This window comes from Streptomyces humicola (assembly GCF_024436035.1).
In the GTDB taxonomy this organism is placed as follows: domain Bacteria; phylum Actinomycetota; class Actinomycetes; order Streptomycetales; family Streptomycetaceae; genus Streptantibioticus_B; species Streptantibioticus_B humicola.
In genome coordinates this window covers 1-42,093 of sequence record NZ_JANFNG010000044.1, presented here as the reverse complement: position 1 = coordinate 42,093, position 42,093 = coordinate 1, and the positions used below count along the sequence as shown (strand labels likewise).

General features: G+C 71.3%; 40 protein-coding genes. 19 read left to right on the top strand and 21 right to left on the bottom strand.

Annotated elements, in window-relative coordinates; genetic code table 11:
• Window positions 1-106: 106 nt before the first annotated feature.
• Window positions 107-598 (top strand): hypothetical protein, encoded by a 492-nt coding sequence (locus NGB36_RS31265; RefSeq protein ID WP_255923982.1) that lies wholly within the window; start codon window positions 107-109, stop codon window positions 596-598.
• Window positions 599-634: 36 nt separating this feature from the next.
• Here NGB36_RS31265 and NGB36_RS31260 read toward each other — a convergent pair whose 3' ends face one another.
• Window positions 635-2,110, bottom strand: a complete 1,476-nt coding sequence (locus tag NGB36_RS31260; protein WP_255923981.1) for an LCP family protein — start codon at window positions 2,108-2,110, stop codon at window positions 635-637.
• A 545-nt stretch (window positions 2,111-2,655) separates the two neighbouring features.
• Here NGB36_RS31260 and NGB36_RS31255 point away from each other — a divergent pair.
• Window positions 2,656-4,353, top strand: coding sequence for an LCP family protein (locus tag NGB36_RS31255; RefSeq protein ID WP_255923980.1), 1,698 nt, complete (start codon window positions 2,656-2,658; stop codon window positions 4,351-4,353).
• A 25-nt stretch (window positions 4,354-4,378) separates the two neighbouring features.
• On the opposite strand, the gene NGB36_RS31250 is transcribed toward NGB36_RS31255, so the two are convergent.
• Together NGB36_RS31250 and NGB36_RS31245 are read right to left on the bottom strand one after the other, a co-directional pair.
• Window positions 4,379-5,716: an ABC transporter ATP-binding protein gene (locus NGB36_RS31250; protein WP_255923979.1), complete on the bottom strand. Its 1,338-nt coding sequence runs from the start codon at window positions 5,714-5,716 to the stop codon at window positions 4,379-4,381.
• A 6-nt stretch (window positions 5,717-5,722) separates the two neighbouring features.
• Window positions 5,723-7,459 (bottom strand): ABC transporter permease, encoded by a 1,737-nt coding sequence (locus NGB36_RS31245; RefSeq protein WP_255923978.1) that lies wholly within the window; start codon window positions 7,457-7,459, stop codon window positions 5,723-5,725.
• A 240-nt stretch (window positions 7,460-7,699) separates the two neighbouring features.
• Here NGB36_RS31245 and NGB36_RS31240 point away from each other — a divergent pair, with 240 nt between their 5' ends.
• Both NGB36_RS31240 and NGB36_RS31235 read left to right on the top strand, forming a co-directional pair.
• A complete protein-coding gene (locus tag NGB36_RS31240) occupies window positions 7,700-9,259 on the top strand; it encodes a Na+/H+ antiporter (protein ID WP_255923977.1) in 1,560 nt (519 codons plus the stop codon).
• A 71-nt stretch (window positions 9,260-9,330) separates the two neighbouring features.
• Window positions 9,331-9,819, top strand: a complete 489-nt coding sequence (locus NGB36_RS31235) for an inorganic diphosphatase (protein WP_255923976.1) — start codon at window positions 9,331-9,333, stop codon at window positions 9,817-9,819.
• Window positions 9,820-9,834: 15 nt separating this feature from the next.
• On the opposite strand, the gene NGB36_RS33550 is transcribed toward NGB36_RS31235, so the two are convergent.
• Window positions 9,835-11,109: a YncE family protein gene (locus tag NGB36_RS33550; protein WP_255923974.1), complete on the bottom strand. Its 1,275-nt coding sequence runs from the start codon at window positions 11,107-11,109 to the stop codon at window positions 9,835-9,837.
• 124 nt (window positions 11,110-11,233) lie between these two features.
• On the opposite strand from NGB36_RS33550, the gene NGB36_RS31225 reads away from it, so the two are divergent.
• The 3 genes from NGB36_RS31225 to NGB36_RS31215 all read left to right on the top strand — a co-directional run bounded on the left by NGB36_RS31225 (window position 11,234) and on the right by NGB36_RS31215 (window position 14,765).
• On the top strand, window positions 11,234-12,997 hold the full coding sequence (locus NGB36_RS31225; RefSeq protein WP_255923973.1) for an FUSC family protein: 1,764 nt from the start codon (window positions 11,234-11,236) through the stop codon (window positions 12,995-12,997).
• A gap of 85 nt (window positions 12,998-13,082) precedes the next feature.
• Entirely contained in the window at window positions 13,083-13,586 is a 504-nt protein-coding gene (locus NGB36_RS31220; protein WP_255923972.1) for a MarR family winged helix-turn-helix transcriptional regulator, read from the top strand.
• Window positions 13,587-13,724: 138 nt separating this feature from the next.
• Window positions 13,725-14,765 (top strand): sphingomyelin phosphodiesterase, encoded by a 1,041-nt coding sequence (locus tag NGB36_RS31215; RefSeq protein WP_255923971.1) that lies wholly within the window; start codon window positions 13,725-13,727, stop codon window positions 14,763-14,765.
• 288 nt (window positions 14,766-15,053) lie between these two features.
• On the opposite strand, the gene NGB36_RS31210 is transcribed toward NGB36_RS31215, so the two are convergent.
• A complete protein-coding gene (locus tag NGB36_RS31210) occupies window positions 15,054-16,835 on the bottom strand; it encodes an acyclic terpene utilization AtuA family protein (RefSeq protein ID WP_255923970.1) in 1,782 nt (593 codons plus the stop codon).
• A 43-nt stretch (window positions 16,836-16,878) separates the two neighbouring features.
• Complete coding sequence (locus NGB36_RS31205; RefSeq protein ID WP_255923969.1) at window positions 16,879-17,673, bottom strand: DeoR/GlpR family DNA-binding transcription regulator; 795 nt, start codon at window positions 17,671-17,673, stop codon at window positions 16,879-16,881.
• 126 nt (window positions 17,674-17,799) lie between these two features.
• On the opposite strand from NGB36_RS31205, the gene NGB36_RS31200 reads away from it, so the two are divergent.
• The 3 genes from NGB36_RS31200 to lnt all read left to right on the top strand — a co-directional run bounded on the left by NGB36_RS31200 (window position 17,800) and on the right by lnt (window position 21,332).
• A complete protein-coding gene (locus NGB36_RS31200; protein ID WP_255923968.1) occupies window positions 17,800-18,744 on the top strand; it encodes an SIS domain-containing protein in 945 nt (314 codons plus the stop codon).
• Between the two features lie 24 nt (window positions 18,745-18,768).
• Window positions 18,769-19,623 carry a class II fructose-bisphosphate aldolase gene (locus NGB36_RS31195; RefSeq protein WP_255923967.1) on the top strand — a complete coding sequence of 285 codons (855 nt, stop codon included), beginning with the start codon at window positions 18,769-18,771 and terminating at the stop codon, window positions 19,621-19,623.
• Between the two features lie 107 nt (window positions 19,624-19,730).
• Window positions 19,731-21,332 (top strand): apolipoprotein N-acyltransferase, encoded by a 1,602-nt coding sequence (lnt, locus tag NGB36_RS31190; protein ID WP_255923966.1) that lies wholly within the window; start codon window positions 19,731-19,733, stop codon window positions 21,330-21,332.
• Here the strand turns inward: lnt and NGB36_RS31185 are convergent.
• Window positions 21,304-22,242, bottom strand: coding sequence for a Gfo/Idh/MocA family protein (locus tag NGB36_RS31185; RefSeq protein ID WP_255923965.1), 939 nt, complete (start codon window positions 22,240-22,242; stop codon window positions 21,304-21,306). The genes lnt and NGB36_RS31185 overlap by 29 nt on opposite strands.
• 137 nt (window positions 22,243-22,379) lie before the next feature.
• Between NGB36_RS31185 and NGB36_RS31180 the strand changes: the two genes are divergently transcribed.
• Both NGB36_RS31180 and NGB36_RS31175 read left to right on the top strand, forming a co-directional pair.
• Window positions 22,380-22,901: a DinB family protein gene (locus NGB36_RS31180; RefSeq protein ID WP_255923964.1), complete on the top strand. Its 522-nt coding sequence runs from the start codon at window positions 22,380-22,382 to the stop codon at window positions 22,899-22,901.
• Window positions 22,902-22,972: 71 nt separating this feature from the next.
• Entirely contained in the window at window positions 22,973-23,413 is a 441-nt protein-coding gene (locus tag NGB36_RS31175) for a hypothetical protein (RefSeq protein WP_255923963.1), read from the top strand.
• On the opposite strand, the gene NGB36_RS31170 is transcribed toward NGB36_RS31175, so the two are convergent.
• From NGB36_RS31170 to NGB36_RS31145, 6 genes are all read right to left on the bottom strand, one after another.
• Window positions 23,401-23,871, bottom strand: a complete 471-nt coding sequence (locus NGB36_RS31170; protein WP_255923984.1) for a hypothetical protein — start codon at window positions 23,869-23,871, stop codon at window positions 23,401-23,403. The two genes, NGB36_RS31175 and NGB36_RS31170, sit on opposite strands and share 13 nt — an antisense overlap.
• 128 nt (window positions 23,872-23,999) lie before the next feature.
• Complete coding sequence (gene ung / locus NGB36_RS31165; RefSeq protein ID WP_255923983.1) at window positions 24,000-24,671, bottom strand: uracil-DNA glycosylase; 672 nt, start codon at window positions 24,669-24,671, stop codon at window positions 24,000-24,002.
• A 130-nt stretch (window positions 24,672-24,801) separates the two neighbouring features.
• Window positions 24,802-25,560, bottom strand: a complete 759-nt coding sequence (locus tag NGB36_RS31160; protein ID WP_255923962.1) for an SDR family oxidoreductase — start codon at window positions 25,558-25,560, stop codon at window positions 24,802-24,804.
• 22 nt (window positions 25,561-25,582) lie between these two features.
• A complete protein-coding gene (fabG, locus tag NGB36_RS31155) occupies window positions 25,583-26,344 on the bottom strand; it encodes a 3-oxoacyl-ACP reductase FabG (RefSeq protein WP_255923961.1) in 762 nt (253 codons plus the stop codon).
• 168 nt (window positions 26,345-26,512) lie between these two features.
• Window positions 26,513-26,929: a DUF3037 domain-containing protein gene (locus tag NGB36_RS31150; protein WP_255923960.1), complete on the bottom strand. Its 417-nt coding sequence runs from the start codon at window positions 26,927-26,929 to the stop codon at window positions 26,513-26,515.
• Window positions 26,926-27,744 carry a HipA family kinase gene (locus NGB36_RS31145; protein ID WP_255923959.1) on the bottom strand — a complete coding sequence of 273 codons (819 nt, stop codon included), beginning with the start codon at window positions 27,742-27,744 and terminating at the stop codon, window positions 26,926-26,928. The genes NGB36_RS31150 and NGB36_RS31145 overlap by 4 nt, the downstream gene beginning before the upstream one ends.
• 84 nt (window positions 27,745-27,828) lie before the next feature.
• Here NGB36_RS31145 and NGB36_RS31140 point away from each other — a divergent pair, with 84 nt between their 5' ends.
• Together NGB36_RS31140 and NGB36_RS31135 are read left to right on the top strand one after the other, a co-directional pair.
• On the top strand, window positions 27,829-29,856 hold the full coding sequence (locus NGB36_RS31140; RefSeq protein ID WP_255923958.1) for a S9 family peptidase: 2,028 nt from the start codon (window positions 27,829-27,831) through the stop codon (window positions 29,854-29,856).
• A gap of 104 nt (window positions 29,857-29,960) precedes the next feature.
• On the top strand, window positions 29,961-30,458 hold the full coding sequence (locus NGB36_RS31135) for a Rieske (2Fe-2S) protein (protein WP_255923956.1): 498 nt from the start codon (window positions 29,961-29,963) through the stop codon (window positions 30,456-30,458).
• On the opposite strand, the gene NGB36_RS31130 is transcribed toward NGB36_RS31135, so the two are convergent.
• Complete coding sequence (locus NGB36_RS31130) at window positions 30,445-31,098, bottom strand: isochorismatase family protein (protein WP_255923954.1); 654 nt, start codon at window positions 31,096-31,098, stop codon at window positions 30,445-30,447. The two genes, NGB36_RS31135 and NGB36_RS31130, sit on opposite strands and share 14 nt — an antisense overlap.
• A 78-nt stretch (window positions 31,099-31,176) precedes the next feature.
• Between NGB36_RS31130 and NGB36_RS31125 the strand changes: the two genes are divergently transcribed.
• Window positions 31,177-31,635 (top strand): pyridoxamine 5'-phosphate oxidase family protein, encoded by a 459-nt coding sequence (locus NGB36_RS31125; protein WP_255923953.1) that lies wholly within the window; start codon window positions 31,177-31,179, stop codon window positions 31,633-31,635.
• Between the two features lie 12 nt (window positions 31,636-31,647).
• On the opposite strand, the gene NGB36_RS31120 is transcribed toward NGB36_RS31125, so the two are convergent.
• Complete coding sequence (locus tag NGB36_RS31120) at window positions 31,648-32,556, bottom strand: LysR family transcriptional regulator (RefSeq protein WP_255923952.1); 909 nt, start codon at window positions 32,554-32,556, stop codon at window positions 31,648-31,650.
• Between the two features lie 38 nt (window positions 32,557-32,594).
• Between NGB36_RS31120 and NGB36_RS31115 the strand changes: the two genes are divergently transcribed.
• The gene (locus NGB36_RS31115; protein WP_255923951.1) at window positions 32,595-33,623 is read left to right on the top strand and encodes a DMT family transporter; all 1,029 of its coding nucleotides are present in this window, start codon (window positions 32,595-32,597) and stop codon (window positions 33,621-33,623) included.
• Here the strand turns inward: NGB36_RS31115 and NGB36_RS31110 are convergent.
• Window positions 33,614-34,942 carry an aminotransferase class I/II-fold pyridoxal phosphate-dependent enzyme gene (locus tag NGB36_RS31110; RefSeq protein ID WP_255923950.1) on the bottom strand — a complete coding sequence of 443 codons (1,329 nt, stop codon included), beginning with the start codon at window positions 34,940-34,942 and terminating at the stop codon, window positions 33,614-33,616. The two genes, NGB36_RS31115 and NGB36_RS31110, sit on opposite strands and share 10 nt — an antisense overlap.
• A 68-nt stretch (window positions 34,943-35,010) precedes the next feature.
• Here NGB36_RS31110 and NGB36_RS31105 point away from each other — a divergent pair, with 68 nt between their 5' ends.
• Together NGB36_RS31105 and NGB36_RS31100 are read left to right on the top strand one after the other, a co-directional pair.
• Window positions 35,011-35,709 (top strand): pyridoxamine 5'-phosphate oxidase family protein, encoded by a 699-nt coding sequence (locus NGB36_RS31105; RefSeq protein WP_255923948.1) that lies wholly within the window; start codon window positions 35,011-35,013, stop codon window positions 35,707-35,709.
• On the top strand, window positions 35,709-36,353 hold the full coding sequence (locus tag NGB36_RS31100) for an FMN-binding negative transcriptional regulator (RefSeq protein WP_255923947.1): 645 nt from the start codon (window positions 35,709-35,711) through the stop codon (window positions 36,351-36,353). Before NGB36_RS31105 ends, NGB36_RS31100 begins: the two co-directional genes overlap by 1 nt.
• On the opposite strand, the gene NGB36_RS31095 is transcribed toward NGB36_RS31100, so the two are convergent.
• From NGB36_RS31095 to NGB36_RS31075, 5 genes are all read right to left on the bottom strand, one after another.
• Entirely contained in the window at window positions 36,354-37,346 is a 993-nt protein-coding gene (locus tag NGB36_RS31095; protein ID WP_255923946.1) for a DMT family transporter, read from the bottom strand. It lies immediately after the preceding gene.
• Window positions 37,347-37,503: 157 nt separating this feature from the next.
• Complete coding sequence (locus NGB36_RS31090) at window positions 37,504-38,526, bottom strand: EamA family transporter (protein ID WP_255923945.1); 1,023 nt, start codon at window positions 38,524-38,526, stop codon at window positions 37,504-37,506.
• Window positions 38,527-38,574: 48 nt separating this feature from the next.
• Window positions 38,575-39,123 carry a Clp protease N-terminal domain-containing protein gene (locus NGB36_RS31085; RefSeq protein WP_255923944.1) on the bottom strand — a complete coding sequence of 183 codons (549 nt, stop codon included), beginning with the start codon at window positions 39,121-39,123 and terminating at the stop codon, window positions 38,575-38,577.
• A 93-nt stretch (window positions 39,124-39,216) separates the two neighbouring features.
• Window positions 39,217-40,680 carry an APC family permease gene (locus NGB36_RS31080; RefSeq protein WP_255923943.1) on the bottom strand — a complete coding sequence of 488 codons (1,464 nt, stop codon included), beginning with the start codon at window positions 40,678-40,680 and terminating at the stop codon, window positions 39,217-39,219.
• A 142-nt stretch (window positions 40,681-40,822) separates the two neighbouring features.
• Complete coding sequence (locus tag NGB36_RS31075; RefSeq protein ID WP_255923942.1) at window positions 40,823-41,488, bottom strand: pyridoxine/pyridoxamine 5'-phosphate oxidase; 666 nt, start codon at window positions 41,486-41,488, stop codon at window positions 40,823-40,825.
• 121 nt (window positions 41,489-41,609) lie between these two features.
• Here NGB36_RS31075 and NGB36_RS31070 point away from each other — a divergent pair, with 121 nt between their 5' ends.
• Complete coding sequence (locus NGB36_RS31070) at window positions 41,610-42,038, top strand: type II toxin-antitoxin system Rv0910 family toxin (RefSeq protein WP_255923941.1); 429 nt, start codon at window positions 41,610-41,612, stop codon at window positions 42,036-42,038.
• Window positions 42,039-42,093 lie beyond the last annotated feature (55 nt).

Genomic DNA, 42,093 nt, shown 5'->3' with positions numbered 1-42,093 from the left:
CCACCATCCTCGTAGTCATCAAAATCGCCCAAGTCGCCCTCAACCACTGAACACCACCTGAAGGCAGGTGCCGCGTGACCACCCCACGACGGGGAAGAAGACCGGTATGCGGACGGCTCCCCGCCCATGGCCCGCCGAGGGCGTCATCGCGCTCGGCATCGTCTCACTGGCGCTCCTCCAACTGGTGGCCTGGAATCTGGCACCCCGGCCGGACCGGCTGCTGATCGGCGGCGCCCTCGCACTCGTCGCCGTCGCCGCGTGGACCGCGTATGCGCTGGTACGCCACGGCCGCCGCGACCGCGATCCCACGCGACGCGCCGCCGTACCGCCTGACGCCGACCCCGACACCGACCCCGACACCGGTGAACAGTGGTTCACCGATGACACCCTTGACGGTTTCCCCGCGCAGGCCGTCCGCCCGCTCCTGGAGGGCCCGGACCCGCCCGATCCCAACCGGCTCTACACCGCCTGGGTCTTCGCCCGCCACGGCTACGACACCGTATGGATCGCGCACCACCTCGACCTGCCTACGGCGGCCGTCAAGCCGCTCGTCGACGCCGTCAGCGCGGGCCGCCGCAGGGCGCAGCGCTCGTCGTGACACACCACGTCACATGACATGACGCGTGAGGCGGCGTCAATTGACGCAGGGGATCCCGCCCATCCTCACCGACTCGCCCGCAAAGGACCCGCTCGGCACTGGCCAGGGCGTGGCGCCCGGCGAAGGCACCGCGGAGCCGTTCGCGCCGTACTGCGGGGTGAACCCGGCACCGATGATCACCAGGACATGGCCGGGCCGCACCGTGCGGCCGCGCAGCGGCCTGGGCACGCCGAGGCGTGCGGCGATCTGTGCGGCCGCCTCCTGCGCCCCCGGTCCGTAGACGACCGTGGTGGTACCGGCCGGGTAGAGGGCGTTGGCGACATCTCCCGCGGTGTAGCCAAGGGCGGCAAGCGCCCGTGACTCCGCGGCGGCGGCGCCGGGGATGCCGCCGCCGTTGCGTACGTCCACGACCGCGGGCGCCACCCGGCCGGGCGCCTGCCCGGCGCCTGCGCCGGGCTCGCCGCCCGCGCCCTGGTGCGAGGCATCCCGGCCGATCATCACGCGGACCAGCGACCTGATCCTCACCGGGTTCACGAGGTTGACCGACTCGCCGTTGCGCGTGCCGAATCCGGCGATGGGCAGCGTGTGGAACACGACGTTGCCGCCGGTGAGGTTGGGGGCCTGGCGCGCGAAGTCGAGGACGTCCCAGCTGTTGTCGATGACGACGTCCTTCTGCACCACGGCGAACAGGTCCTGCATTCTGCCCAGGTCGCTGAAGACCCCGTCGGTCTTCAGCTTGTGGGTGACGGAGGCGAGGAACGCCTGCTGCCGGTGGGTACGGTCCAGGTCGCCCTCGGGCAGCCCGTGCCGCTGCCGCACGAAGGCGAGTGCCTGGCGTGCGTCGACGCTCTGCAGGCCCGCGGGGAAACGAGCCCCCGAGTACCGGTCGTTCACCGGCTCCTTGAGGCAGACCTGGATCGGCCGGAGCACCTTGGCGATGTCGTAGAAGCCGAGCAGGTTGACCTCGGCGAAATGGTCGATGGGAACGCCGAGGAACTGCTGGACGGTGGCGAGCGTCGCCTCCCGACCGACCTCGCGGCTTCTCTGCTCCAACGCGGCGTTGTCCGTGACGCCTTGGGCCTTCAGGCGGTTCTCGGCGGCGGCCTTGGCGAGCCCGTACGCCTCCTTGATCTTGTGCATTCCGGCGGGCGTCCCGTCACCGTCGAAGGTCTGGACGTAGTCGTCGCGCGGGATCGAGAAGGCAGTGACCTTTCCGCCGTCGGGCGGGATGTGCATCAGGATCAGCGTGTTGGTGTTGTAGCCCCCGATGTCGCTGGAGCCCGCGTGGAGTTCTCCCTCGACGAACTGTTTCGGCAGATCGTTGCCGTTCATATCCTTTCGTGAGTCAAGACCGATAAGCAGGAGATTGACCGAGTTGTCCAGGTGGGCGGGTGCGTGCCTGCGTACCGTGTCCAACGCAGCCGAGGTGGTCAAGCCCCCGGAGAGCCAGTGGTACGCGAACCAGGCAGTGGCACTGCCCGTGAGGATCATCGCCGAGGTGATCGCGGTCACGGCCCTGATCGCGATGGCCAGCGGTGTACGGACGCCACGTCGGCCACCACAGCCGCGCCGGACCGGCGAACCAACCGAACCCGCCGAACCACCCGGTCTCCGGCGGTCAGCGCGCTCCTTCGGCCCGCCATGTCCGCCGGCGCCGCGCTGGTCGTGCACCCCTGAGCCCCTTTCGGATTGCGTGATTGCGCAATGTAGCAAGCCATACGGCCGCCACGGGGCCGCCGCACGAGCGACAAATGCGAGGCGTGCGCGTAATCCGCGAGATCGCAGACTCGCGTCGAAAAGACGCAGCACCAAGGCTTATGCTCGACGGGGCTTGCGTCCGGTACGCCGGGGCGACGCAGCCCCGGCCGGCGTCTTTGCATGATCTTCGCAAGCGGCCCACGGGCCCCTCATGGCCGCTTGCTACATTGCGCAATTATGCAACCTTTGACGGGTATTGTGCGTCTACTTGATCGAAGCTGCCGGCGAGGGCACACCGGCGTGTGCTGCTGTACGGACCAGCGCCGGAGGGGTCCGGCTCGACCGCGTAAGGGTGAGGCATGACCGACGTATCGCACCGCCGGGGCGGCTCGGCGACGGGCGAGGGCACAACCGTGCCTGGCCCCCGCCGCGCCAGGCGGGCTGCGCAGGGGGCGGGACGCGGCGGTCGGCAGGCCGGGATCCGCCCGGGCGCGGAGGGGCGACGTGCGGCGGGCCGGGGACGGGCGCGGCCGAGGAAGCGCAGCGCCGCCAAGATCGCCGCGATCACGACCTCCACCGCGGTGCTGGTCGTCGCCGGTGTGGGCGCGGCCCTGTACGAGCATCTCAACGGCAACATCAACGGCCTGCCGCTGATCGGCGGCGGCAGCGAGAAAGCCGACGCCTTCGGGCGCACCCCGATCAACATCCTGATGCTCGGCTCGGACGGGCGCGACAACGCGGCCGACTGCAAGATCGGCGGCGACTGCGGCGGCGGGGAGAACGCGGACGTGGAGATGCTGGTCCACGTCTCCGCGGACCGCTCCAACGCCACGGTGATGAGCGTTCCCCGGGACACCAAGACCGAGCTGCCCACGTGCACGGATCCGACGACGCACCAGACGATGCAGGCCCATGTCGACCGGATCAACAGCACACTTCAGTACGGTCCGAGCTGCACCGCGGCGGCGGTGCACCAGCTGACGGGCATACCCGTCGACCACTTCATGAAGGTCGACTTCTCCGGAGTCGTGAACATGTCCGATGCCATCGGCGGCGTCCCGGTCTGCGTCAGCAACAACGTGTACGACCCGTACTCGCATCTGAAGCTGTCCAAGGGCACCCACACCCTCAAAGGTATGTCGGCGCTGGAGTTCCTGCGCTCCCGGCACGGCTTCGGCGACGGCAGCGACCTGGGCCGCACGGTCAGCCAGCACATCTTCCTCAGCTCCATGATCCGCACGCTCAAGAGCGCTGGCACACTCACCGATCCCACCGCGCTCTACGGGCTCGCCAACGCGGCCACCAAGGCGCTGACGGTGGACACCGGGCTCGACAGCATCCCCAAACTCCTCGGCCTGGCAACGGACTTGAACAAGGTTCCGTCGAACCGGATCACCTTCGCCACCATGCAGACCCTTCAGGATCCGCGGGACAGCTCTGCCGTGGTGCCGTCGTCCGCCGCGCAGAACCTGTTCAACGCGCTCGCCGACGACCAGTCGCTCAGCAACGGCAGCGGCGGCAAGTCCTCGACGGCCACGGCCACGCCGAGCCCGGCGCAGCCGGCCGTTCCCGACTTGCAGATCACCGTGCAGGTCAACAACGGCAGCGGTGTCACCGGCCGCGCCTCGCAGATCGCCCAGGACCTGATCGACCAGGGGTTCAGCCCCAACAGCGGCTCGGCCAACGCACCAGTCCCGGCCTCGGCCACCTCGGTCCACTACGCTCCCGGCCGGCAGGCCGAGGCGCAGACCGTCGCCCGCGCACTGCAGATCCCGGCAAGCCGTCTGCAGCAGGACAGCAGCGTCAGCCAGGTGACGGTGGTCGTCGGCAGCGACTGGAGCAGCGGCAGCACCTTCCCGTCGAGCGGGGGCGGATCGTCCAGGCCCGCCCCGGCCGACGCCAAGGCCGCGGTCGCCGGCGCCAACTCCTCCACGGCGGACCAGTCGAAGCAGTGTGCGCAGGTGAGCACGTTCGACACCGTCTCGGTGGGCGGTGTGCCGATGACTCCGACTCAGGCCTACGCGGACAGCCCGAACGTGCCCAATTCCGCGCCCTGACCGGTACGTTCGCCGCCGCCGGTAGCTACAGCGCGGCCTGCGCTCCCGGCTCCAGGGTGAGCCGTCCGTCGTCGGCGTCGTAGTCGTACAGCTCGGCGTAGCGGCCCCAGTCGACGGCCGTCTCCAGCTGACGGCGGGCCTCTTCGAGGCTGAAGCCGCGCCGCAGCAGATCGAGGAAGAAGCCTTCGCGCAGCGTGTGGCCCTCGGTCGCGGCGAGGGCCTGCACGATGGCGCGCACCAGCGGGGCGTGCGCCGCGGCGTGGCGGGCGAACAGCTGCTTGCTGGTGAGGATGTCGGCGGCGACGAACTCGCGGCCCTCCGGGGTGATCGTCAGCCGCGCGTCATGGGTGCGGGCGAGTCCGAGCATGGCGGCGGCGTCGACGAGCGGCAGCAGGTCGTCGATCTCGAAGCTGAGTTCGTCGGCGATCTCTGCGAGTCCGTCCTCGCCGCCGCGGGCGACAAGGATCTCCAGCAGCCCGGCCATGCCACCGACGCTCACATCCGGCAGCGGGGCGCTGACGGGGGTGGCCGACGGCCGTGCCCCGCCCGCCACGGGCGCGGCCTGGGTGGCCGCCGCGGCCGCCTCCTCACGGCCGGTGAGGATGCCGTAGACGGTGTCGACCAGCGCTTCGAAGCGCGGTGTCCGGCGGTCGCGGGGACGCGGCAGTTCGATGGTGAGTTCGGCCATGATGCGGCCGGGGTTGGAGGAGAGCACCAGGATCCGGTCGGCGAGAAGCACGGCCTCCTCGATGTTGTGGGTGACGATGAGGATGGACTTCACCGGGGCCTCGTGCTCCTCCCACAGGCCGACCAGCTCGCTACGCAGGTTCTCCGCGGTCAGGACGTCGAGTGCGGAGAACGGTTCGTCCATCAGCAGCGCGTCCGGTTCGACGACCAGGGCACGTGCGAAGCCGACGCGCTGGCGCATGCCGCCGGAGAGCTCCTTGGGGTAGGCGCCCTCGAATCCGTCGAGCCCGATGAGGTCGATGGCCTTCAGGGCCCGGTCGCGCCGCTCAGCCTCGCCGACGCCGCGTGCCTGCAGGCCGAGTTCGACGTTCTGCTGGACGGTCAGCCAGGGCAACAGCGCGAACGACTGGAAGACCATGCCGACACCGGGGTTGGAGCCGGTCAGCGGGGTGCCGCGATAGGCCACCGTACCGGTGGAAGGGGCGATGAGCCCCGCGATGCAGCGCAGCAGAGTCGACTTGCCGGATCCGGACTTGCCGAGCAGGGCGACGATCTCGCCCTCGGCGAGCTGGAAGCCGATCCCGTCGAGGACCGGAAGGGCGCGTCCGTCCGGGGTGGTGAACGTCTTCGTCACACCGTCGACGTCGATGATGACAGACCTGGTGGTGAGGGTCATGGGGGCTCACAACGCGTATCGGGACTCGGCGACACGGTAGAGGCGCCGCCAGAACAGACGGTTGGCGAGGACGACATACAGGCTCATCACGCTGATGCCGACGAGGATCTTGGGGAAGTCGCCGACCTCGGTGGCTGAGGTGATGTACGCGCCCAGCCCGGTCGCCTGCATATGGTGGCGGTCGTAGTCGACGACCTCGGCGACGATCGAGGCGTTCCACGCACCTCCTGCAGCGGTGATGCCGCCGGTGACGTACGAGGGGAAGACGGCGGGCAGGATGAACACCCGCCATTTCAGTGGTCCGCCGACGTTGAACGAGCGCATCGCCTCCCGCAGGTCGAAGGGGATGGCCTGGGCGCCGGCGATGACGTTGAAGAGGATGTACCACTGCGAGCCGAGCGCCATCAGCAGGATCGCGCCTGCGTTGAGCGGGATGCCGAGTGCGAGGAAGACGGCGGCGGCCAGAGGGAAGAGGAAGTTCGCCGGGAAGCTCGCCAGAACCTGGACGACGGGTTGGGCGAACCGGGTGACCTTGGGGTTCATCCCGATCCATACGCCGATGGGGACCCAGACGACGGTCGCCGCGGCGATCAGCACGACGACACGGCCGAAGGTCGCGGCGCCCAGCGCCAGTGCGTACCCGAACTCTGCGAGCCCCACGGTGGTGTGCACGTAGTCCAGCGCCCGCCAGGCGAAGAAGACGACCACGACGCTGACCGCGCCCGCGAAGAACACGTCCCCCATGCGCTCGCGTACCGTCGTCGTGGTCAACGGGTGCTCCGCGGTGCCCAACGGCCTCGTCGCCCGGTCCAGCGCCGCCCCGAGCGGCCTCAGCGGACGCCTGATCAGCTCGGGTACGGAGGACCGTCGCAGCAGGTCGAGCACCACGCTGCGGGGCCGTTCAGGGGCCTGTGACTCCTCGACGCGGAACCGTTCCGCCCACGCGGTCATCGGCCGCCAGAAGACCGCGTTGACCCCGACCACCAACACCACCATCACCGCGATGGCGATCCCGACCTCGCCGAGGTCGCCCTTACGGATCGCCGCCGCGGCGTACGAGCCCATGCCGGGCAGCGCGTACTTGTGGTTGAGTACGCTGATGGACTCCGAGGCGGCGAGGAAGAACCAGGCCCCGCCGAAGCTCATCATCCCGTTCCAGACCAGCGGGATCATCCCGCTCGGCACGTCGAGCCGCCAGAAGCGCTGCCACTTGGTCAGCCGCATCATCCGCGCCGCCTCGTCGAACTCCCGCGGCTGCGAGACGAGCGAGTAGTAGAAGGCGAACGTCATGTTCCAGGCCATCGCGGTGAAGATCGCGAAGATGGCGGCGCATTCAAGGCCGAGCTCGGAGCCGGGAAAGAGGTTGATGAACGCCGTGACGGTCACCGACAGGAAGCCGAGCACCGGCACCGACTGGAGGATGTCGAGGACCGGCAGCAGGAGCTTCTCGGCGCGGCGCAGCCTCGCCGCGGCCGTCGCGTAGACGAAGGTGAAGATCACCGACAGCGCGAGCGCGGCGAACATCCGCACGAGGGAGCGCACGGCGTAGTACGGCAGATGAGAGGGATCGGTCGAGACGGTGGACGGGGCCGTGCCCGGCAGGAACGGTGCATTGAGCGCAGGGGCGAGCCGGACGAGTCCGTAGAGCAGTGCGACGAGCGCGGCGCCCACGAGCACGTCCACCCACCGCAGCGCGGGCCGACGCCACACCCCGCGTGTAGGGAAACCGCCCGGACCCGCCACCGTACCGCCTCCTGGTGCTGCCGTGCCGGTGCCTGCTGCGGCAGAGGAAATCCGCCCGTTGCGGACAGGAAATCACGCGAGGGAAACCTTGGGACGCTTCCCGGCGCCCGATGGGTGAACCATCGCCTGACAAGGCTTGATGAGGCTCAGACGCGATACGCCCGATAGGGTGGAGCCGGGAGCGCCGGGAAGTCTGGTCGGCACACGACTCGGGATTACGGATCACTGAAGGATGCGGCCATGACCGGCCTGACCGCCGTACTGCTTCTCGTGGTACTCGCCACCGCCGTGGCGACCGGCGCGCGGCACTGGCGCATCCCCGCTCCCTCACTGCTGGTCGCCGTCGGCCTCGGCATTGCGCTGCTGCCCGGGGTGCCCGCGCTGCACGTGCAGCCCGAGGTGATCAACATCGTGGTGCTGCCGCCGTTGCTGTACGCCTCTGCCGAGGAGATGTCGTGGCGTGAGGTGCGCGCGGTGTGGCGGCCTGTGACGGTGCTCGCCTTCGGTCTTGTACTGGTCACGGCGGCGGCGGTGGGACTGGTCGCTCATGCGCTGACCCCGCTCAGCGGCCAGATGGCGTTCGTGCTCGGCGCGGTGCTCGCCAGTACCGACCCGGTGGCGGTGACCGCGCTCGGGCGCAGGCTCTCGCTGCCACGGCGGCTGCAGATGATGGTCCAGTCGGAGAGCCTGTTCAACGACGCGACCAGCCTGGTGCTCTACAAGGTCGCCGTCGGCACGGCAGTCGCGGCGAGCGCGGTGTCGCTGCCCGCCGCGGCCGGGCAGTTCGTACTGCTCGGCGGGGGCGGGGCGGTGATCGGTGCCGCGGTGGCGGGCCTGGTGGTGCTCATCCGGCGCCGTACCGAGGATCCGGTGCTGGAGACGGTGATCGCGCTGGTCACTCCGTACGCCGCCTACGTACTCGCCGAGGACCTGCACACCTCGGGCGTGACGGCGGTGGTCGTCGCCGGGGTGATTCTGGGCAGCACCGGCCACCGGCTCACCAACGCGCCGATACGCCTCCAGGTCCACGCGGTCTACGGCACAGTGGTCTTCCTTCTGGAGAGCGTCGTCTTCGCCATCATCGGCCTCGAACTGCCCGGCCTCGTACGCGAGCTGGCGCCCGACGAGCGGGCCTGGCCGCTGGGCGTGCTGGCCGTGGCCGGCACGGTGATCGGGGTGCGGCTGCTCGGAGTCTTCCCGCTGTCGACGCTCATGCAGCGCAGGCGCGGGGACGGTCCTGTCTCCTGGCGCGTTCCCGCGGTGGTCTCCTGGGCCGGCACACGCGGCATCCTGCCGCTCGCCGCGGCGCTGTCCATCCCGCTGACCACGCACGGCGGCAGCCCGCTTCCGCACCGTGCCCTGGTGCTGGTGCTGACGACATCGGTCATCGTCGTCACCCTGGTGGTGCAGGGATTCACGCTGGCGCCGGTGGTCCGCTGGTCGGGCATCGCGCTGGAGCCCGAGCACACGGCACGGGAAGAGGCGAAGGCACGCGACGCGCTCGCCCGCGCCGGGCTCGCCGCCCTGGACGAGCTCGCCGATCTCGAGGCCGCCCCGGCGATCGTCATCGACCAGCTGCGACGCGATCTGCAGGCCCGCCTGTACGACTCCGAGGCAGGGCGCGACGGCGGACCCGCACCCGTCGAGGCCCTGACCGCCTATCGCGAGCTGCGCCGGACACTGATAGCGGCGGAGTCCGAGGAGCTGCAAAGGCTGTACGCGGCCCATCGGATAAGCGACACCACGCGGCGGCGCATCCAGCGCACACTCGACCTGGAGGAGACCGGACTGGGCGAGTAGCGCGACGGGCGCGAGGAGCGATCCGGCTTCTCGGCTTCGTGACCCGGGCCCCGGGTCCTAGGCTGGGGAGCGTGGACGTCGACGTCATCGTGGAGATCCCCCAGGGCAGCCGCAACAAGTACGAGATGGATCACGAGCTGGGGCGGATCCGGCTCGACCGGCTGCTGTTCACGTCCACCCGCTATCCGGCCGACTACGGCTATATCGACGGGACGCTCGGAGCCGACGGGGAGCCGCTGGACGCGTTGGTGCTGGTGCAGGACCCGACGTTCCCGGGGACGGCCATCCGCTGCCGGCCGATCGGCATGTTCCGGATGACGGACGAGGCGGGCGAGGACGACAAGGTGCTGTGCGTCCCGGCAGCGGATCCGCGCTGCGAACATCTGCGGGACATCCGCCATGTAAGTGAATTCGACCGCCTGGAGATCCAGCACTTCTTCGAGGTCTACAAGGACCTGGAACCGGGCAAGTCGGTCGAGGGCGCCACATGGGTGGGGCGGAGCGAGGCCGAGGCGGAGATCGAGGCGTCGCGACGGCGCCTGGAGGAGGGCACGTCGTAGGGGGCACAGGATGCCTCAGCGGAAGCTTCCGGTGTGGCCGAGGCTGTACCTGCCGGGCTGCGGGAAGAAGGCCAGGCCGTGCGGGTTGGCGCCGACCGGGATGCGGGCGAGCAGATGTCCGTCCTTGGTCGAGAAGCAGTACACCTCGTCGTTGTCGCGCCCGGAGAGCCACAGCTGGGTACCGTCCGCGCTGACCCCGCCCATGTCGGGTGAGCCGCCGTGCGGGATGCGCCACTTGGCGGTCGCCTTGCGGGCGACCGGGTCGACGACGCTGACCGATCCTTCGTCGCGGTTCGACACGTACAGCAGCTTTCCGTCGCGGCTTGGGTAGATGCCGTGCGCGCCCTTGCCCGTCGGGATCAGCCCCTCGGTGTCGAGGGAGTCGCCGTCGAGGACGATCAGTCCGCCCTGGTTGAGCGCGGCGATGTAGAAAGTGTGTCCGTCGGGGCCGAGCCGGATGTCCTGCGGCATCGACTCCGGGCCGAGGTCGATGTTGTCGATCAGGTCGAGCGTCTTGGTGTCGTACTTCAGGATGTGGCCGGAGAATTCGCAGGTGGCGAGGAAGTAGCTGCCGTCGGCGGAGAAGTCCGCGTGGTTGATGCCGTTGCAGGGCGCGTCGATCGAGCGGCGCAGCTGCATGGTGTGCGGGTCGCGGACGTCGATGCGGTTGCGGCGTTCCGCCATGACGAGGGCCGTCGAGCCGTCGGGGGTGAAGTACAGGTTGTACGGGGCGTCGACGGGCACGGGTTTGCCGGGCTTGGCGGTTCTGGGGTTGATGGGGACGAGCTGGTTGCCCCCGCTGGCGTCGGCCCACAGTGTCTTGAGGTCCCACGACGGTGTCACGTGCTGCGGCAGGCCGCCGACCTTGAAGTGGCCGACGACCCGGAAGGTCCTGGGGTCGATGACGGTGACGCTGTCCCGGTCCGGGTTGGACGAGTTGTTCAGGCCGTGCATGCCGGACTCGCCGCTGTTGGGCACGTAGACCAGCTGCGGGTCGCCCTTGACGGCAGCGCTGAACATACCGACTTGGGTGTACGTGTAGACGGCGGCAGGCCCGGCCGGGCGCAGCTCGGGCGGGCCTACGATGGCGCGGATCCAGTCCGGGACGACGGACGGCGGCTGGGCGAGCGTCGGTGGGGGCGTGTGGGTGACGTGGCCCGCGGCCCCGGAGGCCGGTGGTTGGAACGCGACGGTGGAGCGTCCGTGCCCGGTCTGGCCGGCTACCGCTGCGACCCCGGCGGTCACCGCGAGGCCGCAGATGAGGGCAGCACGGATGCGATGCGGTCGCACAGCGGTCTCCTGTCGCCATTACGTCACTTACGTCACATTTACCGCCCAACATAAGCAGCCGCTGCAGGCGTCGCGACTCGAACGAAATTATTTCACGAGTAAAACACCTGATAGTATTTTGTGTATGCCACGGACCTCGCCTCGCCACCGGAGGACGGATGCCCGCCCGCTGCACAGCCTGCGCCGTGCGCTGCCATTGCGGGGCGTCCTGCGGATGCGTCCGGCCGCAGACATGTGGCACAAGCGCGCTCTCAGTGCGGTGGTCGCGCTCGGGGTGCCTGAAGCCACGCTGCTGGCCGTCGGCCATTTGGAGCTCGCGTTTTACACCTCCGCGGGAGGCCTGTGCGCGCTGTACGCCCACGGCCTGCCCTATGCGGCACGGGCGCGGGCACTCGCCTGGGTCGTCGCCGGGATGCTGGCCTCCACCGGCGTGGCGCTCACCACCGCAGCGGTCGTCGGCCCCACCGCCGCACGGGTCGCGGTGATCGCACTGCTCACCGCGGCGCACAAGGTGATCTGCGACGCGACCCGCATCGGACCACCCGCGGGCGTCGTCCTCACATTCGCGTCGGCGGGCGCCGCCTTCGTACCCCAGCACCTCGGTGAGATGCCGTGCCATCTCGCCCTGGTGCTGGCCGGCGGCGCGCTCGCATGGCTGGTCTGCATGGCGCCGGCGCTGCTGCGCCCGCGCGGTCCGGAACGCATCGCGGTCGCCCGCGCGCTGGAGGCCGTCGCCCGCCTGCTGCGGGCGCCGGCAGACTCATCCCACTCCCCTGCCGGTCGGCGGCGGCACGAGGCGGTGGCGGCCGTTAACGCCGCCTGGCACACCCTCTTCCTGGTGCCGGCGGGCAGTGCCACGCGTTCCGCCGAACTCGACGGGCTGATGCGTCTGTTGGTGCGCTCCGAGTCGTTCGCGTCGGTTCCTGGGCTGTACGGCACGGTCGATGCCGACGCGCTGACCGGCTTCGCACGCGATCTGCGCAAGGGGCGTCCGCTGCCCGTCATGGCCGGTGACGCCGCGGAGGACGTTGAGATCACGGGCGCCGGCATCGAACGGGCGGTACGCTGCCGGGCGGACCAGGAGCAGGCGGGCGGAGTCCGGTCGGTGCGCCGGGCGTTCACGCCCGGCTCCCCGCTGCTTCCGACGGGGGCCAGGGTCGCCGTCGGAAGCGCACTCGCCGGATGGGTGTCGATGGCGCTCGGGGTCGAGCGACCGTACTGGGCCGTGGTCACCGCCGCAGCCGTCTTCGCCGCCAACACGGCGCTGTCGTGGCACCGTTCGCTCCAGCGCGTGCTGGGCAATCTCATCGGCGTCCTGTTGTTCACCGCGCTCCTGCCGGTGACGGCGAGCGGCGAAGCGGCGCTCGTCGGCGTCGTATTGGCGTGCCAGGTCGCCACCGAGGCCACCATCGCCCGCAACTACTGGGTGGCCTCCGTCTTCATCACACCGATGGCGCTCGTGATGACGGAGTTCGCCGGCCCCCAGTCCGCCGAGGCGCTGGTGGCCGGCCGCTGGCTCGACACCTGTCTGGGGGCCGCGGCGGGACTGCTCGCCTGCTTCGTCGTCCCCAACCGCCGCGCGGCCGGGCACGTCGAGGCCGCGCTCGGGCGACTCGGCGCCGCGGCCGCGCGGGCCCGCCTCGCGCTCGCCGGTCCAGCCCTTCCCGGTGGCGAGTGCGGCCGTTCGGCGGCGCGTGAGAGGCTGGTCCGCGCGCTGCTCGAACTGCGCGAAACCGTCGGCACCGCGGCCGGGGAGTGGTGGAGTGCCGCGCTGCCCGAGGAGCGGATCACCGCGGCGGAACGTTCCGCTCACCGGCTGCTCGCCGATCTGGGGCCCCACACCGCGGCAGTGGCGCCGAGGCCCACCACTGCGGGGGCGCCACCGTGACCCCGCGTACGATCCAGGCGACAAGCCGGGGACAGCACGGCACGGCGGCAGGCACAGAGCGGCAGGCACAGAGAGGACGGGGCGCGTGGAGGATGCGGTAGCGACGGTGCTACGCCAGTGGGAGCAGGCGTATCCCGGTCTCGACCTCGCGCCCGTCGCCGTCCTGGGCCGACTGGGTCGCTGCACCGCGCTGCTGCAGCAGGTGACGGACGCCCCTCTGGGGCGGGAGGAGCTGAGCAGGCCCGAGTTCGAGATCCTGTGTGCGCTGCGCCGGGTCGGCGGGGAGCTGACCCCTGGCCGGCTCGCCCGCGAGACGTTCGCCTCGGGTGCCGCGGTCACCAAGCGGATCCGCCGGCTCGAACAGCGCGGTCTGGTCGCGCGGCGCGCCGACGCCCGCGATCGCAGGGTCGCCCATCTCACCCTCACCGACGCAGGACGCACGCTCATCGACCGCGTACTGCCCGAACAACTCGCCTACGAGAAGTCCTTGTTGTCGGGACTGACCGAGGAGCGCAGGGAGGAACTCGCGGGGATTCTCGGCGAGTTGCTGCTGCTGCTCGAAGGACAGCTCGGCGGGATCACCGGCTGAGCCGACGCCCGTACGATCACTGGTCCTCCCCGCTTTCTCCCCGTACGTTTCATCTTCCGTCGCCTGACACACCTACGTTGTGCGCACTCATTCACGCACCGGCCCGCACCCGCGGGCCGGCCGTCCAACGGAGGTTCCATGTCCTTGCGGTTCCTGCGCACGTCAGCCGCGGCTGCTCTCGCCCTGGCGCTGGCCGCGGTCGTTCCCGGATCCGCCGCCCACGCGGCGACGCCGGCCGGCTCCGGCTCCACTCTCTCGGTGTTCGCCTGGAACGTCGACCTGGCCACCGCCGTCGTCGACTCGGTGGAGAACGAGAAGGCTGCCGAACGGACCCCGAACGTTGAGGCGGTCATCCGCAAGCACAACGCCGATGTCGTCATCCTCGACGAGCTCTTCAACCACGACTCGACCGACAGCATCACCTCCGACCTCGCCGATCTCTACCCCTACCAGACCCCTGTCGTCGGGCAGGTCTGCTCGGGCGGTGGCTGGAACGGCATCAGCGGCGACTGCTCCAACAGCCCGTTCATGATCAACGGCGGGACCATGATCCTCTCGAAGTATCCGATCGACGCCCAGTACGCCCATGTCTTCTCCAACTCCACCACGGGAACCTGGGACTACAACGCCAACAAGGGCGCGGACCTGGCCGAGATCGACAAGAACGGGGTGAAGACCTGGGTGGTCGGTACCCACCTGCAGGCCGACCAGTCGGGCACGTCGACCGACACCACGCAGGCGACCAGACTCGCGCAGCTCGGGGAGATCCACAGCTGGGTGAACGGCATCGCCGGAGCCTCGGCGCCGGTGCTGATCGGCGGCGACCTGAACGTCGAGTACTACGGCGGCCAGTCGCGCGGCGACTACACCAACGCGGAATCCGCAGTGGGCGGTGTGCTCGGCACGCCGGCCACCGATCCGAGCCAGACGCTCACCACGATCGACTGCCCCGTCTCGGCCTGGTGCCAGTACATGGCCGGTGTCGAGAGCTTCCCCACTGACCTCTCCGACGACGTCGACTACCTCGGCTATCTCAACGCCCCGGGGCGGCCGGTCCCGGACGGGCTGCCCACGGTCGGCACCGACTTCGACCCGCAGGCGGGCTGGGCACAGGGGCAGACCGACACGTACGCGCCCAGCGACCACTACCCGGTGCAGGCGACGTTCACGCTCGGCTGACCGCGGCTGATCTCATCTTTGCAGCGGGCCGGGGCCCGGTATCGGCGGCGGCATCGGGTCGGGGCGCGGCCCCGGGGCCGGTACGGGATCGGGCTCCGGCGCAGGCGGCTCCTCCGGGCCCGGTCCCGGCAGCGGGCCCGGGTCGGGCCCCGGGCTCGTTGGCTCCGGCGGCGGCTTCGGCACCGGATCGGGCCACGGTCCCCGCTGCGACATCGCGTGCATCACGTGCGTTGCATGCATGGCGCACCTCCGTGCTGCGCGTCCTTCGCGTACCCCGGCAGCGGCGGTTCACTCACCGAGCAGTGCGGCGGGGATGTCGACAGGGCACGAGCGGAGGAACTCGCCGAGCGCCTTGGCCTGCGGATCCGGCCGGGTGGACGCGGCGACGCCGTCACCGAGCAGGCCGTGGACGACGAAGTTCACGGCACGCAGGTTCGCCAACTCGTAGCGGCGGACGGGCAGGTGCTCGGCCTCGGGCAGCAGCCGGCGCAGCCGTCCGGTGTCCAGGAAGGTGCGCAGCCAGGCGTACGCTTCGTCGGTGCGCGCCCACAGACCCACATGGGCGTCGCCGCCCTTGTCGCCGGAGCGGGCTCCGATCAGGCTCCCGAGCGGGGCCCGGACCGTCGGTCCGGACGGCGCCGCGTCCCGGGGACCCGGTGCCGGGCGAGTGGAGGCCGAGCGGCGGACGGGCGTCGTGGGCGGGCGAGGGGCCTCGATGCGGCGCCCGTCGGGCAGCACCGCCCACTGCCGGACGCAGTCCGCGGTGAGCAGGGCGGGCCAGTACACGCCGTACTCGCTCGCGCGCGGCGAGGCGTGTTCGAGGTGGAGCCCCGGGTAACCGGACAGGCCCGTCTCGGCGACCGCGGTGAACAGCTCCCGTCCTGCCTTGTGCTCGTCGGGGTCCTTGACAGTCATGGTCAGCCGTGCGCCGTCCTCCTGCCGTACGAGGCGGAAGTCGACGGCGGCGAATCGGTCCGGGCCACCGATCGCGTCGAGGAGCGAGGCCTTGGCGAACTCCGCCTTCGCGTCGATGTCGAGGCCGGTGAGCACGAGGGTGAAGCTGGCGCGGTAGCCGCCACGGTGGTTGAGGCAGACCTTGAGCGTCTGCGGGGCGGGCTCGCCGCGTGCGCCGGTGACGGCGACCCGGTCAGGGGCGGCCTGGGTGAGCCGCAGGGTGTCGAAGCGGGCCACGACGTCGGGGTTGAGGTAGGCGGGACGGTCGATCTCGTACAGCAGCTGGGCGGTGACCGTCTCCACGGTGACGGCTCCGCCGGTGCCCTGGTGCTTGGTGATCACGCAGGAGCCGTCGGGGTGCATCTCGGCGATGGGGAAGCCGGGGTGGACGGGGTCGGCGATCTCGGTGAAGAAGGAGAAGTTGCCGCCGGTCGCCTGGGCCCCGCATTCGATGATGTGGCCCGCGGTGACCGCTCCGGCGAGGGCGTCCCAGTCGTCGGGCGCCCAGTCGAACGCCCATGCTGCGGGCCCGACGACGAGCGAGGCGTCGGTGACGCGCCCGCAGATCACCACGTCCGCCCCGGCCTTGAGCGCTTCGGTGATCCCCCAGGCACCGAGATACGCATTGGCCGTCACCGGCTGCACGCCGGCCTCGGCGAGCGGCTGGCCGGTGGCGAGATGGGCGAACTCGTGCCCCTGGGACTGGAGTTCGGTAAGGCGCCCGAGGAGATCATCGCCTTCGACGTGGGCGATGACCGGGTGCAGTCCGCCGAGCGCGGCGAGTTCGCCGACCCTGCGGGCGAGTCCGCCCGGGTTGAGCCCTCCGGCATTGACGACAATCTTGATGCCGCGTTCCAGGCACGCGCCGAGCACGTCCTGCGTCTGGGCGAGGAAGGAGACCGCGTAACCGGCGTCGGGATCCCGCTGCTTGGCCTTCCAGAGGATGAGCATCGTCAGCTCGGCGAGGTAGTCGCCGGTGAGGACGTCGATCGGACCGCCCTCGACCATCTCGCGTGCTGCGGAGAGCCGGTCGCCGTAGAAGCCGGAGCAGTTGGCGATGCGCAGCGCGTGTCTCCCGGCTGTAGCCGGGGGAATCGTCGGACGCGGTTCCGTCATGGCGTCACTCTACGGCGCTTTGGCATGTCTCCATCAGAGAGCGTCAGGCCGTGATGACCTGCGGACCTGCCTCGCTCAGCCGGTGCACGGCCTCCTCGCTCGCGCCTGTGTCGGTGACGAGGACGTCCACCGTGCCGATCGGGCAGATCCTGGCGAAGGCGCGGTTGCCGATCTTCGAGGAGTCGGCGACCAGAACGACGCGGCGGGCGCGTTCGGCGAGCAGCCGGTTGATGCTCGCCTCACCCTCGTTATGAGCGGTCGCGCCATGCTCGGCGTCGACGGCGTCCACGCCGAGAATCGCGACGTCGAGGGTGAGTTCGCAGAGCACACCGGCGGCGAGCGGCCCGGTCAGCTCGTACGACTGCGGACGGGCGACGCCGCCGGTGACGACGATCTTCACCTGCGCGCGCACGGCCAACTCGTTGGCGATGTTGAGTGCGTTGGTGACGACGGTGAGCGCCGGGGACGGCCCGTCGTCCGACTGCTCGGCGATGTCGGGACGCTGGACGAGTGCACGGGCGACCTCCGTGGTCGTGGTGCCGCCGTTGAGCCCGACGACGGCCCCGGGCGAGACGAGTTCCGCCGCGGCCGCCGCGATCCGCTGCTTCTCGTCGGCGTTGCGTGCGGTCTTGTAGCGCAGCGGCAGGTCGTAGGAGACGCTGTGCGCGACGGCGCCGCCTCGGGTGCGGGTGAGCATCTGCTGCCGCGCCAGTTGGTCGAGGTCGCGGCGGATCGTCGCCGCCGACACCCGCAGCGCCGCCGCTGCCTCCTCGACCGAGAGCTGGCGGTGCTCGGCGAGCAGTTCCATCAGCGCGTTCCACCGCTCGTATCGAGACACTCCACGCCACCTTCTCTCGGTTCATTGCGTAAGCCTGCTTGAAACACGTAGATTACGCGCAACTTCACGCAAGCGTCGTATGCTTGGCCGGCATCTTCCGACGGCCTGCCGATCAGAGGAGTATCCATGGCGACCACCGGCCCGTCCCCCTCCCCCCGCCGGACCTCGGTGGAGATCGCCTCCCAGCCCGAGTGCTGGCGGCGGGCCGCCGATCTGGCCGCCAAGCGCGCCGCCGCCCTGCCGCGACGCGGGGAGCGGGTCGCCGTGGTCGGATGCGGCACCTCGTGGTTCATGGCGCAGTCGTACGCGGCGCTGCGCGAGGCGGGCGGTCACGGCGAGACCGACGCCTTCGCCGCCTCGGAGTTCCCGTACGGCCGAGCCTACGACCGTATCGTGGCGATCAGCCGCTCCGGTACGACGACGGAGGTGCTCGCCCTGCTCGACCGCATCGGCGCGTCCACGCCCACGGTCGCTCTCACCGCCGACCCGGCCACACCCGTGATGCATGCGGCCGACGACGTGGTGGTGCTGGACTTCGCCGACGAGGAGTCCGTGGTGCAGACCCGCTTCGCCACCAGCGCCCTGGCGCTGCTGCGCACCCATCTCGAAGCCGAAGGAGCGCTGCCCGCCGGGGTGCGCACCGTCGCCGAGGCGGCTGCCGACGCCGAGCCGGCCGTCGGCGAACCGCTGCCCGCCGCCCTGCTGGAGGCCTCCCAGATCACCTTCCTCGGCACCGGCTGGACCTACGGCCTGGCGCAGGAGGCGGGGTTGAAGATGCGGGAGGCGGCCGGCGCCTGGACCGAGGCCTACCCCGCGATGGAATACCGGCACGGCCCGGTCTCCATCACCGGCCCCGGCCGCGCGGTGTGGATGTTCGGCGAGCTGCCCGCCGGGCTCGCCGACACCGTCGCCGCAACCGGCGGCTGCCTCACTGCGGAATCCGGCGACGCCTCCGCCCGCGACCCGATGGCCGATCTGGTGCGCGCACAGCGGCTCGCCGTCGCCGTCGCCGAAGCGCGCTCGTTCGACCCGGACCGCCCGCGCAACCTCACCCGCTCCGTGATCCTCTGACCCTGCACCCACTGACGGAGAACCATGACCCTCGCCACCACCGGCGACCTCGTCTCGGCCGCGCGCGACGCGGGCCGAGGGCTGCCGGCGTTCAACGTGATCAGTCTGGAGCACGCCGAGGCGATCGCCGCCGGGGCGGAGGCCGCGGCGAGCGCCGCCGTCCTGCAGATCAGCCAGAACGCCGTGAAGTTCCACGGCGGGCGCGTGGGCCCGCTTGCGCGTGCCGCGGCCGAGGTGGCCCGCGGCAGCTCGGTCCCGCTCGCGCTCCATCTGGACCACGTGGACGACGGCGCGCTGCTGCACTGCGCGGCCGACGCCGGCTTCTCCTCCGTGATGTTCGACGCGTCGGCGCTGCCGTACGAAGAGAACGTCAAGGCGACGGCAGAGGCGGCCGAGTGGGCGCACCGCAACGGGCTGTGGTTCGAGGCCGAGCTCGGCAGGGTCGGCGGGAAGCCGGGCGACCCCCCGCTGAACGCCCACGCGCCGGGCGTGCGGACCGATCCCGGCGAGGCGTCCGCGTACGCCGCCGCGACCGGCGTCGACGCCCTGGCGGTCGCCGTCGGCAGTTCGCACGCGATGACCGAGCGGAGCGCGACACTCGACCACGCACTGATCGGCCGACTGCGAACGGCGGTGCCCGTGCCGCTCGTCCTGCACGGTTCCTCGGGCGTGCCGGACACCGAGCTGTCCGCCGCGGTGGCCGCCGGAATGACGAAGATCAACATCGGTACGGCGCTCAACATCGCCTTCTCGATCGCCGTCCGGGAAGCGTTGGCCGCCGATCCGGAGGTTGTCGACCCGCGACGCTGCCTGGCCTCAGCGCGCGACGCAATGGCCGCCACGGTCACCCATTTCACGCGCGTGGTCACGGACGGATGATGTCGCGGTTGCGTTTGCGCTGACCTGGGGAGTCTACGAGGGTGTCCACTGTCCTCAAGGTTGCCGCTCGCCGACACTGGAGTCGTGCCACGACGAGGAGGCAGGGCATGCGGGTGCCGGCACGCGGGCGCAGACCCTCGCTCAGCTCACCGTGGTGGCGCGGGGGGGCGGCGCTTGTCTCCGGAGCCGTGGCAGCCCTCACCTTCCCCGCACCCTCGCTGTGGTGGCTGGCGTATGTCGCGCTCGTACCGCTGATCCTGCTCATCCGCGGCGCCGCCACGCCCGGCCGGGCGGTGCTCGACGGCTGGCTCGGTGGTACGGGATTCATGATCGCCGTGCACCAGTGGCTGATCCCCAATCTCACGGTCTTCATCATCCCGATCGGCGCCCTGCTCGGGGCGTTGTGGATCCCGTTCGGCTGGCTGACGCGCCGTCTGCTCGGACAGGCCCCGGGAACCCCGGGGCCGGGCCGGGCGCTCGCCGCCGTGCTGCTGCTCCCCTCGGCGTGGCTGATGGCCGAAGTGGTGCGCTCATGGCAGTACCTGGGCGGGCCGTGGGGGCTGCTCGGCGCCAGTCAGTGGCAGGTGCGACCGGCGCTGCGGCTCGCCTCGGTCGGCGGTGTGTGGCTGCTGAGCTTCCTCGTCGTCGCCGTGAACACCGCGGTTGCTGCGCTGGTCGCGCTGCCCCGGGCCCGCGCCGTCGCGGTGGCTTCGCTCCTTGCGGTGGCCCTGGTCGTCTGGGGGGTCTGGTCGTGGGCACCGCTTCCGCCGCGCGCCGGGAGCGTGCGGATCGCGATAGTGCAGACCGGCGTCATCAACGGGCCCTTGGCACGGTTCAACGAGGGCGTACAGCTGACGCGCCGGCTCGTCGGGCTCCATCCCGACCTCGTGGTGTGGGGCGAGAGCAGCGTGGGTTTCGATCTGTCGGTGCATCCTGAGCTCACGGCGCGGCTCGCCGCCCTCTCCCGGCAGGTCGGCGCCGATCTGCTGGTCAACGTGGACGCGGAGCGTGCGGACCAGCGAGGCATCTACAAGACGTCCGTTCTCGTGGGCCCGCAGGGACCGACGGGTGACCGGTACGACAAGATGCGGCTGGTGCCGTTCGGCGAGTACATCCCGTTCCGGTCGGTGCTGGGGTGGGCGACGAAGGTCGGCCGGGCGGCCAACGTCAACCGGCACCGCGGCACCCGCCAAGTGATCATGGATGTCGGTCCATTGAGGGTCGGGCCGCTGATCTGCTTCGAGACGGCCTTCCCCGACATGAGCCGGCATCTGGCCTCAATGGGTGCCCAGGTCCTGGTCGCGCAGTCGTCCACCTCGACCTTCCAGGGGAGTTGGGCACCGGAACAGCACGCGTCGCTCGCGGCGCTGCGGGCCGCGGAGACCTGGCGGCCGATGGTGCATGCGACGCTCACCGGCATCAGCGCGGTCTACGACGCCGAAGGCCGTCAGGTCGGGCCGCGCATCGGGACGTCGACCGTCACGGCCCAGATGTACACGGTGCCGCTGTCGGGCGGCCAGAGCCCGTACGAGCGCCACGGGGACTGGGTGATCAGGGCGGCGATCGGCCTGCTGCTTGCGGCGGGTGCGTGCGAGGGGGTGCGCGCGGGTGTCGCGGCGAGGCGGCGGCGCAGTGGGGACGGCACCGGCGGGGCCGAGGCCGTCGGTGGCCAGGGCGGCGTCAGGAGTCCTGTTCCCGGGCCGCGTTGACGATCCGCTCGCACAGCTCGTGCGTCCGCAGCGCGTCGTCGGCGCTGAGCAGCTTGGACGAGCGCACGGCGTCGAGGAAGGCGAGCGTGATCTGCTCGATGCCGCGCTGGCGGGCGACCGGGACCCAGTCGCCGCGGCGGCGCACGGACGGCTGACCCTTGTGGTCGACGATCTCGGCGAGGTTGAGCACCTGCCGCTTGGTGTCCTGCCCGGCGACATCGAGGATCTCCTCGCTCGAACCGCTCATCCGGTTCATGATGCCGAGCGCGGTGAATCCCTCACCGGACAGCTGCAGGACGACGTGGTGGAGCAGCCCTTGGCGCACCATCGTGGTGATGCCGATGTGCTCGACGGTGCCGGGGACGAGAAAGCGAAGGGTGTCGACGACGTGGATGAAGTCGTCGAAGACGACGCTGCGGGGATCGTCTGCGAGGCCCACCCGGTGCTTCTGCATCACGATCAGATCGCGCGGGTGATCGAGGCATTGGGCGTAGCCGGGTGCGTAGCGGCGGTTGAAGCCGGCCATGAGGGTGACCCTGCGCTCGTCTGCGAGGCGCACCAGGCGTTCGGCTCCGGCGAGATCGGGCGCGAGCGGTTTGTCGACGTAGGCCGGGACACCCGCCTCGATGAGCTGCTCGGTGATCTCGAGGTGGGCCTCGGTGGGTGCATGGACGAATGCGGCGTCGAGTCCCTGGTCGAGCAGTGAGCGCAGTTCGGTGTGGCGGTGCGGGATGCGGTAGGCGTCGCCGATGCGGTCGAGGGTGTCCCGGGTGCGGGTGTGCAGATGCAGTTCGATGCCGGGCTGTGCGGTGAGCACGGGCAGGTAGGCCTTCCGGGCGATCGCGCCGAGCCCGATGACGCCCACTTTGAGCGGCCTGATGTCGAGGGTCGTCGTCGGCTGTGCCGTCATGACGTGTCTCCTGCTCTGGGGCTCGGCGCCTGCCACGGGCAGCATACGGTGCTCGCGGACGGCCCCGGTCGGCCCGGCCGGCGAGTGCCCGCGGATAATGCCTTGTCGCCGCGGCCGGAGCACCCGAGGATGATCGCATGACGGACACGCAGCGCACCGACCCGCCCCTGATCACCGACGAACGCACGATGCTGGAAAGCTGGCTGGACTTCCACCGCGAGACACTCGCCATGAAGTGCGAGGGTCTGACGGACGAGGAACTGCGCCGGACGGCCGTGCCTCCCTCCGACCTGAGCCTGCTCGGCCTGGTCCGGCACATGGCCGAGGTCGAACGCGGCTGGTTCCGCAGGGTGCTCGCCGGCGAGGAGGTGGGCCCGATCTTCTTCACGGACGAGGACCCGGACGGAGACTTCCACACGCCCGAGAAGGCCGATGCGGCGCAGGACTTCGCGGTGTGGCATGCGGAGATCGAGCAGGCGAAGCAGGCCGCACGGGACCGCTCGCTCGACGACACCGGGCAGCGCCGAGGACGGCGGGACGGCCGTCTGGAGACCTTCTCCCTGCGCTGGATCTATGTGCACATGATCGAGGAGTACGCGCGCCACAACGGCCATGCCGACCTGATCCGCGAGTGCATCGACGGCACCACCGGGGTGTGAGAGGGTGCGACGGGCCTGATCACTCCTGCGGGGAGTTCCCAACCGGGGCAGGGTCCAGCAGAGTTGGCCGGGTGCGTCGATTCCCCTCTGTAGTCGTCCTGGTGGCCCTCTGCGGCGTCGCCGGGTGTGTGACCGTCTCCCGGGAGCCTGTGTCGCGCGCCCCTGCGGCGCCGCTGGTCGTTCCGCCGCCCGTGCATGCGGTGCTGACCACCGTGCGCCCGGAGACGCCGGTAAGCCCCCGCCCCTCCCCCGCGGCGCACCGGCCGGACCGGCCACCCCGGCCGCACCACGGACACCGGCCCATGGACCCGACCGTTCCGTACCGGCCGCACCCGTACCACGCGCCGCCCCGGGACGTGCCGCGGCACGTGGACCGCACCGCCCCGGAACCGGCGTTTCCGGCACCCCCGCCCGCCCAGGGCGGCGGCATCTGCGCGCTGGGGCGGGCCTACGGCGGCTGGGCGCCCGACAGCGACGCCGCCCGGATCTGCCACATTGCCTACGGCAACTGATCCGAATCCGGGCGGCGGCCCGCCTCGCCCAGCCTGAGCTCCATGCGGCCGATCGCCGCGCGCACGCCGTCCCCGTAGGCGTCGTCGCCCAGAGCGTGCGACGCCTTGCGGGCCTTCGCCAGACAGCCGCGCGCCAGGCCGAACTCCCCGAGCTTGACGTAGGCGCCGGCGAGGCTCAGGTGGAGGGAGGGGTAGAACCCTCGCAGCGACAGTACGCTGTCGCCCCACTTCACCGTCGCGTCGCCGCCTGCGTCCGCGGCACGCAGCGCCTTCAGGTCCCAGGCGAGCTCCTCCTCGGGGTCGTCCTGGGCGTCGGCCATGAAGTGGGCGAGCGTGCAGCGGTGCAGCGGCGACCCGTCGTCGCCGAGCTCCTCCCACAGCGCCGCGAAGCGGTGGCGCGCCTCCTCGCGGTCGCCGCCGTGCAGCAGCATCACCGCCTGGCCGATGCGCGTCTCCATGCCCTCAGACGCCGCACCGTCCTGCTCCGTGTCCGGCACTGCCGCCTCCCGCCGTGCTCAGCGTATTCCGCGTGTTCCGCCTGTCGACGTGTTGCGCCTGTTCGACGTGTTGTGCCGCAGCCCGACCGCTACGCGCCGATGTCGGGGATCCGCCAGTCGATCGGGGCGTGGCCTTGGTCCGCGATCGCCTTGTCGATCCGGGTGAACGGCCGGCTGCCGAGGAACAGCTTGGCGGAGAGGGGCGAGGGGTGCGCGCCTTGCACCACGGCGTGCCGATCGGTGTCGATCAACGGGAGCTTCTTCTTGGCGTAGTTGCCCCACAGGACGAAGACGGCCGGATCAGGCCGCTGCGAGACCGCGCGGATCACGGCATCGGTGAACTTCTCCCACCCCTTCCCCTTGTGCGAGTTGGCCTCGCCCTCACGGACCGTCAGCACGGCGTTGAGCAGCAGCACGCCCTGCCGCGCCCACGGCATCAAGTAGCCGTTGTCCGGAATCGGGTGGCCGAGCTCCTCACGCATCTCCTTGAAGACATTGCGCAGCGACGGTGGGGTCTTCACCCCGGGCCGCACCGAGAAGCACATGCCGTGCGCCTGGCCCTCGCCGTGGTACGGGTCCTGTCCGAGGAGCAGCACCTTGACCCGGTCGTACGGGGTGGCCTCCAGTGCGGAGAAGACCTCGTTGCGGGGCGGGAACACCTTGTGCCCGGCGCGCTCCCGCTCCACGAACTCGGTGAGCTCCTGGAAGTAGGGCTTGTCCAGCTCCTCGCCGAGTACGGCCTGCCAGGACTCGGGCAGCATGGTGGGCACGTCAGGAACCTCCGGTACGCGATCCGTTGCTCGGTGACGATCGATGACGATCGGTGCAGCTCGATGGAGAACGTACCGGGGGCCACTGACATTCGGGAAACCGCGGGGCCGCTCCCGCGCCTCAGGCGACTCCGGCGTTGAGGAAGAGGCCCCCGTCGACCACGAGGGTCTGGCCGGTGACCCAGCCCGCCTGGTCGGAGAGGAGGAACGCCGCCGCCCCGCCGATGTCCTCGGGAACCCCGAGACGCTTCAGCGGATACGCCGCCGCGGCCTCCTCCTCCCGTCCCTCGTAGAGCGCCGCGGCGAACTTGGTCTTCACCACGGCCGGGGCGATCGTGTTGACCCGCACGCCCGGCGCGAACTCGGAGGCGAGCTGGAGGGTGAGATTGACCAGTGCGGCCTTGCTGACCCCGTACGCCCCGATGAAGGGCGAGGGCGCCAGTCCGGCGACGGAGGCGATGTTGACGATCGCGCCGCCGTGATCCTTCTGCCAGGCCCTCCAGGTCTGCTGGGCGAAGCCGAGCGCCGAGATGACGTTGGTCTCGAAGACCTTGCGGGCGACCGCGAGATCGAGATCGGCGATGGGTCCGAACACCGGGTTGGTGCCGGCGTTGTTGGCGAGGTAGTCGACGCGGCCGAACGCCTCCATCGTGCGTGCGACGGCCTCGGCCTGATGGGCTTCGTCGTGGGCCTTGCCCGCGACGCCTATGGCACGGTCCGCGCCGAGCCGGTCCACCGCCTCCTTGAGAGCGTCCTCATTGCGGCCGGTGATGCACACGCGGTCACCGCGGGCGACGAGCGCCTGGGCGATGCCGTAGCCGATGCCGCGGCTCGCCCCGGTGATGATGGCGACGCGTCCGGTGTGCTGTTGTTCGGTCATGGGTACGGTTCTCCCGGTTGCGTCAGTTGAGCGGGCCGCCGGCCACGTACAGGACCTGGCCGGAGACGAAGCCCGCCTGGTCGTCGGTGAAGAAGGCGATGGCGTTGGCGACGTCCTGCGGCCGCCCGACGCGCTGGACGGGGATCTGGGTGGCCGCCGCCGCCTGGAACTCCTCGAAGCCCATCCCGACGCGGGCGGCGGTCGCGGCGGTCATGTCGGTGACGATGAAGCCGGGCGCGACGGCGTTGGCGGTGATGCCGAACTTGCCGAGTTCGATGGCGAGGGTCTTGGTGAAGCCCTGCAGACCGGCCTTGGCGGCGGAGTAGTTGACCTGGCCGCGGTTTCCGAGCGCGGAGCTCGACGAGAGGTTGACGACACGCCCGAACTTGGCGTCGACCATGTGCTTCTGCACGGCGCGGGTCATCAGGAAGGCCCCGCGCAGGTGCACGTTGATCACGGTGTCCCAGTCGGAGGCGCTCATCTTGAACAGCAGGTTGTCGCGGAGCACGCCCGCGTTGTTGACCAGGATCGTCGGCGCGCCGAGCTCGTCCGCGACCCGCGCGACCGCAGCCTCCACCTTCGCCTCGTCGGAGACGTCCGCGCCGACGGCGAGCGCCTTGCCGCCCGCCGCGGTGATCTTCTCGACGGTGTCCTTGCATGCGGCCTCGTCGAGGTCCAGTACCGCGACCGCGCGGCCCTCGGCGGCCAGCCGGACGGCCGTGGCCGCGCCGATGCCGCGAGCGGCCCCGGTCACGATAGCGACGCGCTGCTCGGTGGTGGACATCTGCTCTCCTCGCTCTCGTGTGCGGCGCTGCACATGAGCGACCGCTTAGTAGGTCAACTGGTCGAAACGGTATGAGGGCCGTGACCGACTGTCAACGGCCCCACGCCCGATGTGGGCCGGAGCACCGCCCGCCGCGCCCCCGGAAGGCAGGGGGAGGCTGATGTCGCTTCAGCGCACCAGCCGGTCCAGCAGCCGGTCCACCTCCGCAGCCGGGTCCGTGGTCAGCCCAGTGTGCACGGGACCGGGCTGTACGACGGTGCTGCGCGGCGCCGTCAGCCAGCGGAACCGCCGCCCGGCGTCGTCTTCGGCCGCCTGCCCGGCCGCCTCGCCGCCCTCGCAGACGCACGCGACCGCGTGCAGCGCGGCCCGGACGGCGGCGATGTCGGCGGCGGGGTCGAGGCACCGAAGCCGCGCCTCGTCGAGATGGATGCGGGCAGCGACGAAGGAACGCGCCCGGCAGTAGACGAGCACCCCCGCATTGATCTGTTCACCGCGGTCGACGCGCGGCACGACGCGGATCAGGGCGTACTCGAAGACGTCGCGGGTCCCGCGCGTGCTGTGGGTTCCTGGCTCGCTCGGGGTCACTTCGCCTTGCCCTCCACCCAGGTCCGCAGCCATTCCGGCGGCGGGTCGGCCTTCCTCGGCGGGCCGGAGAGGACGATCCGCTCGTGGATCGTCTCGGCGCGCGCGGCGAGCACGTGGACGTACGCCTGGCGCACGTCGTCGGGTGTGTCGAAGCCCGGCTCCCCGACAAGCCACTCGTCGGGGATGAGCGCGGTGACCTCGTCGAGCAGCCCGGCGGTCACCCGGGGGGCGAGGTCCTCGGTGGCCGCGGCGACGTCGGGCAAGAACCGGGACAGGGCGTGATCGGTGGCGTCGTACGGCTTGGCCTCGGAGGCATCGGCACCCGGCCAGTTGTGGTGCCAGATCAGTGACGCACCATGGTCGATGAGCCACAGCTTGCCGTGCCACATCAGCAAGTTGGGGTTGCGCCACGAGCGGTCGACGTTGTTGACGAGGGCGTCGAACCAGACGATCCGCCCGGCCTCGGCCGGATCGATCGTGAAGGCGAGCGGATCGAACCCGACCGAGCCGGGCAGGAAGTCCATGCCGAGGTTGAGGCCACCGCTCGCCTTGAGGATGTCCTGCACCTCCGTGTCGGGCTCGCCGAGCGCGATGACCGGGTCGAAGTCGAGACGCACCAGGTCGGGCATCCGCAGGCCCAGCCGCCGGGCGAGCTCGCCGGAGACGACCTCGGCGACGAGCGCCTTGCGGCCCTGCGCCGCACCGGTGAACTTCGCCACGTACGTGCCGAGATCGTCGGCCTCGACGATCCCGGGGACAGACCCGCCCTCACGCAGCGGCGTGACATAGCGGACGGCCGACACTTCAGGAAGCATCCGCCCAGGCTAACCCCGGTACCCGGGGGGCAGGCGACGCGATTTTCGCTTGTCGCGGCCGGGCGGGCGCTGTCATGGTTCCCCATGGCATCGACGAACTCCCCGGACCTCATGGCGTTTCCCCGCCAGTTCGCCCGTACCTCCCGCTTCACGCTCGGCGTGCCGCGCGACGCCACGGTCTCCCCCGACGGCGCGCGCGTGCTCTTCCTGCGCACCCGCGCCGGCGACGACCCGGTCCCGTGCCTGTGGGCCCACGAGGACGGCAAGGAACGCCTGCTCGCCGAGGACGTCACGGCGTACGCCACGGACGCGCACGCCCGGTTCGCCGCATTCGCCCGGGACGGACGGCTGTGGACGGTACGGATGCAGGGCCCGGGGAGCGACGTGCCGCGCCAGGTACCGACGCCGGGACCGGTGGCGCACCCGCGGCCCGATCCGACAGGGACGCACATCGCCTACGTCAGCGACGGCGCACTGCACGTGGTGGACCCGGCCGACGGGACCGACCGCGTGCTCGCCACGCCCGAGGGTCCTCAGGTGTCGTACGGCATCGCCGAGCAGGTGGCTGCCGAGTCCATGCACCGCAGCCGCGGGTACTGGTGGGCACCCGACGGCGAGCGGCTGCTGGTGGCGCGCGTCGACCACTCCTCCGTAAGGCGCCTGTGGATCAGCGACCCCGCACATCCGGAGCGTCCGCCGCGCTCGCTGCCCTACCCCGTGGCGGGCACGCCCAATGCCGAGGTCACGCTCTACGTCCTGGCGGTGCGGGGCGGCCGGGTCGAGGTGGTGTGGGACCGGGCGGCGTACGAGTATCTGGCCTCGGCCGACTGGGACGCACACGGGCCGCTGATCACCGTGCAGAGCCGTGACCAGCGCACCGTCCACACGCTCACGGCCGACCCCGGCACCGGCGAGACGACTGCGGCGGGCGTGCGCACCGACCCCGCCTGGGTCCACCTCGTCCCGGGAACCCCGGCGCGTACCGCCTCCGGCGCGACGGTGTGTCCCGAAGAGCAGGACAGCGTACGGCGGTTGAGGATCGGCGAGGTGCTGTCCCCTCGCGGGCTGCAGCTGCGCGAGGTGCTGGGCATTGACGGCGACCGGGTGCTCTTCACGGCGAGCGAGGAACCCACGGAAGTCCATGTCTGGTCGTACGCGCCGGAGCACGGTTTCGTCCGCGTCAGCGACGGACCCGGCGTGCACACCGCCACGTGGGGCGGTGGCACGGTCGCACTGCACAGCCGCGCCCCGGACGGACACCGGACGACCGTGCTGCGCGACGGCGAAGTGCTCGGCCGTATCGCCTCGTTGGCCGAGGAGCCGGTGGTGACCCCGCGGATCACCTGGCTGCGCACGGGCGAGCGGGAAATCCGCACCGTGTTGCTGCTGCCGTCCTGGTACACGCCGGGCACACGCCTTCCGGTGCTGCTCACCCCGTACGGGGGCGCCGGTCTGCAGCTCGTGGTCCGCACCCGCGACTGGTGGCTGTGCCGGGCCCAGTGGTTCGCCGAGCACGGCTTCGCCGTGGTGGTCGCGGACGGTCGCGGCACTCCGGGCCGCGGGCCGGCCTGGGAGAAGGCCGTCCACGGCGACAAGCTCACCGCTGCCCTCGACGACCAGGTCGTCGCAGTGCGCGGCGCGGCGGAGCACTGCCAGGACCTGGACCTCGGCAGGGTCGGGATACTGGGCTGGTCCTACAGCGGGTATCTCGCCGCGGCCGCGGTACTGCGCCGCCCCGAGGTCTTCCACGCCGCAGTCGCCGGCGCCGCGCCCTGCGACATGCGGCTGTACGAGACGCACTGGCAGGAACGCTTCCTCGGCCATCCCGACGAGCACCCTGAGAACTACGACAACTGCTCGATCATCGCCGACGCGCCGCGCCTCGACCGCCCGCTGCTGCTGATCCACGGGCTCGAGGACGACAATGTGACGGTGGCTCACACCCTCCGGATGTCGGCGGCGCTGCTCGCCGCGGGCCGACCGCACCGCGTGTTGCTGCTGCCCGGGACGTCGCACGCGGTGGACGATCCTGTGGTGGCCGAAAATCTGCTCCACGTCCAGCGTGACTTCCTGTGCGACGCACTCAATGCCGCTATTCGCGCGCCTCGTTGAACGCGTGGGGCGCGCGGGACGTAGGGGAAGGTGACGCGCACCGCGCGCCGCCGGGCGGCCGCCCTCCCGGGCCGCCCGGCTCCGGAATCCAGAGAAGAGGCACCATGGCAGACAGCTCCGGGACCACCGGCCCGACCGGGCACACCACCAGGCGAACCGTCGTGGCCGCGGCGGGCACCGCGGGCCTCGCCACCGCGCTCGCCGCGTGCGGCGGCTCGGGATACACCGCGTCGTCGGCGTCGTCCGCGTCGCCGCCGGCCGCAGCGCCCTCGGACGGCGGCATGCAGTCGCCCTCGGCAGGGGGAGGCGGCGGTTCGGCGGAGCTGGCGAAGACCTCCGAGATCCCCGAGGGCGGCGGCAAGATCTTCGCCGGTCAGCAGGTGGTTGTCACGCAGCCGTCGGCGGGCACGTTCAAGGGGTTCTCGGCGGTCTGCACCCACGCGGGCTGCACGGTCTCCCAGGTCCAGGACGGCACCATCGACTGCCCCTGTCACGGCAGCAAGTACCACATCGCGGACGGCAGCGTCGCTCAGGGCCCGGCCACCCAGCCACTTGCCCCCGCGAAGATCAGCGTCGAGGGCGGCGCCATCAAGCTCGCCTGAGGCCGGGCGCCGGCGCCGCCCAGCGAGCCAGCACCTCGGCCGTGGTGGTCACCGTCGAGACCAGCGCCAGGGTGTGCCGGACGACTGCGTCGGCGTAGTCGGCCGGAACACCGGCGACGGCATCGGCCGGCACCACGGCCTCGTACCCGAGGTTGACCGCGTCGAAGACGGTGTTCGGCACCGCGACGTTGAGCGAGACGCCCGTGACGACGACGGTGCGCACGCCGAGGTTGCGCAGGAGCGCGTCGACGCCGGTACCGGCGAGCGGGGACAGTCCGTGCAGCCGCCGCACGACGAGATCGCCGTCCGCGACGGTGATCTCCTCGGCGATGCGGGTGGCCGGGCTCCCGGCGAGCTGCTGGACGGGCAGGCGTTCGGCGGCCCGGAAGAGGCGGGCGTTGCGGCTCGCCCCCCGGCCGTCGGGTCGGCGTTCCGCGATCGCGTGCAGCACGGTGGCTCCGGTTCCATGTGCGGCGTCCACGAGGGCGGCGACACGGGCGAGCACACCGGAGGCGCGTACGGCATGGGCGAGTTCGGGCAGTGCGGCGCCGGGACCCACGACCCCGCGCTGGCACTCGACGGTGAGCAGCGCGGTGGTGGCCGGGTCGAGCAGGGCGGCGAGGCGGTCGGGTGCGTCCATGGCTCCCCCTTGTGCTCGTTCCCGGGTGAGCCCGATGATTTCTGACGACTCATCAGAAATCAAGGGCGTGGAGGAGTCATGGCCACTGCACAGCGGCGAGGTCGCCGCATCATGATGACGCCGGCGGAGCTCGATACGTATCTCGCCGGGCAGCGCACCTGCCGCGTGGCGACGGTGTCGGCGGACGGCGCGCCGCATGTCAGTGCCCTGTGGTACGTCTGGGACGGCTCCGCGCTGTGGCTGTACTCCCTTGTGCGCAGCCTCCGCTGGGCCGATCTGCACCGCGACCCCCGGGTGGCCGTGGTGGTCGACGACGGCGTGGATTACGGGGAGTTGCGCGGGGCCGAGCTGTCGGGCCCGGTGGAGTTCGTCGGCGAGGCGCCCCGTACCGGTGAGCCGTGCCCGGAGCTGGACGCGCCAGAGCGGCTCTTCGCCGCCAAGAATTTCGGCCTCGAGGCGATGCCGCACGACGGCCGCCACGCATGGCTGCGGCTGGTCCCCGAGCGCATCGTCTCATGGGATTTCCGCAAGATCTGAGCCCGGCGGCGGTCAGCCCTTCTCCACGTCCTCCCCCGCCCGGCGCAGCGCTTCGACCACGGCCCTGATCGAGGGCCTGCGGTCGGCGTCCACCCGCCAGGCCGCGTAGATGTGCCGGTTCATGGTGTGGCGTACGGGCACGATGCGCACCCCGTCCGGCACGGCGCCCCGGCCGAGCCGTGGCGTCACCGCGACACCGAGTCCGGCGGCGACCAGCGCCAGCTGGGTGTGGTGCTCCTCGGCCGCATGCGCGATGCGCGGCTCGACCCCCTTGCCGCGGAGGGTGAACAGCAGCCAGTCGTGGCAGAACTCGCCCGCGGGCCAGGCGATCCACTCGTCGTCGGCGAAGTCCTCCAGGTCTGCGGTGGCGCGGTCGGCGAGCGGGTGCCCGGCCGGCACGGCGACATCGGCCACGTCGTCGAGGAGCGGGGCCTTCGCGAGGCCGTCCGGGAGCGGCAGCGGCTTGTTGTACCAGTCGAGGACGACTGCCAGGTCGACGTCGCCGCGGATGAGCCGCGGGATGGACTCATCGGGCTCCATCTCCTCCAGATACGGCCGCAGTTGCGGGTGTCCGGTCTTCAGCGCGGCGAGGACCTGCGGGAACAGGCCACGCGCCGCGGTCGGAAAGGCGCCGACGGTGAGCGCGCCGACGGCGGCTCCGCGGTGCGCCTCCAGGTCGGAGTGGGCCAGTTCGACCATGGACAGGATGCGCGCGGCGTGGCCCGAGAGCAGCCGTCCGGCGTCGGTCAGCCGCACGCCGCGTCCGTTCCTGGCGAGCAGTTGCTGACCGGTCTCCCGCTCCAGCTTGCCCACCTGCTGGGAGATGGCCGACGTGGTGACGTGCAGGACGTCGGCAGCGGCGCTCACCGAGCCGTGCACGTCGATGGCGTGCAGGATGCGCAGGCGGTCGAGGCTCAACATGTAAGCGATACTACGCGGTCACCATCACATATTCTCGCTTGTCCTACGACGTCATGGGCCGCATTGTGGAGGCCATGAGCTCCGTCGCCGGTTCCCGCACCCCTGCCCCCACCCCGGACGTCACCGCGCAGACCTGCGCGCCGGCCCGTGGCCGGCCCCGTACCGCCCGCCTGCTGGACTGGCGGGTCCGCTTCGCGGTGCTCTCCCTCATCTGGGGCTTCAGCTTCCTGTTCATCAAGGTGGGTACGGACGCCTTCGCTCCGCTCCAGGTGACGCTCGGCCGGATGGTCTTCGGCACGGCGGTGCTGGGCGCGGTGCTCGTGGCCAAGCGTGAACGGCTGCCCCGGTCCCCGGGGACATGGGGGCACCTCCTCGTCGCCGCCTTCCTGCTCAACGCACTGCCGTTCTCGCTGTTCGCGTATGCGGAGCTCACCATCCCCTCGACCCTCGCCGGGATCTGCAACGCGACGACCCCACTGTTCAGCATGGTGCTGTCGGTGGTCGCGCTGCAGGAGGACCGGCCGTCGCGCCGCCGCTTCGCCGGTGTCGGCATCGGCTTCGTCGGCGTGCTGATCGTGCTGGGCGCCTGGCAGGGGTTCTCCGGCCAGGACCCGAGGGGGACGGCGCTTGCGCTGATCGCCGCGTCCAGCTATGCGGTCGGATGGATCTATGTACGCCGCACCCTCAGCTCCGCCGACGGGTCGAGCCTGTCGCTCTCGGCCGGGCAACTACTGGTGGGCACGGTCCAACTCGCCGCCGTCACTCCCCTGTTCACCTCCATGCCCGCGTCCTTCCCGTTGGCGTCGGTCACCTCCGTGGTGGCGCTGGGGGCGCTCGGCACGGGATTCGCCTTTCTGGTGCAGTACGGCCTGGTCAAGGAGGCCGGGCCCACGATCGCGACCATGGTCACCTACATCGTCCCCGTGATCGCCACCGCGGCCGGGGTCTTCCTGCTCGGCGAGCACCTGAGCTGGAACGAGCCGGCCGGGGCGCTCGTCGTCCTGGCCGGCGCGGCAATCGCGCAGAGCCGCCCCGGGCGGCGCGCGGCCGGGAACGGTCAGCCGTAGCGGCCTGCGCCGCCGGGGTGCACCGCAGCGGCGACGGCGTCCGCGAGCGGCACGATGTCGCCGGCGCCGAGCGGCGAGACGGTGATCCGCACTCCCGGGCCGGAAGCGAGCCGGAACCGGGCGCCGGGCGCCACTGCCCAGCCGCTCTGCAGCAGCCGGGTCACCGCCCCGGTCTCGTCCGGCACCGGCACCCATACGTTCATGCCACTGCGCCCGCGCCCCTCGAGGCCGCGCTCGCGCAAGGCCGCGATGAGCGCGTCACGCCGCTGCCGATAGGAGGCCGCCACCCGCGCGGGGTCCACGGCGCCGGTACGCCACAGGTGCACCACCGTGCGCTGCAGCAGGTGGCTGACCCAGCCCGCGCCGAGCCGGAACCGCCCGTTCACCCTGTCGACGGTGACGGCGTCCCCGGTCAGTGCGGCGAGCCGCAGGTCGGGCCCGTACGCCTTGGCGGCGGAGCGCACCAGCGCCCAGTGGCGCGTCGCGGCGGCCAGCGGGTGCAACGGCACATCGACGATGCCGTGCCCGTGGTCGTCGTCGATGACCACGGTCTCAGGATGGGCGGCGAGCACCGCGCGCAGCGCCCGGGCGCGGGGTGCGGTGATTGCGGCGCCGGTCGGGTTCTGTGCCCGGTCGGTGACCACCAGGGCGCGCGCGCCGCCGCGCAGCGCCCGCTCCGCGTCCTCGGCGAGCGGGCCCTCGTCGTCCACCCCCACCGGCACCGCGCGCAGGCCGAGCGCCGGGATGAGATCGAGCACGCTCCCCCATCCCGGGTCCTCGACCGCCACCGCGTCGCCCGGCCGCAGATGGACCGTGAGCACCCGCTCGATCGCATCGCACGACCCCGAGGTGACCGCGATCGGCCCGTCCGGAACACCGTCGTCGTCGAAGGCGGCACGGGCCAGTTCCGCGAGCTCCGCGTCGATGCCCGGCATGCCGTAGAGCATGGGCTGCCGTTCGTGATCGGCCGCGGCTGCGGCCAGCGCCTCGCCGAGCCGGGGCAGCAGTGCCACATCCGGGTTGCCGCCGGCGAGGTCACGGGCTCCGGGCGCGTCCACCCGGATCTGCTCACGCGGCGTGGAGGCCGGACGCGCCCGCACCCAGCTGCCGCGGCGCCCGGCCGTCTCGATCACTCCACGGTCACGCAGCAGCCGGTACGCGGCGGCCACGGTGTTGGGGTTGACACCGAGCCCGGCGGCCAACTCGCGTAGTGGCGGCAGTGATTGGCCCGGTTTGAGGCCTCCCTCACCGACGGCGCGCTCCACCTCGGCGGCAATCTCCGTGGCGCGGCGGCCGGTGATCCGATAATCTCCTAGCACAAACGACATTATGAACTAATGCAAAATCTCGAGCAAGCTTGCCGCGCAACACGCAAAGGAGAGCGCCCATGTCCCCCGCCGCGTCCGCCACGACCACCGAGACCTCCGACGACGCCTACCGGGCCACCGAGCGCACCGTTCCGACACGCTCCCGCGAACGCGCCTCCTGGGACCGGGATCTCGTCCACTCGGTGCTCGACGAGGGGTACGTCTGCCATCTCGGCTTCGTGCGCGACGGCGCCCCCGTCGTCCTGCCCACCCTCTACGCACGTGTCGGCGAGCGCCTCTACGTCCACGGGTCCACCGGATCGCGCCCGCTGCGCGGCGCCGGCGAGGAGGCGGGGCTGCCCGTCTGCCTGACCGTCACGCTCGTCGACGGCATCGTGCTGGCCCGCTCCGCCTTCCACCATTCGATCAACTACCGCTCGGTCGTGGTACACGGCACCGCCTATGAGGTGACCGACCCGGCAGAGCGCGCGACGGCGCTGGACGCCCTCGTCAACCACATCGTGCCCGGCCGCGCCGACGACTCGCGCCGCGCCAATGCCAAGGAGCTCGCGGCCACCGCCGTGATCCGCCTCGATCTGGAGGAGGTCTCGGCGAAGATCCGCTCCGGCGGCCCCAACGACGATCCCGAGGACCTGACGCTCCCCTACTGGAGCGGTGTCCTGCCCGTCGTCCCCGCCTACGGCACCCCGCTGCCGGCCGTCGGCCTCGACCCGGCCATCGCCACGCCCTCCTACCTCACCCGGCGCGGGGAGATGTGATGCTGATCCACCCCTGGGACGCGGCGCACGACGACGCCGAGTGGCAGAACTGGCTGGCCGCCCATGACTTCGGCCAGCTCGCCGTCAACGGGCTGCCCGGCGACCCGCCGTTCGTCCAGCCGATGCACTTCGCGTACGACGCGGAGCGCGGCGAGGTGGTCACCCATCTCGCCCGCCCCAACCCCGTCTGGGCTGCGCTGGAGGCCGATCCCCGCGTCGTGCTGAGCGTCGTCGACGACTACGCGTTCATCCCCGGGCCGTGGCACGCCCCCGACGACGTACCGCCCGAGCACGGTACGCCGACCAGCTACTACGCGGCCGTCCAACTGCACTGCACCGCCCGCATCGTCGACGATCCGGCGGAGAAGGCGGATCTGCTCCACCGGCAGCTCGCGCACTTCCAGCCGCGCGGCGACTACGCCCAAGTGGCGCCCGGTCAGCCGCCGTTCGGCCGCATGCTGCCCGGCATACGGGGAGTGATCCTCGACGTCACCAAGGTGCGCGCCAAGTTCAAGTACGGCGGCAACAAGCCGCGCGAGATGCAGCGCCGGGTCACTGACCTGCTCGCCGAGCGCGGCGCCCCGCGCGACGAGGCGGCGCGCGCCCAGCAGCTGCACCGCCTCACCGCCCAGGACCAGGGCTGATCAGCCCGCCGCGGCGGCCGGGCGCCGCGGCTCTGCGCCGAGCCGTGCCTCGCTCACCGCGAGGACGGCGACGGCGCCGACCAGCATCACCGTCCCCACCACGGTCGTGGCGGCGAGCCGCTCGCCGAGGGCGACGACCGCGATAACCGCCGCGGTCACCGGCTCGATCAGCGTGAGCACGGCGGCCGTCGAGCCGCGTACGACGGCGAGGCCCGCGAAGTACGCCGCGTAGGCGAGCGCCGTCGGCACCGCCGCGAGGTAGCCGAACAGCCCCAGCGTGCGGCCGAGTTGATGGCCGCTCGGCCACATTCCCTCGGCGGCGGCGAACGGCAGCAGGCACACCGCGCCGATCACGAACGACCACACGGTGGTCCGCAGCGCGTCGGCCTCGCCGCCACCGAGGCGGTGGTGGCGGGCGAGCAGGATCACGCTCGCGTATCCGGCGGCGGACAGCGCCGCAAGCCCCACGCCGTCGGCCCGCACCGCGCCGCCCGCGCCGGATCCACCCAGCACGAGCACGGCGAGCCCGGTGAGCGCACCGGCGACGGCGGTGCCACCGGCGCGCCCGAGCCGTTCGCCGACGGTGAAGCGTTCGGCGACCGCCACGAGCACCGGGGTGGCGCCGAGCGTGACGACGGTGGCGACGGCCAGCCCCGTCGCCTGGACGGCCGCGAAGTAGGCGCCCTGGAAGACGGTCAGGCCGAGCCCGGTGGCGACGATCCGGGCGCAGGCGCGCCACCGCGGCTCGCGGCTGCCGGCACTCACCGGCCGCCGGTTGCCGCGCGCCACGGCGTACAGGGGAAGCAGGACGACGAGTCCGCCGACGCAGCGCCAGAACGTCATGGCGAGCGGGCCGAGTCCGCTGCCGCGGTGGATGAGGACGGCGGCAGCGCCCGTCGTACCCCAGGCGGCGCCTGCGAAAGCCACGCACAGCACGCCCTGCCATACCGACAGGACATGGGCATGCCGGTGGAACGGTGAGAAGGATGACACGGGTGTTCTCCAACGGAAGACGTCAGGTGGTCGCGTGATTCCGTCTGCGGACAGCGACGACCTGCCCGGGGACGCGCCCGGGCCCGGTCTTCCGAGGCTTCGCTGCCCGCCCTAGGCGGCAGGCGGCGGGAGAACGGTCTTGTGCATAATCGGCAGCCTAGGCCGAGGGCGCGCAGCCGGGCAACCGGCTTTCCGCGGCGCCCTCGCGGGCCGGGCCGTGGTCACTCGCGGACGGTTCGGGCAGCGGCTCTACGACGACGTCGACCGGTTGCTTCGGCGTCGTCGTCTGCGCGATGAAGGCTCCGGTGAGCACCAGGATGCCACCGACCACCTGCGGAGCGCCGAGGTGTTCGCCGAGCAGTACCCAGGCGAGCACGGTCGCGCAGACCGCCTCCAGGCAGGCCACCACACCGGCCACCGGGGGCGAGAGCCGGCGCACCGAGACGACGCCCGTGAGGTAGGCGAGTACGGTGGCCACCAGCACCACCCAGGCGACGAGCAGCACGGCGGGCACGCTCCGGTCGCCGAACGCGACCTGGCGGCCGAGCAACTGCCAGTGCATCTCCCACGGTCTGGCCACCACGGTGAGGACCGCGGCGCCGATCAGCAGCCCGTAGGAGATGACGGCGAGCGGGTCGACCGCGTTCTCGCCCTCGCTGCCGTGAGCGGACAGGACGAAGTAGCCGACCTGGCAGCATGCCGCCCCCAGCGCCAGCATCAGCCCGAGCGCATCGAACCGCAGCCCGCTCCAGATCTGCACCACGCATGCGAGCCCGGTGACCGCGAGCACCGCTCCCAGCGTCGCCGCCCGGCTGACCGGCCGCCGCTGGACGAACCGCACCCAGCCCAGCAGCAGCGCGGGCCCGAGGTACTCCACCAGCAGCGCGACGCCCACCGGGATGCGGGAGATCGCCGCGAAGTAGCAGGCCTGCACGCCGGCGACGGCGAGCAGACCGAAGCCAAGGAGCAGCCCGGGACGACGCCGCAGCGTCCCGGTGTGCCGTATCGCGACGGGCAGCATCACCAGTGCGGCCCCGGCAGCACGTAGCCACACCACGTGCAGCGGGCTCAGCCCTGCTTCGATCAGCGGCTTGGCCGCGACCCCCGAACCCCCGAAGGAGAGCGCAGACAGCAGCGCCAGGAGGAGGCCGGTCCGCCTCCCCGCTCTACCACCTGACATCGCTGTATCGCCCGATATCCGATCCGACCCGTGCATCGGGTCATCATCTCAGCTCGCAACAGGTCCGTCATCCCTGTAGCCCCTGACAGCCCCGCGGCCGGACAGCACGGAGGTGAGCCGCTGCGGGTCGATGCCGGCGGCCCTCAGCACCTCCACGGCCCGGCACTCGGGGTCCGCGGCGAGCGCGCCGAGCAGATCGGTCCCCTCGGCAACCGGCCTTCCGCGTGCGGCCGCGCGCGCCTCGGCGTCATGGAGCGCGGCGGAGGCGGCCGGGCTCCAGCCGGGCGCCGCGCCGGCGGCCACCACCGGGAGGGCGCCGGAGTCCTCGATGGTGCCGCGCCACCGGATGCCGTAGCCGATGGTGCGCTGCGCCAGGTAGGCGAGGACGCGCACGACCTGCCCGCCGGCGCTGCCGAGCACCTCGCGCGACCGCTGGTCGGATTCGAGCAGCGAGTGGAGCAGGTGTGCCGTGTCCAGCTGACGGTCGCCGTCCCGCGAGGCGCGGCGCCGGGCACTGGCGACCGCGGTACCCAGCTCCCTGCTGAGCTGCGGGACGTCGTCGCGTGTCGGGTCCTCGGGCCGGGTGTCGCTGTGCACGGCTCCCACCCCATCAGGCGTTTCACGCCCGAAGCATCCCCGCACGGAGGCATTTGCCCATCCGTCCGGAGAAGGGCGCACCTGACCGCGGTCTCATCCTTGCGGATGACTGCCGTGAGTGGCCTCGCCCGCTGCCGCGGCCTCCGGTGCGACCGCACGGGACTTGCGGTAGAGGCGCAGCGGGAAGTAGACGACGACACTGAAGGCGACCGCGTAGAGGGTGTGGTGCAAGGTGGCGCCGCCCTCCTTCACGACGTTCCAGCCGGCCCAGCAGATCACCGCGGTCAACGGCACGGCCATCAGCGCGATACCGGGCCATCCGCCGGGGATGCGGTAGGGCCGCGGCAGCCCGGGCTCCTTGATGCGGAGCGCGATGAGCGCCGCGAGTTCCATCAGGAGGGTGAGGTTGGTGAGAATGACGTCGAAGTCGAGCAGGTTGCTGAACGAGTCGTTGCAGAAGACGGCGTAGAAGACCGAGCAGACGACGATGGCCATGACCGGCGTGTCGTACTTGGGGCTGGTGCGCACGAAGCGCTTGGGGATCCAGCCGTCCTCGGCCATCACGAACGGGATGCGTGAATTCGACATCAGCAGCGAGGAGTACAGGCCCCAGGCGGAGAACATCCCGCCGATGGATATCGCCCACATCAGCCAGGTGCCGCCGAGTGATCCCCCGATGGAGGCGAAGTCGCCGTCCTGCCATTTGCTCCAGCCGCCGTCCGCCAGCGCTCCGAGCGAGGGGATGACATAGGCGAGGATGATCAGTCCGATGGAGAGGAAGAGCGCCTTGGGCAGGTTCCTGCGCGGTTCGTCGATCTCCTCGGTGACGGTGGAGATGCTGTCGAATCCGTTGTAGTTCCACATCACCACCAGCAGTCCCGCACCCATGGCGGAGAACGCGGAGGTGTGCGCCGGGGCGAACGGAGCGACGGGGTTCACGTGGTGGGTGAACAGCTGCGGGATGCCCCAGACGGCGAGCAGGACGAAGGGCGCGACGGCGAGCACCGTGAACGCCATCGAGCTGTCGCCGACGCTCTTGATGCCGCGGATGTTGAGCAGTGTCAGCGGCACGACGACGCACACCACCCCGATGACCCAGTGTTCGTCGACGACGAAGGAGCCGATGGGTCCGAACCCCGGAATGGTGAACAAGTCGGTCTTCCCGTCCGCCGCCGACGGCACGATGTTGGAGAGGTAGTCGGCGAACATGACCGGGTAGAGGGCCATGTCGACCAGGCTGGTGAGCCACTGCAGCATGCCGATCTGAAAGCCGCCGAATTCACCGAAGGCCCGCTTGCACCACTGGTAGTAACCGCCCTCGACCGGAATCGCCGAGCTCAGCTCCGACGTGAACAGCGCCACCGGGACGCTGTAGACGAGGGGGGTCAGGAAGAGCAGCAGCATGGCCGCGCCCGGTCCCGAGGAGCTGAAGAGCGGTTCGAGGCCGTAGGCGCCGCCGGAGACACTGAAGAAGATCAGCGCGACCAGCGGCATGAGCCGGACCTTGGAACGGAACCGGTGGGCGGCAGGCGCAGTGGACGCGGGGCTGGTCAGCACAGGAACGGCCTCCCGGGCGGAATTCGGTGAGGCCCCCATACTGGGCAGGTTGACGAGCCCGGACAACGGACAGTGTGTCAACGCGCGGGCCGTCGGCGTTCCACGCTGTGAACCACCGCTGCCCGATGGGCTGCCGCGCGCCTCACGGCCACAGCAGACCTCGGCGCCAGCCGCCGTCGTCCCGCACGTAGCGCAGGCGCCGGTGGAAGCGCCCGGTGTCGCCCTGGAAGAACTCGGCCTCGTCGGCCCGCAGCCGGTAGACGGTGTGGCCCTCGGGCACGGCCTGCGGATCGGCCGCCAGGACATCACGCGCCCGCGCCCGGCCCTCCTGATACTCCTCAGGGCTGGCGAGATCGGCGCTCATACGGCCGGTGAATCCGGCAATGCGGGAGGCGTCGCTGCGTCCGAGGAAGTCACGGCGCGCCGCCCGGCGGTCCAACGCCTCTACGGCGCCGGTGATCCGGACCTGGCGTCCGTGCAGCGGCCAGTACCAGGTCAGCGCGGCATGGGGATTGCCGGCGAGCTCGGCCCCCTTCCGGCTGCCCGCGTCGGTGGCGAAGACGAAGGCGCAGTCGTCCGGGTCGAAGCCGCGCAGCAGCAGGACGCGCGCCGACGGCCGCCCGGAGGCGTCCACCGTGCTGAGCGTCATCACATGCGGTTCGGGAACGCCGTCGTCGAGTGCGCGGGTGAGCCATTGGCCGAAGAGCACCCCGGGCGCGGCGGGAGCCCGTTCGGTGTCGAAGCCGGGCAGCGGGCCGGCGAGCGCCGGAACCCGCCGCAGCCGCTCGGACCAGGCATCGGTGTCCATCGCTCCACGCCTCGCTTTTCTGATGGGTCGTCAGTATTGAATGTTGCATCCCGTCAGGCTACGTTCCGCGACACCGCCGCTGCGTGCGAGCCGCAGCGCCCGAGGCCCAAGGGGTGGTCACATGGCCGACGTCACCGCACAGGCACGCATCGCGGCCCCGGCCGGGAAGGTATGGGACGTGCTGACCGACTTCGGCACCTACGGTCGGTGGAACGCGACCCACACCAGCTTCCCGAAGGGCGGCCCGTCACCACTGGCCGCACAGGCCGAGTACGTGGAGAACATGAAGCTGATGGGCTTCCCCGCGGAGGTCACCTGGACGGTGACGGAGCTGGAGCCCGAACGGGTGCTGGCCACCACGGGCAAGGGCCCGATGGGCGTCAACCTCGGGATGCGCTACGCGCTTGACGAGGACGGCGACGGTACGACGGTACGGGTGGACGGCAGCTTCGCCGGGCCTGCGGTGACGCTGATGGCGGGCAAGCTCAAGGAGTCGGCGACGGCCGCGCTCAACGAGAGCCTGCGCAAGCTCGCCGATCTCGTTCAGTAGCCGGACGGCGTCGGACGGCGGTGGGGCCGGGCGCGTGCCCCCGCCCACCCCCCAG

What these genes read in the sequence shown, in the direction of transcription:
- NGB36_RS31265 (WP_255923982.1), top strand. Translation starts at nt 107, where the DNA reads ATGCGGACGGCTCCCCGCCCATGGCCCGCCGAGGGCGTCATCGCGCTC.
- NGB36_RS31255 (WP_255923980.1), top strand. Translation starts at nt 2,656, where the DNA reads ATGACCGACGTATCGCACCGCCGGGGCGGCTCGGCGACGGGCGAGGGC.
- NGB36_RS31250 (WP_255923979.1), bottom strand. Translation starts at nt 5,716, where the DNA reads ATGACCCTCACCACCAGGTCTGTCATCATCGACGTCGACGGTGTGACG.
- NGB36_RS31240 (WP_255923977.1), top strand. Translation starts at nt 7,700, where the DNA reads ATGACCGGCCTGACCGCCGTACTGCTTCTCGTGGTACTCGCCACCGCC.
- NGB36_RS31225 (WP_255923973.1), top strand. Translation starts at nt 11,234, where the DNA reads ATGCCACGGACCTCGCCTCGCCACCGGAGGACGGATGCCCGCCCGCTG.
- NGB36_RS31215 (WP_255923971.1), top strand. Translation starts at nt 13,725, where the DNA reads ATGTCCTTGCGGTTCCTGCGCACGTCAGCCGCGGCTGCTCTCGCCCTG.
- NGB36_RS31210 (WP_255923970.1), bottom strand. Translation starts at nt 16,835, where the DNA reads ATGACGGAACCGCGTCCGACGATTCCCCCGGCTACAGCCGGGAGACAC.
- NGB36_RS31200 (WP_255923968.1), top strand. Translation starts at nt 17,800, where the DNA reads ATGGCGACCACCGGCCCGTCCCCCTCCCCCCGCCGGACCTCGGTGGAG.
- NGB36_RS31195 (WP_255923967.1), top strand. Translation starts at nt 18,769, where the DNA reads ATGACCCTCGCCACCACCGGCGACCTCGTCTCGGCCGCGCGCGACGCG.
- lnt (WP_255923966.1), top strand. Translation starts at nt 19,731, where the DNA reads ATGCGGGTGCCGGCACGCGGGCGCAGACCCTCGCTCAGCTCACCGTGG.
- NGB36_RS31185 (WP_255923965.1), bottom strand. Translation starts at nt 22,242, where the DNA reads ATGACGGCACAGCCGACGACGACCCTCGACATCAGGCCGCTCAAAGTG.
- NGB36_RS31180 (WP_255923964.1), top strand. Translation starts at nt 22,380, where the DNA reads ATGACGGACACGCAGCGCACCGACCCGCCCCTGATCACCGACGAACGC.
- NGB36_RS31170 (WP_255923984.1), bottom strand. Translation starts at nt 23,871, where the DNA reads ATGGAGACGCGCATCGGCCAGGCGGTGATGCTGCTGCACGGCGGCGAC.
- ung (WP_255923983.1), bottom strand. Translation starts at nt 24,671, where the DNA reads ATGCTGCCCGAGTCCTGGCAGGCCGTACTCGGCGAGGAGCTGGACAAG.
- NGB36_RS31160 (WP_255923962.1), bottom strand. Translation starts at nt 25,560, where the DNA reads ATGACCGAACAACAGCACACCGGACGCGTCGCCATCATCACCGGGGCG.
- fabG (WP_255923961.1), bottom strand. Translation starts at nt 26,344, where the DNA reads ATGTCCACCACCGAGCAGCGCGTCGCTATCGTGACCGGGGCCGCTCGC.
- NGB36_RS31145 (WP_255923959.1), bottom strand. Translation starts at nt 27,744, where the DNA reads ATGCTTCCTGAAGTGTCGGCCGTCCGCTATGTCACGCCGCTGCGTGAG.
- NGB36_RS31140 (WP_255923958.1), top strand. Translation starts at nt 27,829, where the DNA reads ATGGCATCGACGAACTCCCCGGACCTCATGGCGTTTCCCCGCCAGTTC.
- NGB36_RS31135 (WP_255923956.1), top strand. Translation starts at nt 29,961, where the DNA reads ATGGCAGACAGCTCCGGGACCACCGGCCCGACCGGGCACACCACCAGG.
- NGB36_RS31130 (WP_255923954.1), bottom strand. Translation starts at nt 31,098, where the DNA reads ATGGACGCACCCGACCGCCTCGCCGCCCTGCTCGACCCGGCCACCACC.
- NGB36_RS31125 (WP_255923953.1), top strand. Translation starts at nt 31,177, where the DNA reads ATGGCCACTGCACAGCGGCGAGGTCGCCGCATCATGATGACGCCGGCG.
- NGB36_RS31120 (WP_255923952.1), bottom strand. Translation starts at nt 32,556, where the DNA reads ATGTTGAGCCTCGACCGCCTGCGCATCCTGCACGCCATCGACGTGCAC.
- NGB36_RS31105 (WP_255923948.1), top strand. Translation starts at nt 35,011, where the DNA reads ATGTCCCCCGCCGCGTCCGCCACGACCACCGAGACCTCCGACGACGCC.
- NGB36_RS31100 (WP_255923947.1), top strand. Translation starts at nt 35,709, where the DNA reads ATGCTGATCCACCCCTGGGACGCGGCGCACGACGACGCCGAGTGGCAG.
- NGB36_RS31090 (WP_255923945.1), bottom strand. Translation starts at nt 38,526, where the DNA reads ATGTCAGGTGGTAGAGCGGGGAGGCGGACCGGCCTCCTCCTGGCGCTG.
- NGB36_RS31075 (WP_255923942.1), bottom strand. Translation starts at nt 41,488, where the DNA reads ATGGACACCGATGCCTGGTCCGAGCGGCTGCGGCGGGTTCCGGCGCTC.
- NGB36_RS31070 (WP_255923941.1), top strand. Translation starts at nt 41,610, where the DNA reads ATGGCCGACGTCACCGCACAGGCACGCATCGCGGCCCCGGCCGGGAAG.